Raw genomic sequence first — 57,671 nt, forward strand, 5'->3', positions numbered from 1 at the left:
TGACGGTGGGTTTTGATAGTCTGACGGTGGTTGTTTAATCCCCTTGTCGTCATGCTGAATTCATTTCAGTATCTGGTGTTCGTGGTTCGAAGTACAGATCCTGAAACAAGTTCAGGATGACGGTGGGCTTTGATAGTCTGACGGTGGTTGTTTAATCCCCTTGTCGTCATGCTGAATTCATTTCAGTATCTGGTGTTCGTGGTTCGAAGTACAGATCCTGAAACAAGTTCAGGATGACGGTGGGAATTCAGGATGACGGTGGGGAGTCAGGATGACGGTGGGAATTCAGGATGACGGTGGGGAGTCAGGATGACGGTGGGCTTTGATAGTCTGACGGTGGTTGTTTAATCCCCTTGTCGTCATGCTGAATTTATTTCAGTATCTGGTCTTCGTGGCTCTAAGTACAGATCCTGAAACCTTCATGCTTAACTCGTTTCACTATCAAGGTGACGCTTATTTGTATTATCGTTATAATGATTTCATTATTACTTTGTAAAAACCGCTTGAGGTTGTATGTCATCAATTATTGCTGAAAATGAATTTGGTCAAGTTAAGCAAGTTCCGCTTACTGATCAAATGAATGCACTAGAAATTACCCACCACACTTGTACAGCAAAAATAAGTTTATATGGTGGCCACGTTCTCGCTTGGCAACCCGCTAACCAAAAGCCGGTATTTTGGCTGAGTGATGACGTTATTTTTGAACAGGGAACACCTATTCGAGGGGGCATCCCTTTGTGTTGGCCATGGTTTGGTCCGTATCAAGCGTCTAGTGGTGAAAAAGCGGGTAATCATGGTTTTGCTCGTCAACGAAATTGGCAATTTGATGAAGTGATCATTGCTAAAGATAGTGTTACGGTGACTTTATGCTTGTCTGGAGAAAATGAACACCCATCATGGCCTTATCAATACCAATTGAAGCAGCAGTTAATTTTTTCTGATCAATTTGAACAAAAATTATTTATCAGTAATCTATCATCTCAGGCGTTTGAATATTCAGCGGCATTACACAGTTACTTTGCTGTTAGTGCACCAGAAAATATTACGGTACCACCGTTAGCTGAGTTTCCCTTTGATGATAAAGTTACTGGTAAAGAACAGCAGTTTGCTGCTTTAGAAAATTGTCTGGGTGAAGTCGATCGTATTTATTACACTAACCAACAATGCTTAATCGAAGATAAACAATGGCAAAGAACTCTTAAAGTATCGTCAACAAATTGCCAGCAGTGGGTTTTATGGAATCCAGGTGTTGAGGTTGCTCAGCGAATGAAAGATCTTCATCTTGGCGCTGAAAAAGAATTTGTTTGTTTAGAGGCAGCCAATACTGACAGGCAAGTTGTCCAAGCAAATAAGACCGTGATGATCGGCCAGAAAGTCACGCTAACATAAACACATAAATAACAGCACTCAATATAAGCCACTAGACTTTGTCGCTATTATCCTTTATCTTTTGGTGATTAGTGAACAGGTAATACCAGTTGGTATTACCTTTTATAATTGTGGTGTCTGTGTGAATACAAGTCGTAGAGAATTCTTTAAAGTTAGTTTACTTGGCAGTGCCGTCTTGTTAGTTGGCAGTAGTTTGTCTGCTTTCGCACTGGCAAGCCCAAGTACAATAAAGCTACAAAAATTTGATTTTCTTCAAGCTTCTGATGCTGATTTTTTATTAGCACTCGCTCCTGTTATGTTAAAGAGTAACTATCCTGGTGTCTTAGCCCAAGACGCTGGACCGCGTTTATTAATGGCTGTCGATCAACAAATAAGCACTTTAGGTGAACATTCCCAAAAGCAATTACGGCAACTGTTTGATTTAATGTCATCAACGACATTACGTTATCTTGCTGGCGCACCGACCAGTGATTGGGCGGCAACCTCAACTAAAGAAATTGAAAGCTTTCTACAAGGTTGGAAAAACAGCCTATTTTCATTAAAACGTACCGGTTACGCTTCTTTAGGTAAGCTGATTATTATGAGTTGGTATGCTCAGTCAGAAAATTATTTACAAGCGGGATACCCAGGCCCTCCTAAAATATATCCACCGCAGGAATAAAACGTGAAAATAGTCTCTGAAATTCGTGGTATTAGCGATCCCTACTCAGCCAATAAAGCGATCACTAAGCAAACAGTGAATGCTAATCAGCTAGATACAAATATTATTAGTGCCGATGTCATTATTATTGGCACTGGAGCGGGTGGTGGCACCAGCGCGGAAATACTAGCGCAGGCCGGGCTTAAGGTGTTAATGATAGAAGAAGGGCCATTAAAGTCGACCCGTGATTTTAAAATGGATGAACGAACTGCCTATGCTGACTTGTATCAAGAAAATGCCGGGCGAGCCACAAAAGATGGTGGTATTGGTATCTTGCAAGGGCGCTGTGTTGGCGGAACTACCGTAATCAACTGGACCTCAAGCTTTAGAACGCCGTCACCAACCCTTGATTATTGGCAGAAAACATTTCAGGTAAAGGGCTGCAGCACCAGCGATATGGTCCCTTGGTTTGAAAAAATGGAAAAACGCTTAAATGTCACGCCATGGCAGGGCGGGGCGAATGAAAATAATTCGGTGCTCAAAGAGGGCTGTGAGAAACTCAATATTCCATGGAAAGTTATTCCGCGCAATGTTAGAGGCTGCTGGAACTTGGGTTACTGTGGTATGGGTTGTCCGACCAACGCAAAACAATCGATGCTAGTTACCACTATCCCTGATGCGCTTGAGCATGGTGCCACATTGCTTTATCAAGCTCGTGTCGAACGGTTAATTATTGAGAATAAAAAAATAACAGCGGTAGAATGTTTTGCGCTTGATGAGAATAAGAAAAAAACAGCGAAGAAAATCATCGCCAAAGCACCTTATATTATTTTAGCAGGTGGCGCGATTAACGGCCCTGCACTGATGTTACGCTCTAAAGCGCCAGATCCAAATAATCGTATTGGTAAAAGAACCTTTTTACATCCAACTGTTTTTTCATTCGCTCAATTTGATAAGGAAATATCACCTTTTTATGGTGCGCCACAAACTATTTATAGTGATCATTATCAATGGCAAAATGGTGCTACCGGGCCTTTAAGTTATAAGTTAGAGGTACCGCCATTACATCCGGCTATGTCATCAATTATGTTAATGGGGCACGGCACTAAACATGTTGCCGATATGGCAAAACTTAATAATACCCATGCAATGTTAGCGTTGTTACGCGACGGCTTTGACGCTGATAGTGAAGGTGCCAATATAACGCTTTCTGATGATGGTAGCCCGATTGTTGATTATCCGATGAATGATTATTTATTTGATGGGGTAAAACGCGCTTATTTATCGATGGCTGAAGTGCAATTTGCTGCCGGCGCAAAAAGAGTTCGTCCGGCACATCAACACGGGCAATGGTTTGAAAGCTTTGAGTCTTTTAAGGCTGGTTTTAATCAACTTGAGCATGAAGTTAGTAACAACTTAATTGGTAGCGCTCACGTTATGGGAGGGCTGGCAATGGGCGAAAACAAAGCGTTATGCTTAGTTGATAGCGATTGTAAGTACCATTATTTAGATAATTTATGGGTATTTGACGGCTCTGTTTTTCCTACATCGATTGGCACTAACCCACAACTTTCGATTTATGGCTTAGTTTGTAAACAAGCGACCAAGCTTGCTAAAAAGCTGAGCAAATAATAAAGGTCTTATTTTTGGCGTTGAGCGATTTAACAGCTAAACTTACGCTGAAACATAGCCTTGATTATGATATTTAGCCCTCTTGTCGTCATGCTGAGTTTAATCCAGTATTTGTGTGTTTGTGGTTCGAAGTACAGATCCTGAAACCGTCATGCTGAACTTGTTTCAGTATCAGGATGACGGGGCGCGTTCAGGTTGACAGTGGTCGCTTTATACTCTTGTCGTCATGCTGAATTTATCTCAGTATCTGCTGTTTTTGGTTCGAAGTACAGATCCTGAAACAAGTTCAGGATGACGGGGGCGTGTTCAGGTTGACGGGGGTTGCTTTATACTCTTGTCGTCATGCTGAACTTGTTTCAGTATCAGGATGACGGGGGTTTGTTCAGGATGACGGGGCGCGTTCAGGTTGACGGGGGTTGCTTTATACTCTTGTTGTCATACTGAATTTATTTCAGTATCTGGTGTTTTTGGTTCGAAGTACAGATCCTGAAACAAGTTCAGGATGACGGGGCGCGTTCAGGTTGACGGGGGTTGCTTTATACTCTTGTTGTCATACTGAATTTATTTCAGTATCTGGTGTTTTGGTTCGAAGTACAGGATGACGGGGGTTGCTTTATACTCTTGTCGTCATACTGAATTTATTTCAGTATCTGGTGTTTTTGGTTCGAAGTACAGGATGATGGGGGTTGCTTTATACTCTTGTCGTCATGCTGAATTTATTTCAGTATCAGGTGTTTTTGGTTCGAAGTACAGATCCTGAAACAAGTTCAGGATGACGGGGGTTTGTTCAGGATGACGTGTTTGTATGTTCAGGATGACCGTGGTTTTGTGTTCAGGATGGCGGGTGCTTGTTCATGTTTTTGGCTGGGGTATTTGAGATTTTCTTTGTTCAAAATAGCTCGCCAATATACATGCTAATGCACTTGTTTATTTGTTAATTTAATACCCTTTATATATTTATTCACATATTTAGAATAAACCAAAGCTATATGTATATTGTATATTATAGTGGTTTTTAACTCGCTAGCTCAGCAATATCAGAATACTATATTGTATACAATATGGTAAATATACAGTTTTTAGTTAATAAAGTGCTAAAAAAACTGAATATTTACTCTAATCTATATTGACACAAAATTATTTTTATGAAACTGCAATAATTAGTTTGCTTTTTAGGCATTGGAGTGATTATTCTACTAAAACTTTTTGTTTGAATGAGACTTTTCATGGAACACCTAAACCAATTATTTGTAGAAGCGGGCACGTTAATGTTTGCTGGCATGGTCTTCGTTTTTACCTTTTTGGGATTAATGATTGTTTTTATTAATGTGGTTTTAAAACGCCTCGCCATCAAATTTCCAGATGCGGTTATCCAAACAAGATCGGCCCGTACAAATCAAAAAACAAAACAAAATGTTGATGGTGTTTCACCTAACGTGGTGGCGGCAATTACTTCTGCTGTAACGCAATACCGTAAACAACATAATCAACCCTCAAGCACCCATAAAACTAAATAGGAATAAACTCATGACAAAGCCATTAGGTATCACTGAAGTTGTTTTAAGAGATGGTCATCAATCATTGCTCGCCACTCGTTTACGTCTTGAGGACATGTTACCCATTGCGCCAAAACTTGATGAAATTGGTTTTTGGTCAATTGAGTCTTGGGGTGGTGCTACTTTTGATTCTTGTATTCGTTATTTAGGTGAAGATCCTTGGGAACGTTTGCGCGCATTAAAAAAAGCGATGCCAAAAACTAAACAGCAAATGTTATTTCGCGGTCAGAATATTTTAGGTTACCGTCATTATGCTGATGATGTGGTCGAAAAGTTTGTTGAACGTGCTCATGTTAATGGTATTGACGTGTTCCGTATTTTCGATGCAATGAACGATGTACGTAATTTACAAACCGCAATTAAATCAGCCGTTAAAGTAGGCGCTCATGCGCAAGGCACATTAAGTTATACCGAAAGCCCAGTGCATACCCTTGAAGGCTGGCTAACGATGGCTAAGCAAATTGAAGATATGGGCGCGCATTCTTTGTGTATTAAAGATATGTCTGGTTTATTAAAACCTTACGATGCTGAAGAATTGATTGGTCGCTTAAAAGAAACGGTTTCTCTTCCTATCGCTTTACATTGTCATGCGACCACAGGTTTAAGTATCGCTACTCACATGAAGGCGATTGATGCGGATGTAGATGTTATTGATACGTCTATTTCGTCAATGAGTATGACTTACGGCCATTCACCAACAGAAACGATTGTTTCGATTGTTGAAGGTACCAAACGAGATACTGGTTTAGACATGGTTAAGCTTGCTGAAGTTGCGGCTTACTTTCGTGAAGTCCGTAAAAAATATGCCAAATTTGAAGGCAGCTTAAAAGGTATCGATGCGCGTATTTTACTTGCACAAGTTCCTGGTGGCATGTTAACAAATATGGAAATGCAGTTAAGAGAACAAGGCGCTGCAGACAAGCTTGATGAAGTATTAATTGAAATTCCAAAAGTCAGAAAAGACTTAGGTTATATCCCCTTAGTGACACCAACCTCACAAATTGTTGGTACGCAAGCGGTATTAAATGTATTGACCGGTGAACGTTATAAGACAATTACCAAAGAAACCGCCGGTGTCTTAAAAGGTGAATATGGCGCAACTGCCGATAAAGTTAATGCCGAATTGCAAGCGCGTGTTTTAGATGGCGCAGAAGCGATAACTTGTCGTCCTGCTGATTTAATTAAACCTGAGCTTGATAACCTTACTGCAGAATTAGAAACGCTTGCTAAAGAGAAGCAGATTGAATTAGCAGATGAAGTGATTGATGACGTTTTAACCTATGCATTGTTCCCGCAAATAGGACTGAAATTTCTAGAAAATAGAAATAACCCTGATGCGTTTGAACCTGTGCCTACGATTGAAGACGCGGTAGCAGCCTCTGCACCCGCTAAAAGTTCAACCGCGCCAGAAAGTTATGCGGTCAGTGTTGATGGTCAGGTATTTGACGTTGTTGTCGCACAAGGTGGCGATATTAGTCAAATAACTCAGTCTAGCAGTAGCGAAGTAACTAAACAGCCGTCATCAACGGCTGAAGCTTTAAATGCACCACTTGCGGGCAATATATTTAAAGTGTTGGTTCATGAAGGTGATGAAGTTGAAGCCGGTGAAGTTGTCATCATCATGGAAGCAATGAAAATGGAAACTGAAATTCGTGCAGTTAACTCAGGTACTATCACTTCATTGCATATTAAAGAAGGCGATTCTGTGACTGTTGGTCAAGCTTTATTGGGTTTAGGATAGATAATAATGGATTCATTAAATAAACTTTGGTTGTCTACCGGCTTAGCTAACTTTGAGTCGGGTCAGGTGATCATGATGATTGTTGGCTGTTTACTACTTTATCTTGCGATAGCGCGTAACTTTGAACCGTTATTGTTATTGCCGATGGGCTTTGGTGCGATATTAACCAATATTCCATTAGCAGGGTTTTCAGAAGTTGGTGGTTTATTACACTTCATTTACTATGCGGGTATAGATACGGGGATATTTCCGTTGATTATCTTTATGGGGGTGGGTGCAATGACCGACTTTGGCGCGTTAATCGCCAACCCTAAAACCTTATTACTTGGCGCTGCTGCTCAGTTTGGTATTTTTGCCACTTTATTTGGTGCGATTGCTTTAAACGCAATACCCGGTATTGAATTTACCCTTAAAGATGCATCAGCTATTGCTATTATTGGTGGCGCTGATGGTCCTACCGCGATATTTTTAGCCTCGAAATTAGCCCCAGAATTATTAGGTGCTATTGCCGTTGCTGCTTATTCGTATATGGCCTTAGTGCCAATTATTCAGCCACCTATTATGCGTGCATTAACCACTGAAGATGAACGTAAAATTGAAATGGCGCAGTTGCGCCCAGTCACTAAAATTGAAAAAATAGTATTCCCGCTAGGCGTTCTCATGATGACTATTTTCTTTTTACCATCAGCAACACCTTTAGTAGGCATGTTCTGTTTGGGTAATTTGATGCGAGAATGTGGCGTGGTTGACCGATTAAGCTCAACAGCGCAGAACGAGTTAATTAATATTACCACTATATTCTTAGGTTTAGGAGTGGGCTCTAAATTAAGTGCCGAAGCTTTTTTGAATATTGAAACCTTAGGTATTTTAGGTTTAGGCGCCGTGGCATTCTCAATTGGTACCGCTTCTGGGGTATTAATGGCTAAGTTAATGAATAAACTTTCATCAACACCTATTAATCCTCTTATTGGTGCTGCCGGTGTTTCAGCTGTACCTATGGCGGCACGTGTTGCTAATAAAGTCGGCTTAGAAGCTAATCCACATAACTTCTTATTAATGCATGCGATGGGACCTAATGTTGCCGGTGTACTTGGTTCTGCGGTTGCAGCAGGTATATTACTCGCTTTAGTGGGATAGACACTGCGGTAGGCTTAACGCGTTAAATAATAAAAAATGGGAAGCTTAGCTTCCCATTTTTGTTTGCGCTTTATCGAAATAACTAACGCCATTGCTCGACACTAAGTGACATCTTCGCTAACTGCTCTACTTTTCTATTCAATCACACCATTATCAGGCAATTGGGCGTATGGGGTTATTTTTTTAAAGTAGCGGCTAGTGTTTTCATATAGCAGCTCATCTAATTGTTTTTTCAGCCTTGCTCCTGCTTCATCGTTTGCAACAGCAAGACTCGCCGCAATAATTTTAAACTTTTGATAATAAATTTTTTGTGGGCTTTCGGGGGAATTGAATTCAATAGGAATTTTAGTGTTTAGATCATTTTGTAATTGTTTAATCGTCGACATCATAGCGACCCGTTCGAAAAGTATGACTTTGAGTCTCCCGCGTGCCATCATCATAATTAATTGCGCTAAACTACTGACCTCGACAAATTTCTCTCTGGGTACTTGCGCTAATTCAGCAAAAAAATCAGCATTGCCAATTAGCGTACCAATACTCCCTTCGGGTAAATTTTTGATGTCAAAGTGAGTGGGGGACGTTGAGTAAAGATCGACAGTAGTGTCAAAGTGCCAAGCTAACTCCTGTGCGTATTGGTAAAAGCTTTCTGTTTCATTATCTTTAGGTGTTAAGCCGACCATATCGATACGGTGACTTTTTAATTCTCGTTTTGCTCGAGCATAAGTCATTATTTGATAGTTAAAACGTAGTGTTGAATTTTCTTGTAGGCTATTAAGCATATCAATGACAAAACCACTGCCGTCTTCGTTTACTAACGGCGGAAAGGGCTCTAAACCTACTAAGGTTTCGCTATGGCTGGCTAATGGTTTAACGCTAAATAAAGCGGATAAAACAACAACGCCGATAACTTTATATAACACTGATATGTTATTCAAATAGACATCCTACCAATTTAAGGGTTAACGATTAACGATATGGGGAAATTATTATCGATAAAATGTTCACATAAACACCTTTAAAATATCATTCATTAAGGGTTTAATTTAAATTGACGCCATAGCACCTTTTTATCATTTTCATTTTCATTTTCATTTTGCTCTAGTTCAAAGCAAATTCGGTCATGCAAGCGATTAGCTCGACCTTGCCAAAACTCAAGGTAATGAGGTTTTATTCGCCAGCCACCCCAAAATTCAGGTAATGGGACTTCTTGGCCTGCAAATTTTTCAGTGTAATAAGCTTCGCTCTGCTTTAATGCTTCTTTACTGGCAAGTGGTGAACTTTGCTTTGACGCCCAGGCACCAATTTGGCTACCACGGTCTCTGCTATGAAAATATTGCTCTGACTGTTGATGGGTCACTTTTTCTACAACACCTTCTATTCTGACTTGGCGTTGCAGTACATTCCAATGAAATAATAAGGCGATTTTACTATTCTCGTTTAAATCTTGGCTTTTACGACTGGCGTAATTGGTATAAAAAACAAAACCATCGTCATTAAACTCTTTTAACAACACCATGCGAGAGCTAGGCTGCCCCTGTTTATCACAACTACTGACCGACATAGCTTCGGGTAATAAAATGCCTGACTTTTTCGCGTCATCAAACCATTGACCGAATAATTCAATGGGCTTTGTTTGGTCAGAAAAATCGGGTAGTGGCAAGGCAACACCTTGACCAAAGGTTAATAAGCAGCGTAATTTTTCAAATAATGTCATAGCGGTAAATTAAAATGATGTTAAGGAGAATGAATTCATTAGATAGTAGCATGAATGTTTTATCCGACAATAAGAGATTATCGGCTTAATGTAATCGAATGTTAGAACAGTGATGATTAAATATCCCAATCATCACTGAAGTCTAATGCTTCACGAAGGCGTTTTTTTTCTAGCAAATCATCGATACGCTTGCGTACCTTACTATTCTTATCTGCTTTTTTACCGGTGGCGAGATCTTTATCGTAGTTTTCAGACTCGTCATTTGCTATATATTCATCTGCCATTATCGTGTTTTTCTCACGGTTAAGTATTTTTATTAAAAGGGATTAATTTCAAGATAGGCAACAACTGAGGAAATTTCAATAAAATTGCTCAATCGGCTACTTTTGGTACTATTAATTTTCAGTAAAATAACCGCTGATAACAAATAAAACTATTTGAATTGTGCTAGCAGATTGATAAACTGATTTATCTTTAGCTCTACAGAATTTAGCGCCTGCTTATGTCTAACCCTAATTTCGTCGAATGGCTTGAACAATTGCAATGCCAGGCGTTGAGCAAATTTCAGCGACAATTGGTGTTACTTGTCGGTGATGCTTGTTGGGTAAAACAGTTACTGCAACTCAATGAAAAAACTCAAAGTAAAAACGCTTGGCTGGTCTTTAGCCATCACCAAGAAATACCTGCCACGATAAACAACAAACATTTTGCTCAACAATTGGGTAGCGAGCATAGAAAAATCCTATTTTCAGGTGTTGAAAATACCGACTGTGCAGCGCTTAATAGCATTAATTTAGATGCCTTTGCGGCACTCTCTGGCACGTTAGTCGCTGGTGGTGTTATGTTTTTATGGCTTAAAAAACCGTTAATACAAGCGATTGAGCAAACAAAGTTAGCTTCACTTAAGTATTTTTATCAACAATTACTCGACAATAAAACCCTGATAACGATTACACAAAATGACAAGCAAACTTTTCCGTTGTTAGATAATATAACGCCAGCAATCCCTGCTACGGCAGGTGATTTTTTATACCACTGTAAAACCAAAGAACAACAAATAGCCGTAGAGCACATAATTAAAGTTAGCCAAGGTCATCGAAATCGGCCCTTAGTGTTAACCGCTGATCGTGGACGAGGTAAATCATCGGCGCTTGCTATCGCCTGCGTTGAGCTCATCACAAACAATACGGCTATCGGCAATGAGAAAATTGATATTGTTATTACCGCGCCTCACGTTCGTTCGCTATCGGTTTTTTATCGTCAACTTGCTTGTTCATTAGCGACGCTTGACGAAAAATTCGACTATGTTAATGCCAGTAAAACCGCTTTGGTTCATCGATTGGGTTCGATAACCTTTGTTGCGGTTGATCAACTCCTTCGCCGCGATGATGCATTGAATGTTTCGCTCTTGCTGGTTGACGAGGCCGCAGCCATTCCGGTGCATTTATTAACAAGCTTAACCACTCGTTTTTCTCGTGTTGTTTTTTCGAGTACAGTACATGGTTATGAAGGAGCAGGGCGCGGCTTTACGGTAAAGTTTCAACAAGAGTTAACAAAGCAAGTACCGCAATGGCGAAGCTTTCATATGCATCAGCCTATTCGCTGGCGTCAAGAAGACCCATTAGAAGTCTTTGTTTTTGAAAGTTGTTTACTCAACGCCAAGTTAGCAGAGCTACCGGCAATAACTCAGCCTGTATTAGCTAAGCTTGCTTTGAGTAAGCCGGCCCTGAGTGAATCCTCAGCAAAGCAGCTAACTAAAGCGTCTTTGTCTTTTAGCCAAGTGTCATCGACGTCGCTGATTGAAAATACGGCGTTATTAAAGCAAGTTTTTGCTGTGCTGGTAACCGCTCATTATCAAACGTCACCGAACGATATTACGCTATTACTTGATAATAAAGCGCTGCAATTATTTATCGCTAAATTAGGTGACGATATTGTTGGTGTTGCCTTACTACTTGAAGAAGGCTGTAATAAAGCCGCCGATATTAAAGCGATAGCGACCAATCAACGTCGACTAAAAAATCAGTTTATTCCTCAGTCTTTACTGACTCACTGTGGTTTTAGTGAAAGTTTTAATTATCAATATCTTCGGGTTTTACGTATTGCTATTCATCCGCAATATCATCGTTATGGTTTTGGTAGCTGTTTTATTAAGGCGCTAGAAACCTTTGCTAAAAAGCAACAAGTTGATTTTATTGGTGCAAGTTTTGGTGCAAATGCGCAGTTACTTAAGTTTTGGCAAGATGCCGATTATCAAATTGCTCGAATAGGTTTTACTAAAGACCAAGCCAGTGGTGAACACTCTGCGTTAGTGGTTTCTGCGATGAGTGACCGAGGACAATTTTTTGAACGAAAAATTGCCAGTGAATTTTATAGTTCATTTGATTATTTACTCACCGATGAATATCAAGGCTTGTCGGCTAAATTAGTTTGGCAAATATTACATCATTATCCTGATAAAAGTTTACCCCAGCTAAGTGCCCATCAATTGAGCAGCATTAACGATTTTATTCTGCAAAAACGGCAGTTTAGTCACTGCGTAAAAGCGTTACATTATTGGTGTCTTTTACACTGTAAAGAAAATTATCAAGCAAAGGTCTTGTTGTTAATCGAGCGTATTTTACAGAAAAAGCCAGTTGATGAAGTGTGTAAAAATCATCAACTAACCGGTAAAAAAATGCTAAATAAGGCATTAATTGATTATATTGCACAGGTTCAGGCGTACTAGCTAGTTAATTGCTTAGGCAATCTGCTGCTGCCAAAATTTGAGCATAGTAAAATAATGACAAGGCTGGCTGGCGAAAGCGGTGAAGTCGTCATGTTTGATAAGGCGAGTTAAATAATAGCTAATCACCTTGGCTAAACCATTACTGGGATGCTGCGCATAAGTCTTGGTTAATACGCTTAACCAATCCTCTATTTGACAAAGCTCGCTTGAATAAGCAATCGCGCAATGAATACTGTCTTTATGAGAGTACGCTGAATAAGTTAACGACATAGCGGTTGCTCTCCTTGCAAACTGCTTTGTAAAAGTGACTGCCATAATGTTTTACGTGCAGCATCATCTAGGCATCTACACTCATTACCGGGTAAAGCGCCAGACAAAATTAACTTCTCCAATAAAATTATTGGTAATTCAACTTGTGCTTTCTCAGTATGTATCTGGTGATAACTTTCTTGGATATTTTTCCTATTGATAGAATATTGCTGTGTACCCATGATAAAACTCCTTTGCTTTGCCGATGACGTTATATTTAATTTAATATAACAACCACCTTAATGCAAATGATAATTGTTATCATTTGCATTATTTGGTGTTTTATTATTTTTAGTGATGTGATTTTTACAAATATCGCATTACAATAACGCGCAAGCATTCGGTATTATTAGGAAAGTTATGACGCAGGGTCAAGAACGGGTAGGTCAAACAAAAAACGATGTTATTGAAGTTAATAATTTAGTGAAAAGTTATAAAGGCGTACAAGCGGTTGATGATATTAGTTTTACCATTACTAAAGGTCATTGTTTTGGTTTGTTAGGCCCTAATGGTGCAGGAAAAACAACCACCATTGAAATAATGGAAGGGATAATTCCAGCGACCAGTGGTGAAGTGCTTTACTCAGGAAAAAGCATAGGTAAGGATATAAGTCAGCAAATAGGCATTCAATTTCAAAGTACTGCTTTACAAGATTTTTTAACGGTACAAGAAACCTTAAATTTATTCACCGCGTTTTATGACAATACTTTGCCTCATGCGCAATTGATTGAACTGTGTGGCTTAAAGGACTTTTTAGATAGGGATAACCGTTTGTTGTCGGGTGGACAGCGGCAACGATTATTATTAGCACTGGCATTAATTAACGATCCTGACATTATTTTTCTCGATGAACCAACCACGGGGCTTGATCCACAAGCGCGCCGTAATTTTTGGCAGTTAATAAAAAATATTAAAGCCCAAAATAAAACGGTTATTTTAACAACTCATTACATGGACGAAGCGGAACAACTTTGTGATGAAGTGGTTATTATGGACAATGGTAAAATTATTGAAAGTGGCACACCCAATCGATTACTCGCTAAGCATTTTCAGGAGGTCTTTATTTACCTGCCTAAAGAACAAGTACCACAGGAGCTCATTGAAAAACATCAGTGGACTATAGAACACGAGCGCGTTGAAATAACTACGCAACATGTGGAAGAAACGATTAGCTTGTTAATTGCTGAGCAAATTCCGTTAGAAGGTTTACAAGTAAAGTCTCCAAATCTTGATGATCTTTTTCTAAAACTAACTGGCCATTCGTTAAGAGAGTAATACTAATGAATTTCAAACGTTTTTTTGCGGTAGTAAAAGCCCGTAATATTGAGTTTTTTCGCGATCGTTCATCGTTAGGATGGAATTTATTTTTCCCTATTCTAATGTTAGCAGGTTTATCTTTTGTTTTTTCGGGTGATGGAAAAGCCGTTTATAAAGTGGGGGTTATAGACAGTAAGACTGTTCAATCAAGCTTTATGGACACACGTTACGTTGACTTTATCGACTATCAAGATAAAGCCTTAGCAACCGTAAAGTTAGAACAACATGCTATTGATTTTTTAGTCGACTTTAGCCAAAAAAGTTATTGGGTTAATCAAGGTTCACCCAACAGTTACCTGGTTGAAAAAATCTTTTTAGGACAGCACAATAACTTTCAACGCTTAGAAACCTATGGTAAGAAAATTCGTTATGTCGATTGGGTGTTGCCTGGTATTTTAGGCATGAACATGATGTTCAGTTGTCTATTTGGTGTTGGCTACGTGATAGTACGTTATCGTAAAAATGCGGTATTAAAACGTTTAAAAGCGACACCGCTTTCAGCGTTTGAATTTGTATCAGCACAATTGGTGTCACGTATTTTTATTGTGATGTTTATGTCGAGCGTTGTTTATATTGGCTGTAATTTCTTTTTTGATTTTTATATGTTGGGCAGCTACTTGGATCTATTTATTATCGCGGTTTTAGGCGCTATTAGCTTAATATCTTTGGGTTTACTGGTCGCGAGTAGAAGTAAGAGTGAAGAGCTTATTGGCGGCTTACTTAATTTGACCTCATGGCCAATGATGTTGCTGTCTGGTGTTTGGTTCAGCCTAGAAGGTGCACCGAATGCGGTAAAAGTTTTTGCTGACTTTCTACCGTTAACCCATTTAGTGGCTGGCGCGAGAAAAGTGATCACTGAAGGTGCAACGCTTGCGGATATCAGTTATCACCTGACCGCGCTGTTGATTATGAGTTCTATTTTCTTAGCGTTAGGTTCATATTTATTTAGTTGGAATACCGAGCGCTAATAACAGCTTCTGTTTTATAGCGAGACCTATTAATAATCATACTAGGTCTCGTTGCACGCCAAAAACCGTCTTTAACACGCCTCTCATAGCAGAGGTGGTCATCGATAAAGTCTCGTTGTTGAGCAAAGATAAGTTTGTGGTAAATCAATTAAATTTAAAGTGTTTAAAAAAAATAATTTTTTTATTTTATAAAATATATTATGCTTAATTGGTAGCAGTTAAGGATAGTTATTAGTGATTACCAATCGTGTGTTTATTAAGTTTATTTGCCTTTTAAGTGTGTTTTTTTACTGTAATAGCAGTATTGCGACAGATATATTGCGTGTTAGTATTCCTCAAATGCCGGTTCATGCGGTTAGTCAAAATGAAGGAGTATTGGTCGATTTTGTTAAAGTACTTGCCAAAAAACTAGACCAAAATATAGAAATACAGATAGTGCCTTTTTCGCGCTCAATCTATTATGTGGTTACCAATAAAGTTGATTTTCACCTACCCTTTATTAAGCCTAATGATGATAGTCTGCCCAAAGATAACTTTATTTACTCAGACGAAACTATTTTTCATGTCAATTTTGTGCTTTACACCCACAAAGATAGGCTTGTTGATATAAGTAAGCTAGCAAATTACCATATTGAAACTGACAGTGCCCATCTGCCTTTTTTTGGCGAATTAAAGATGGGATCTAGTTGTATTCTTTGTAGTTTAAAAAAAGTGCAACATAAAATGACCGACGGTTATATTTTTGCTGACTCTTCCACCGATCCTTTATTACGTGAAAACTTAGCGTTGTTAGCTGGGGTTAAACGTCAACTTTACAAAAAATTTGCAGTTAAAATGGTCTTCCCCAATACGAAAAAAGGGCAAGAGCTCAATAAAACACTCAGTGCAATTATTAATGAAATGCGCTTGTCAGGGGAGCTAGAGCAGTTATTATTCTCGGTTGACTTTGTGTATAATGATTGGCAAATATAATGAATGAACTGTTAGCACAGAGACTCTTGAAACTTACTGGTATGTTATTTGTAGGTCTTGCGCTACTCGGTGTAGTGTTGCCGATTCTTCCCACCACACCTTTTCTATTAGTTGCCGCGAGTTGTTTTGCTAAGTCTTCGCCACGTCTATATAAAATATTACTTAGTCATAAAGTTTTCGGGCCATTAATTCACCATTGGCAAACATCAGGCAGTATTCCTAAAAAGGCTAAAACAATCGCTTTAACTACTATTATCTTAGCCGCCATTGGTTCTTGTTATCAATTAGACGATAACTTACTGCGCGTGTTAGTTATCGTTTTAGTTGCAGGGCCCTTTATTTTTCTATGGCGTTTGCCTCTTTCAGCGGAAGATCAACAAACTTAACCATTAACTGTTAGTCAGCGAGTGCCTTACCCACTAAGGTCGCTAAGTGACTAGGTAGTGTTAACGAAAGCGCTATTTCGTGGCCACGTGCTGACATTTTTCCCCAAGTCTTTTTTACTATCCTAATGATTTTAGCTTCGTTGTCTACTTCGGTGTATTTAGCGGCAAAAGCGTCAAAGTAATATTGTAAAAATACTAAGCAAGCGACATCTTCTAACGTTTGTGTGTCAGTATTTGTTTTGAGCTGTTCTTTTCTTAAAATACAAGCGGTCAATTCAGCCTCATGCTCAGGGTAATCATTCTCTAACATTAATGACTTCGTGAGCTGAGCATGGAACTTTCCTTGGGCAATACGCCATTGATAATAGCCCGCTTTACCTTCATCAAATTCGGTACGCTTTAAGTCCCAGCGTTTAATATGCTGTGCCCGCACTGCTATTTGTAATAATTCATTTGATTGAGGAAAGTATTGCTCAAGGCAAGAAGTCATGTATTGACCATACAGTAATTCATTGGCTTGAGGATGCCCATTAACAAGTGTTTGATTGGGATCTTCACTATTTATTTTATCGATAGCACAAAGTACGGCGGTTAAACGAGATGAAGTCATAGAAGGTATCCAATGCCTAGGGTTAATTAAAACAATATGTTAGCTTTTTATCGATAAAATAAACACAAGCATTAAATATTTTTGTCAAAATAACAGAAATTGATCTGTTGATCATATTGTCGTGGTAGCTAGTTTTAAGTATAATGTTTTCCCGTCCTGCTAGGTTGGTGCGTTTTTCAAAATCATGACTAAACTTACCTCATTATTCGCTAATTAATTCGTATAATAAGCCAGCAAAACAACTTAAGTAAAACACACAAAATTCCTGCTCACTCTGACTTTTGGTATCACATGACAACTAGATATATTTTTGTAACCGGCGGCGTTGTATCGTCTCTTGGTAAAGGTATTGCCGCGGCTTCTCTTGCTGCAATTCTTGAAGCGCGCGGCTTAAAAGTCACAATGTTAAAACTTGACCCTTATATTAATGTTGACCCAGGTACGATGAGTCCTATTCAACATGGTGAAGTGTTTGTTACTGAAGACGGCGCGGAAACTGATTTGGATTTAGGGCATTATGAACGATTTATTCGTACCAAAATGACCAAGCTTAATAACTTCACCACCGGCAGAATATATCAAGATATTCTTGCACGTGAGCGCAAAGGTGAGTTCTTAGGTGCCACTATTCAAGTTATTCCTCATATTACTAACGACATTAAACGTCGAGTTATCGAAGGCGCTGAAGGTTATGACGTTGCTATGGTTGAAATTGGCGGCACGGTCGGCGATATTGAATCACAACCCTTCTTAGAAGCTATTCGTCAGTTAGGTACCGAATTAGGCCGTGAACGTGCGATGTATATGCACCTAACCTTAGTACCTTATATTAAAACAGCCGGTGAAATTAAAACAAAACCAACTCAACATTCAGTGAAAGAGCTACGTTCAATCGGTATTGTTCCTGATATTTTAGTGTGTCGAAGTGAACGCACTGTGCCCGCTAATGAGCGAGCAAAAATATCTTTGTTCACCAATGTTGCTGAAAAAGCAGTTTTATCAATGCGTGACGTTGATAGTATTTATAAAATTCCAGCGCTACTTAAAGCACAAGGTATTGATGAACTAGTCGTTAAGCGTTTTGGTCTTGATGTGCCGCCAGCAGATTTAAGTGAATGGGAAAAAGTACTTTATCAAGAAGCTAACCCGTTTGGCGAAGTCACCATAGGTATGGTCGGTAAGTACATCGAATTACCAGATGCTTATAAGTCTGTTAACGAAGCATTAAAGCATGCCGGCTTGAAAAACCAAGTAACGGTAAACATTAAATATATTGACTCACAAGATCTTGAGAGCAAAGGAACCGATATTCTAGGAACCGTTGACGCGATATTAGTGCCAGGCGGTTTTGGTATTCGTGGCGTTGAAGGTAAAATTTTAGCGGCAAAATATGCCCGTGAAAACAAAGTGCCTTACTTAGGTATCTGTTTAGGTATGCAAGTGGCGCTCATTGATTATGCCCGCAATGTTGCTGGTCTTACTGACGCTCATAGCACTGAATTTAACTCTGAAACCCCACATCCAGTGGTTGGTTTAATTAATGAATGGTTAGATGAAGAAGGCCAAGTTGAATACCGTCATGAAAATTCAGACTTAGGCGGCACTATGCGTTTAGGCTCACAATTGTGCCACCTTGTGAAAGGTACCAAGGCATATGACGTATATGGCAGTGAAACAATTTATGAGAGACACCGTCATCGTTATGAGGTAAATAATAACTACCGTGACCAAATCAGCAAAGCTGGTTTGGTGTTCTCGGGGTTATCTACGGATAAAACATTAGTTGAGATGATTGAAATACCAGATCATCCTTGGTTTATTGCTGGGCAGTTCCATCCTGAGTTTAATTCAACTCCACGTGATGGACACCCATTATTTGAAAGCTTTATTGCTGCTTCATTTGAGCATCAAAAACAGCAATCAAGTTAAACCTGAAAATTAATAAAACCGTAGCATAGTGCTGCGGTTTTGCTTTCTGGCATAATTATTTATGGCAAAATGTTTTATCAGTAAAATGTAAATTAAAAATTATTAGCAACTTAATAGCGGTTCATTCGCTGTAGTGCACTCAATTTAAAGGAATTATAATGTCGAATATCAGTAAAATTATCGCCCGTGAAATTATGGACTCTCGTGGTAACCCAACCGTTGAAGCTGACGTGTTTTTAGCATCGGGTGCTTGGGGCCGTGCTGCTGCACCCTCTGGCGCATCAACCGGTTCACGTGAAGCGTTAGAGTTACGTGATGGTGATAAGTCTCGCTATTTAGGTAAAGGCGTATTAAAAGCGGTTGCGGCGATAAACAATGACATTCAAGCGGCGTTGATTGGCCAAAGTGCTTTAGAGCAAGCAACTATTGATCAAATCATGATCGACTTAGATGGCACTGAGAATAAAGAAAAATTCGGTGCTAACGCGATTCTTGCGGTTTCATTAGCAAATGCAAAAGCAGCGGCAATGGAAAAGAAAGTACAATTGTTTGAACATATCGCTGACTTAAACGGTACACCGGGTCAATACTCATTACCTTTACCTATGATGAATATCATCAATGGCGGTGAGCATGCAGATAACAACGTTGATATTCAAGAATTTATGATCCAACCGGTAAGCGCTAAAAACTTTAGTGAAGCATTACGTATGGGCGCTGAAATCTTCCATGCCTTGAAAAAAGTATTATCGGCGAAAGGCTTAAATACTGCAGTAGGTGATGAAGGTGGTTTTGCACCAGATTTAGCCTCAAATGCTGATGCTTTAGCTGTTATTAAAGAAGCGGTTTCTGCTGCCGGTTATGAATTAGGTAAAGACATTACGTTAGCGATGGATTGTGCTGCTTCAGAATTTTACGATAGTGAGAAAGGCATTTACGACCTTAAAGGCGAAGGCAAGCAGTTTACGGCTAACGAATTCTCTGATTTTTTAGCAACACTATGTGAAGAATATCCTATTGTTTCTATTGAAGACGGTTTGGATGAGTCTGATTGGGATGGCTTTGCTTACCAAACAAAATTATTGGGCGATAAAATACAAATTGTTGGTGATGACTTATTCGTCACGAATACTAAAATATTAGCACGTGGTATTGAGCAAGGTATTGGTAACTCAATTTTAATTAAGTTTAACCAAATCGGTACCTTAACCGAAACCTTAGCGGCGATTAAAATGGCGAAAGATGCCGGTTTTACTGCTGTTATCTCTCATCGTTCAGGCGAAACTGAAGATGCAACGATTGCTGATTTAGCGGTAGGTACAGCGGCAGGCCAAATTAAAACCGGTTCACTTTGTCGTTCAGACCGTGTTTCTAAGTATAACCAATTACTACGTATTGAAGAGTACCTTGGTGATAAGGCTATATTTAACGGCCTGTCAGAAGTTAAAGGACAATAATTTTAATTTTTTTGCTAATTATCTTTAATAGCTGCATCGCTCGTACTCATTGACTATCGTCAACTCCGTGCGACCGCTTTGCTCTAAAAGCAATTAGCGGCTAAATTAATAATTATTCGTTATTTTAATTCTTTATTTTAGTTATAAAGATAGTGATAAAAAACCACTCATTTGAGTGGTTTTTTTATGCGTTTAATTTATGGTTGAATGCAGACTTATCTAACCATGGTACTAAGTTTGTGAAATCAAATGAACATCGCGTTGTGGGAACGGGATCTCGATATTGTTTTCTTTTAGGGCTAAGTATATTGCTTTGTAGGCTTTGAATTTAGCATCATAATAATTAGCGGTAGGTGTCCATAAACGTATCGAAATATTGATCGAGCTGTCAGCAAATTCGTTGATCCCAATTTGTGGCTCGCGCGATTCGCCAACGATATTGAGTTCATCTATAATTTTTTCTAAAATAGTGATCACTTGTAATGGATCTTCTTTATAGGCGATACCCACCGTTAACTCTAATAAGGAGTCATGTTTGGAGTTGTGTAATATCTCGCCAACAATATGTTTGTTCGGTATGGTAATCGCAACACCGTCTTGGTCATGAATTATGGTATAAGCGAGCAAAACTTCTTTTACTATACCAGTAACACCGCGTACCGTTATGGTATCACCCACCACGAACGGGCGAATAATAATGATATTAAAACCAGCGGCATAGTTGGCTAATAAACCTTGTAAGGCTAAACCCGCGCCAAGAGAAATCGCACCAATGGCGGCTATAAATGGTGTAACACTAATACCTAACTTACTTAGCGAGATAACGGTTATCATAATGACAATAAGCATTCTGGTGGTGCTGGCCAAGAACTGACTTAAGGTGACATCAAGTTTATGTTTTGTACATAGTTTCAATACCACGTTTGATATTTTTCCGGCGACGATATAGCCAAGCGCAAAAATAATGAAGGCGCCAATTAATTGGAAAGTATAATTAGCAAAAAAATCAACGATAATATTATAAACATAACTGACCTGATCTAGTTCTTGTCGTAATAAATCTGCTGGCGCTAAAGAGAGTGTTTTTTCTACTGCTGGGGTTTCACTTGCTACTTTTTCAAACATATATTTCTCATGAATTTTCAGTGTTAGGGGATGTGAGTTCAATTAACAGCACAGCACTATTGGTTAATGTTAAGGGCGATAAAGCCGACAACGTGCATGGTAATGGGCGTAAATAAAGAATATAGCTTTATTTTATCTTTTTCACACAATAGGTTATGCTTAAACTACCGGTTGAATTCTACCCAGTAACGTATTAAAAAGCACTCAATTATTCATGAATGAACAAACCTCGATATGGCAAAGGGATTATCAATCAGCTGATTTTGCTGAGCTTTGTAATGCGCTATACGAAAGAGAGTTAGCGCAATTGAGTGTCTATTCTCTTTCATCAGCTGCGTCGATTCAGGGGCGACTAAAAAGTTTACCTCATTATATTAAGCGTACGGCAAATTCAATGCTACAAGTACAAACACCCCTAAAGCTTGATGTGCAAAATGCCACTTGGTCAGCTAAACAAAGCCTACACATGCCTCTAAACGGTCAAGATAGCGAGTCAGTGAATCAGTGGTATTTGTCGACGCCATTACACTATGGTCTAGTGGTGCCTATTGCCAAAGATTCCACTATATTATTAGACTCTATTGACAGAATTGATCTTGAGCAACAGCGTTTTAGAACCAATCTTCATGGTTGGTTCTATTTAACCACCCTTGAACAAAACCAAGCTACAGGGCAATTACTCAAACCGAATAAGAAAGTGATGACGGCAGCTTGTAGTGGCCACTGTTGGTTAAATGCTCATCGAGCAAACCCTTTGACGCCGAGTTTGCGTGAGTTGTTATTATCGTGTGCGATTAACTGGCGGAACTTTAAGCAATCGTTAGCAATTTAATTTTTAAAAACTATAAATACGTTAATAATGTTTACACCAGCAAACACCTATTTATAATGGCAGTCGCACTGGTACTTCTCTCACTAAATTTTAGGCTTTACATTAGGTTTTTATGCGCGCTATAACCGTACTTTTACTGGTTTTTCTGATGTTATTACAATACCGACTCTGGTTCGGGAAAAATAGTGTGCCTGACTATCTTGCTTTAGAACAAGAAGTACAACGTCAAATAGCAGACAACGACAAGCTCAAGCAACGTAATAAATTATTATATGCCGATACCGATGATTTAAAGTCAGGCGTTGAAGCTATTGAAGAGCGTGCTCGAAATGAGTTGGGGATGATAAAAGAAAACGAAACATTTTTTCGTTTAATACCCTCTGAAAAAAATACCATGCAAATAGACCCGGAATAATAATGTTATGCTAATTAAGCCAATAGAGCTTACTCAACAATTTATTGCTGTTGTCCCTGCCGCAGGCGCAGGTAAACGTATGCTGGCCAACTGCCCTAAGCAATATTTAACCATTGATAATAAAACCATTTTAGAACACACCGTTGAACGCTTGTTAAGTCATCCGTCGATAAATAAAGTGATTATTGCGCTCAGTGCTAATGATGAGTACTTCCCACAAACATCATTAATCAATAATGTTCAGGTTGAAACCGTTATCGGTGGCAAAGAGCGAGTTGACTCGGTACTTGCCGGATTAACCGCGATTGATCCTGAAGACTATTCTTGGGTATTGGTGCATGATGCTGCCAGACCTTGTGTCACTCATGATGATATTTCAAGCTTAATTACTCATTGCCTAGCAAAAGAAGTGGGTGGATTATTAGCAGCGCCGGTGCGAGACACCATGAAACGATCAGTTTTGAGTACGTTAAATGGTCAGCAAGTTTTATCAACGGTAGCGCGAGAAAATTTATGGCATGCGCTAACCCCACAAATGTTTCCAGTGAGGGAATTAAAAGCGGCAATTATTAATGGCCTTAAGCAAGGTGCTGAACTTACCGATGAATCATCAGCGATTGAACGGGCTAATTTACCTAGTTTGTTAATTTCGGCAAGCAGTGAGAATATAAAAATTACCCACCCTGACGATCTCGCCTTAGCCACTTTTTTCTTAGCTAAGCAAAAACAACAGCAACACAAACCAACACAACAGGAAACACCATGAGAATAGGCCACGGCTTTGATGTCCATAAATTTGGCGGTAAGGGTCCTATTGTTTTAGCCGGCGTAGCAATAGATTACCCGCAAGGTTTTATTGCTCACTCTGATGGCGATGTGGCTATTCACGCGTTATGTGACGCAATATTGGGCGCGCTTTGTTTAGCCGATATTGGTAATCACTTTCCCGATACAGATGGCCAGTATGAAAATATCGATAGTCGAATTTTATTAAGACACGTGGTTGGTTTGATGATTGAAAAGGGCTATCAGCTCGGTAATGCCGATATTACTATTGTTGCACAAGCCCCTAAAATAGCGCCGCATTTATTAGCGATGCGCACTTGCTTAAGTAAAGACTTACAGGCAGAGCTAGATCAAGTTAATGTTAAAGCTACCACCACTGAAAAGTTAGGTTACGCAGGTCGTAAAGAAGGCATCGCTGTTCACGCTGTGGTCTTACTAACAAAATCTTCTGCTGCCGTTAAAGAGAATAATCAATAAAATGAGCAAGCCATTACAATATTTATATACCCAGCCTAATGCAACGGGCCAACTTCGTAGTGAAATGTCTGACTTTAAGGTCTTTGAAAAATTACCTTTTGCACCTTGCGGCGAAGGTGAGCATTTATTTATTCATCTGAGAAAAACTGGCGCCAATACGCTGGTTGTTGCCCGTGAGTTGGCTAAATACTTTAAGGTAAAAGAAGGTTTAGTATCTTATGCCGGCTTAAAAGACAGATTTGCTGTTACCGAGCAGTGGTTTGGTATTCACCTACCAGGCAAAGCGATTTATGATTTAAGTAACTTAGCCATCGAAGGTGTCGAAGTTCTTTCCCAACAACGTCATAACAAAAAATTACGCATCGGTGCCTTGTCAGGTAATCACTTCGAATTAGTGTTACGTAACGTCAGTAATCCCGATGATGTCTTACGCCGCTGGGCTGCGGTTAGCCAATTTGGTGTGCCTAATTACTTTGGCGAACAACGCTTTGGTATTAATGGCGGCAACCTTGAAAGAGCATTGGAGTTATTTCAGGGTAAAAAAGTAAAAGACAAAAAGAAACGCGGCCTGTACTTATCGGCGGCTCGCTCAGAAATCTTTAACCAAATAATCAGCACACGTATTGAAAATAATCAGTTTGAAGCTTTACAAACCGGTGATGTTTTTATGTTAAGCGGTACCCAATCGGTATTTTTGGCCGATGAAATTGACGCAACCATTCGTCAACGCTTTCAAGAAAAAGATATCGACTTAACCGCAGCACTGTGGGGCGCTGGTGAATTAATGTCTCAAGGTGAATCACAAAACCTAGAGCAGCAGGTTGCAGAGGGTTACGCTGACTTTTGTCAAGGTTTAGCTAAATTTGGCCTAAAGCAAGAGCGACGTAGAATTAGGTTGTCGTTAACCCAAGGCAGTATAAAAGCGGTTGATGACACTATAACATTGAGCTTCTTTTTACCTTCTGGTTGTTATGCAACCACCATTTTGCGTGAATTAATCAGTTATCAAGATATGACAGAGCGAGCGGTAAACTAATGAAAATATTACTCAGTAACGATGATGGTGTTCATGCTTTAGGCATTAAAGTTTTACACGACGAGTTAGCAAAAATAGCTGAGGTAACGGTAGTCGCGCCCGACAGAAACTGTAGTGGTGCCAGTAACTCTTTAACGTTAATGAACCCGCTACGTATTCAAACGTTAGACAATGGTTTTATCTCGGTAAACGGCACACCAACAGATTCAGTTCATTTGGGTATAAGTCAGTTGGTTACGCCTGATTTAGTCGTTGCCGGTATAAACTGTGGTGCAAACTTAGGCGATGATACTTTATATTCAGGTACGGTAGCGGCGGCAACAGAAGGCCGCCATATGGGCATGCCAGCGATTGCTGTTTCATTGGTAGGTCAAAGTGAACAAAATTACCAAACGGCTGCCGTGGTTACGGCAAAATTTATTCAACGTTTACGGTCTCACCCATTAGCTGTCGATCAAATTATCAATATTAACGTCCCGGATATTCCACTGAGTGAATTAAAAGGTGTCAAGGTGACCCGTCTAGGAAATCGTCATAAAGCAGAGATGATGGAAAAAACGCAAGACCCATGGCAACGTGATATCTATTGGTATGGTCGATTAGGCCAAGAGCAAGACTGTGGCGAAGGTACCGACTTTCATGCTATTGCTAATGGTTATGCATCGATAACTCCGTTAACCGTTGATATGACCGCCCATGATAGTTTGGCCTCGATCACTCGTTGGGTTGGCGATTTAATTATTTAGATATCGTTGAGTTGTCGTTAAATTTTAGGTGAATCGCATTTTAATTTAAGATAAAAAAATAAAAAGAGCAAGTTATGAATGTAAGGGTAGGGAGCAGTGTGAGCGGTAAATCACGTCGTAGCGGTGAGCTATTAGCGCAAAAATTATATGCAGAAGGGATACGTGATCAGCGGGTATTGCAAGCGATTGCTCAATCACCTCGTCATATTTTTGTTCCCGAAATATTAGCGCATAAAGCATACGACAATACGGCTTTGCCTATAGGGCAGGGACAAACTATTTCACAGCCTTATATTGTCGCTAAAATGTCAGAATTATTATTGGCTGATGGTGTGCCAGACAGTATTTTAGAAATAGGGACAGGCTCTGGCTATCAAACCTCGATACTTACACAATTGGTTGCTAAAGTTTTTTCGGTCGAGCGTATTAAAGCATTACAATGGCAGGCGAAACGTCGCTTACAATCAATAGATTTAAATAACGTCTCAATGAAGCACGGTGATGGCTGGCAAGGGTGGAGTAGTAAATCTCCTTTTCAAGCCATTATTGTTACTGCGGCGCCGACCGAAGTACCTAAGGCATTATTGGAGCAGTTAGCTGATGGTGGCCGCTTAGTTATTCCTGTTGGCGTAGACACGCAAATACTGAAAGTGATTACTCGTCATGGCGATGAGTATAAAGAACAACAAGTGGAGATGGTTAAATTTGTACCGCTTGTGCCTGGCGCGTTAATTTAACATATCATCGCTAGATATAATGGTGGTTGTTGTATTTCTCTGGCTTAATGCTGGGCTACCTGCAGAGCATTGCTGTCTTTGCATAAATAAACTAAACAATATTACCAGCTCTTTATTATTGGATAAAAGGTATGATTAATTGAAAATTTTTTCAAAGATGTATGAATGGACACTTCGTTTTGCTGAACATAAATTTGCGCCAAGAATGTTGGCACTCTTAACTTTTGCCGAATCTATATTTTTCCCTATTCCCCCTGATGTGCTTCTAGCACCAATGGTGCTCGCTAAACCACAGAAGGCATGGTCTTACGCAACGTTAACAACGATAGCGTCAATTTTGGGCGGCTCGGTTGGTTATTTGCTCGGTTATTATATGTTTGAACCTTGGATACAACCGGCAATTACTGCTATGGGTAAACAAGAAGCGTTTGATGCCGTTGTGTTGTGGTTTCAGCAGTGGGGTGTTTGGGTGGTCTTTATTGCTGGATTTTCACCGATCCCTTATAAATTATTTACGGTGAGTGCCGGCTTTTTACAGATGGCTTTTTTGCCGTTTTTAATTGCTTCTGCAATTGGTCGTGGCATGCGATTTTTCTTGGTGGCTGGTGTTATTCGCTGGGGTGGCGCAGCCATGGAACAAAAGATAAGACAATGGGTAGATATACTGGGTTGGCTGATTGTTGGGCTTATTATTGTGGCTTATTTTGTTTTACGTTAAATCAACACAGACAATACTAGGATGGTTTTTTGATTTTAAATCGTGAAAATTATGTTCTATTAAGCAGTAAAAAAATCACTTCTGTGGTTTTTTTACTGCTTAGTTTGTCCGTGGTCAGTTGTTCTTCTAACCACAGGCCAGCGCCTGTGGTTGATGTTCAAGGCTCAGTTCCTTTAAGTAAGCGGGTTAAAAACAGCTTAAAGGGCCGTGAATATATCGTTAAGAAAGGTGAAACCTTATATTCTATTGCTTGGCGAGCTAATGTCGACATTAGTAGCTTAGCGACTTTTAATAACCTCGCATCACCCTACAAAATTTTCCCGGGACAAAAATTATTTCTGGTCAAAAATTCGACTCAAGCCAGTAGTAATATAGCGCGCAATGAAAAGCAGAAAAATAACACACCTACTAGGGTAAAAAAACCTGTTGCATCAAATAAAAAGCAGGCGTATGGTAAAAATGCAAGAGGGCAAAAAGTAAACAATAAAACCTCTGCAAATGGCACAAGTTTTTCTCAAAAAATTAGAAATTGGTTGTGGCCAGCTAAAGGAAAAGTTATTGAAGGATTTTCTACAGCAAAACAAGGTAATAAAGGAATAAACATCGCAGGTATACGTGGTGACTCGGTTAAATCGACAGCAGATGGCGTGGTAGTCTATGCCGGAGATGCTTTACGAGGATACGGACAGTTAATTATTGTTAAACATAATGATGATTACCTTAGTGCTTATGCTCATAATGATAGTATCTTAGTGAAAGAACAGCAGTCGGTAAAAGCGGGTCAGATTATTGCGAAAATGGGTGATACAGACGCTGAAAGAGTCATGCTTCATTTTGAAGTTCGCTTTCGTGGTAAATCAGTAAATCCTATGAAGTACCTGGCGAAATAACAACAAATAATAATAATAATAAATTGGAGTTAGTGTGCATATTTAATCATTGATAGTTGGCTTTGCTAAATATTTGGGAGATACAGCATGGGTATAGAAAAAGAATTGGTAAATACTAGTGTAGATAAGAAAGAATCAACTAGCGCATCATCTAAGGACAGAGACGATGTACCCTCGAATTTAGACGCCACTCAATTGTATTTAAGCGAAATCGGATTTTCTCCGTTATTAAGCGCTGAAGAAGAAGTATATTTTTCCCGCCTTGCTCTTAAAGGTGATGAACCCTCAAGAAAACGCATGATCGAAAGTAACCTGCGTTTGGTTGTTAAAATCTCCCGTCGTTATAATAATCGTGGTTTACCCTTACTTGATCTTATTGAAGAAGGTAATTTAGGCTTAATTCGTGCGGTAGAAAAGTTTGATCCCGAACGTGGCTTCCGTTTTTCAACTTATGCAACTTGGTGGATACGTCAAACCATTGAACGTGCCATTATGAATCAAACACGCACTATTCGTCTGCCTATCCATGTTGTTAAAGAACTTAATATTTATTTACGCACCTCGCGTGAATTAGTGCAAAAACTTGATCACGAACCTACCGCCGAAGATATCGCCGAAGCACTTGATGTACCGGTCGCCAATGTTACTAAAATGCTACGCTTAAATGAACGCATGACCTCAGTTGATTCACCTTTTGGCGGTGAAAACGACAAAGTTTTACTTGATGTTATCCCCGATGATAAAAGTGGCGGTCCAGAAGGTAGCTTACAAACCTCTGACATTAAAAATAATATTATTCACTGGTTAAATGAACTTAACTCTAAGCAACGTGAAGTGCTTGCCCGTCGTTTTGGTTTATTGGGCTACGAGGCAGCAACATTAGAAGATGTTGGTGTAGAAATTGGTTTAACACGTGAACGTGTTCGTCAAATTCAAGTTGAGGCGCTTAAGCGTTTACGCGATATTTTAAGTCAACAAGACTTATCTATTGAAGCCTTGTTTCAAGCTTAGTTATTTTCGCTTCGATAAAAAAAACCAGCAATCGCTGGTTTTTTTGATTTATTACTAACAGTTACATTTTACTTTTAAACTCAAATAATAAATCTAATGCTTGTTTGGGGGTTAAATCGTTTACATCAATTGATGACAATGACTCGAGTACGGGGTGAGTATTATCAATAAATGACAGTTGTTCAAAGGGTTGTTGTTCGACATTGATAACAGAAGGTGCTTGTTGTCTTTCCAGTTCAGCCAAGCGTTGTTTAGCGCGTTGAATAACCGTCTTAGGCACACCGGCAAGTTGTGCAACCTGTAAACCAAAGCTCTTACTTGCAGCGCCCTCTTGAACGGTATGCATAAAGACGATGGTATCACCATGCTCAACCGCATCTAAATGCACATTAACCAAACTCGGTATTTGTTCTGCTAACAGCGTTAGTTCAAAATAATGACTGGCGAACAAAGTAAAGGCCTTAGTTTTAATTGCTAGCATTTCAGCGCAAGCCCAAGCAAGAGATAAACCGTCATAAGTACTGGTTCCTCTACCTATTTCATCGAGTAACACTAAGCTTTTTTCTGTCGCATTATGTAGAATGTTTGCGGTTTCTGTCATCTCAACCATAAAGGTTGAACGACCACTGGCTAGATCGTCAGAGGCGCCAATACGGGTAAATATTCGATCAACCATACTAATGCTGGCCTCATCAGCAGGGACATAACAGCCAATATGAGCCAGTAAAACGATCAGCGCTGTTTGGCGCATATACGTAGATTTACCACCCATATTAGGGCCGGTAATAATCAACATCTTACGTTCATTATTCAATGTGACAGGATTGGCAATAAAGGGGTCTTGGGTCATTAATTCAACGACAGGATGGCGACCGGCCTTAATCTCAATACCGTTATCTTGACTTAAACTAGGTTTTACATAATTTAAGCTTTCGGCACGTTCTGCGAAAGTATTTAAGACATCTAACTCTGCAACAGCTTGAGCAAGTAACTGCAGTTTTTCTAACTCAGGTAACACTAAATCGAACAGTTCATCATATAAGCGTTTTTCTAAGGCAAGAAACTTACTTTGTGCACTGAGCACTTTTTCTTCATGTTGCTTTAGTTCATTAGTGATAAAGCGTTCGTTATTTTTTAGGGTTTGACGTCGAATATAATCATCGGGTACATCATTGGCAGCAGTACGACTCATTTCAATAAAGAAACCATGAACCCGGTTATAGCCTACTTTTAATGAACTGATGCCGGTACGTTCTTTTTCACGGGCTTCGAGCTGGGCCAAAAATTCGGTGGCACCATCACTTAAATCACGTAAGACATCTAGTTCCTCGTGATAACCTTTTGCAATAACGCCACCGTCACGAATGAGCACAGGCGGGTTTTCAACTAATGCATGTTGTAATAAGCCGTGTAACGCTGGTATCGGTAGGGTTTGTGCGGCTAATTCTATTATATGGGCCTGCTGGCAAACTTGTAGATGTTGTTGCAACTCAGGTAACTGACCTAACGCATTACGTAAACGAGCAAAATCTCTTGGACGAGCAGAGCGTAAGGCAATACGTGAAACAATACGTTCGATATCACCAAAAGATTTAAGTTGGCTAAATAACGCGCCGGTTAAGTCTTGTGATAATAAATCACTAATCGCATTTTGTCGTGCACTTAAGATAGTTAATTCACGTAATGGGAAATGTAACCAACGCTTCAATAATCGAGAGCCCATCGGTGTTGCTGATTTGTCTAACACCGACGCTAAGGTATTTTCAAAGCCACCTTGTAAGTTTTGGGTCAGTTCTAAATTACGCCGCGTTGCCGCATCTAAAATAACACCAGAGGCAGAAGATTCACAAATAATGGCTCTAATATGAGGAAGAGCACTGCGCTGACATTCTTTTACGTATTGAAATAAGCAACCAGCAGCCATTAATCCTAATGATTTATCACTAACACCAAAGCCGGATAACTCTTTCGTGCCAAATTGGCTATTAAGTAAATTAACGCCAGTATCTAAATCAAACTCCCATTCAGCTCTTCGTCTTAAACCTTGGTAGTTTTTCAGTAATTCTGGCGCAGAGAATGATTCACTGTAAAGTAATTCAGCAGGCGATAGTCGTTGCAACTCAGCTTGTAATTGTTCAATGGTGTTTGGCTCGGTTAATACAAAGCGACCACTGGTCATATCAAGATAAGACAGCCCAAAGCGTTGAGATGACTTATTGTTGCCTTCACTCACCGCAACAATTAGGTTGTCATGCTTATCAAGTAATAGCGCTTCATCACTCACCGTACCTGGGGTAATAACTCTGACAACTTTACGCTCAACCGGGCCTTTACTGGTTGCTGGGTCACCAATTTGTTCACAAATAGCAACAGATTCACCCAGTTGTACTAACTTTGCTAAATAATTTTCCACCGCATGATAGGGGACGCCCGCCATAGGTATCGCATTGCCACCAGTCTTGCCACGAGCCGTTAATGAAATATCGAGTAAATCAGAGGCTTTTTTCGCATCATCAAAAAATAACTCGTAAAAATCACCCATGCGATAAAAAATTAAAATATGAGGGAACTCAGCTTTAATCGTTAAGTACTGGCGCATCATAGGTGTGTGTGAGGAGAGGTCTAAGTTTGCAGTGGTCATTTCTATGCGGTAACTCATAAGTTCAATGAAAGAGTAAGGTCGCAATTATGCCATAACTGGCAAATTTAGACTCTATTTATTTAACGAAACTTTTTACTGATTATTAGAAGATTTATTCAATGGTTTTTCAGTGACAATATAAATAGTAACTTTTTTTCTGGTGATTGTTAAAAGTTATTCGTGGTAATTATTTTGTTATATATCAACGCTTTAAAAGTCACCTCGTTTTGTTTTAAATAATATAATTAAAATAGTTGTAAAAAAGCTTGATACTGTACGGTCATACAGTATACTTGCTTCATCAAAACGAAATCTTAGCAACATCGGCGGAACAAACATGAAAGATGATAAAGAAAAAGCATTAGCAGCAGCATTAAGCCAAATCGAAAGACAGTTTGGTAAAGGCTCAATTATGAAGCTTGGTGATAATAACACCATGGATGTTGAAACAATTTCTACAGGTTCATTGGCGCTTGATGTTGCACTCGGTGCGGGTGGTTTGCCACTTGGGCGTGTTGTTGAAATTTACGGTCCTGAATCAAGCGGTAAAACAACGTTAACCCTTGAAGTTATTGCTGAAGCACAACGTAATGGTAAAGTTTGTGCCTTTGTTGATGCCGAGCATGCACTTGACCCAATTTATGCTGAAAAACTAGGTGTTAACATCAACGAGTTACTTGTTTCTCAGCCTGATACCGGTGAGCAAGCATTAGAAATTTGTGACATGCTAACGCGTTCAGGTGCTATAGATGTGATTGTTGTCGATTCTGTCGCGGCACTGACACCTAAAGCAGAAATTGAAGGTGATATGGGTGACTCTCATATGGGTTTACAAGCTCGTATGCTTTCACAAGCGATGCGTAAGTTAACGGGTAACTTGAAAAAATCAAATACCATGATTATTTTCATTAACCAAATTCGTATGAAAATTGGTGTGATGTTCGGTAGTCCTGAGACCACAACCGGTGGTAATGCACTTAAGTTCTACGCTTCTGTTCGTTTAGATATTCGACGTATCGGTGCTGTTAAAGCCGGTGACGAAATTATTGGTAATGAAACTCGCGTAAAAGTTGTTAAAAACAAAATAGCGCCTCCTTTTAAGCAAGCTGAATTCCAAATATTATATGGCGAAGGGATTAACAGCTTAGGTGAATTAATTGATTTAGGTGTTCTGCATAACATGGTTGAAAAAGCCGGTTCTTGGTACAGTTACAATGGCGATCGTATTGGCCAAGGTAAAGCAAATGCAGCTAAGTCTTTAGCAGAAAAACCAGAGATGGCTAAAGAACTTGATAAGCGTTTACGCGACTTACTGTTAATTAAAAGTGTAAGAGCAAGTGACAAACCAGCTAAAGTAGAAGAAGCAGCAGAATAAGCTTTAAAAGTTAAACAATCAGCAAGCCACTGTATTTACGGTGGCTTTTTTACATTCAATTAATAACTTCTCTGTCATTGTATTGCTGTTTAATAAGCGTGTTTACTAACCTGATAACTCCCCATTTTTGCTCGTTATCATTCTATTAAGCTAGTTACGCCAATATTTGGCTGGTAAAGCTATAGATGACAAATAATATTTAAGTAAAAAACGTTATAGACGTCTATACGTTTAGATGTTGACATAGCTAAAAATCCACGTACCATCAAATGACAATATTTGTATATATCCGCTATCATTCTTCGTGCTAAAGCACGCTGAAACCTGTGTTTTTATTGGTAGCCGCAATATAAGTTAATACGTTAAAGTAGAGAACGAAGTGTTCGTACTTGTTTGACATTATTTGATTAGGTAGAAGCTATGCCCATTAAAATCCCAGATCAATTACCTGCTTTATCTATTTTAGGTGAAGAAAATATTTTTGTAATGTCTGAACGCCGGGCGGCAAGTCAAGAGATCCGGCCAATGAAAGTAGCCATTCTGAATTTAATGCCTAATAAAATTGAAACAGAAGTGCAAATATTACGGGTGTTGTCTAATACACCCTTACAAATAAATGTCGATTTTGTTCGTATTCACGCCAATGAATCCAAGCACACGCCCAAAGAGCATTTAGATAATTTTTATCGTCTGTTTGATGATATTAAAAATACTCAATACGATGGCTTAATTATAACCGGTGCACCACTGGCGTTAATGGAATACGAAAAAGTATCCTTTTGGGATAAAATTTGTGAAATATTTGATTGGGCGGAAGAAAATGTCACCTCAACGATGTTTTCTTGTTGGGCCGCTCATGCCGCACTTTATCATCACTATGGTTTGAGGCGACATCTCAGAAAAGAAAAGTTATCCGGTGTTTTTCAGCACAGCCCCGTTGACCAAAAAGAACAGCTTACCCGCGGTTTTGAAGAATTTTTTAATGTACCGCACTCACGATTCGGCTATATTGATAAGTCTGATTACTTATCAATTCCTGAATTAAAAATTATTGCTGAATCGCCAGAAGCAGGCGTTTATGTGGTTGCGAGTAAAAATAAGCAACAAGTCTATTTAACCGGACATCCAGAATATGACTCAACCACGTTAGATGAAGAGTTTCAACGTGACCTTAAAGCTGATATCAATGCAGTTATGCCCAATAGTTATTATATTGATGATGACATAACAAAAGTGCCACACAGCTCATGGCGTAGTCATGCCAGTTTATTATTTACTAATTGGTTAAACTATTATGTCTATCAGATCACCCCGTATAAGCTAGACGCAACAAATATTAAAGCAATACACCCAGACGCAGAATTATAAACAGTGTCGGATATATGTAGCCATTCAATAAAGTTTGAAAGTAAAAGTAGAGAAATAGCATGAAAAAATCAGCATCATTTAGCCGTCTTGAGCAACAAATACAAAAAAGAATTCTTATTTTAGATGGTGCTATGGGCACGATGATCCAAGCCTATAAATTTGAAGAACAAGATTATCGTGGTGAACAATTTGCTGATTGGCATCTTGATGTCAAAGGTAATAATGATATGTTGGTGCTAACACAACCCGAGGTCATTAAAGCTATTCACCATGAATACCTTGAAGCGGGTGCTGATATTCTCGAAACGAATACTTTTAACGCCACCACGATTGCGATGGCAGATTACGATATGCAGTCGTACAGTGCGGCAATAAATTTTGCAGCGGCTAAAATAGCCCGTACAGCCGCGGATGAATTTACCGCTAAAAACCCTGATAAACCACGTTTTGTTGCCGGTGTTTTAGGGCCAACGAATAGAACCTGCTCTATTTCTCCTGATGTTAACGATCCTGCTTATCGTAATGTAACTTTTGATCAATTAAAAGATGCCTATATAGAATCAACTAAAGCCCTAATTGAAGGTGGCTCAGATATTATTCTTATTGAGACTATCTTTGATACTTTAAATGCTAAAGCGGCTATTTTTGCGGTAGAAACTGTTTTTGATGAATTGCAATTACGCTTACCAGTGATGGTTTCAGGTACCATTACAGATGCATCAGGTCGAACGTTATCTGGGCAAACTACCGAAGCTTTTTATAATTCATTACGCCATGCTAAACCTATTTCATTTGGTTTGAACTGTGCATTAGGCCCAGTTGAGTTAAGACAATATGTTGCAGAGCTAAGTCGTATATCAGACTTTGCTGTTTCAGCTCATCCTAATGCCGGTTTGCCTAATGCCTTTGGCGAATACGACTTTAGCGTTGAAGACATGAATGTTCATGTTAACGAATGGGCTGAGTCGGGATTCCTTAACATTATTGGCGGCTGTTGTGGTACAACGCCGGCGCATATAAAAGGTATGGCCGATGCGGTTGCCAATGTCAAACCAAGAGAGATCACCGCCAGGAAAATTGCTTGTCGTCTTTCTGGACTTGAAGCGTTAACGATAGAGGAAAGTTCATTATTTGTTAACGTTGGTGAACGTACCAATGTTACCGGCTCTGCGGTGTTTAAACGCTTAATTACCGAAGAAAACTACGAACAAGCGGTCGCTGTTGCTTTGCAACAAGTCGCCAATGGCGCGCAAATTATCGATATAAATATGGATGAAGGCATGCTTGATTCAAAAGCGGCAATGATCCGCTATTTGAATTTAATTGCCGGTGAACCGGATATCGCGAAAGTGCCGATTATGCTTGATTCTTCTAAATGGGATATTTTAGAGGAAGGCTTAAAATGTATTCAGGGTAAAGGGGTTGTTAACTCAATTAGTTTGAAAGAGGGCGAAGAAAACTTCCGTAAGCAAGCTGAACTATTACGCCGCTATGGTGCCGCGGTTATTGTTATGGCCTTCGACGAGCAAGGTCAAGCCGATACACGGGTGCGTAAATATGAAATATGTAAACGTGCTTATGAAATTTTAGTCAATGAAATAGGTTTCCCAGCAGAAGATATTATTTTTGATCCTAATATTTTTGCGGTCGCAACGGGTATCGAAGAGCATAATAATTATGCAGTGGATTTTATTGAAGCGGTTGCCGATATCAAAGAAAATCTGCCGCATGCGATGATTTCGGGCGGTGTTTCTAACGTATCATTTTCATTTCGTGGCAATAACCCGGTACGTGAAGCGATTCATGCGGTGTTTTTATACCATGCAATAAAAAATGGTATGGATATGGGCATTGTAAACGCAGGCCAGTTAGCCATTTATTCCGATGTTCCTGACGATCTCCGTCTTGCTGTAGAAGATGTTATCCAAAATAGCGATGACGAAGCTACAGAGCGCTTACTCGATGTGGCCGAGTCTTATCGCGGGCAAGCCGGAAGTAAAAACAATAAGGCTGACTTAACCTGGCGTGAGCTACCGATTAAAGAGCGCTTAGAATACTCTTTGGTTAAAGGCATTAATGAATTTATCGTCGAAGATACTGAAGCAGCAAGGCTTGTTGCTGAACGTCCGCTTGATGTTATTGAAGGACCATTAATGGATGGCATGAATACCGTTGGCGACTTATTTGGTGCTGGCGAAATGTTTCTGCCACAAGTGGTAAAATCAGCCCGAGTGATGAAACAAGCGGTCGCGCATTTAAATCCCTTTATTGAAGCTGAAAAAACTGAAATAAAATCAAACGGTAAGATTTTACTGGCGACGGTGAAAGGTGATGTTCACGATATTGGTAAAAATATAGTTGGCGTAGTTTTACAATGTAACAACTACGAAATTATTGATTTAGGTGTCATGGTTTCTTGTGATGATATCTTACGTGTCGCGAAAGCCGAAAAGGTCGATGTGATAGGGTTATCAGGTTTGATAACACCGTCACTTGATGAAATGGTTCATGTCGCTAAAGAAATGAAACGTCTTAATTTTGACTTACCGTTACTGATTGGCGGCGCGACAACATCAAAAGCTCATACTGCGGTAAAAATAGAACAACAATATCAACATCCAGTGATCTATGTGCCTAACGCGTCGCGTTCAGTGTCAGTAGTTAGTACCTTGCTTTCAGATGATAGTGCGAAACGCGCGGCATTTTTAGCACGTCAAGATGATGAATATGTGCGGGTACGTGAGCGTCATTATAAGAAAGGACCGCGTTCAAGCTTAATATCATTAGAAGATGCCCGTGCCAATGCTGCGCCGATTAGTTTTGAAAACTATATCCCTAAAACACCTAATAAACTCGGTGTTACGGTATTGGATAATCTCGATTTAACGGTCATTCGAAACTACATTGATTGGACGCCATTTTTCATGACTTGGCAGTTATCAGGTAAATATCCGCTTATTTTACGACACGAAGTGGTTGGCGAAGAAGCAACTAATCTATTTAATGACGCTAATGCTTTACTAGACGATATTATCAACAGTAAAAAGTTAACCGCAAAAGCCGTTTTTGGTCTGTTTCCCGCTCATCGTCAACAAGATGATTTAATATTGTTTGCCGATGAAAACCGAGATAAGCAATTGATGAAACTACATCAATTACGTCAACAAAGTAAAAAACCAGCCGGGCAATTTAATCGGTGCTTGGCAGATTATGTCGCAGATAAAACGTCGGGTATTAAAGATTATGTCGGTGCCTTCGCGGTATCTGCAGGTTATGGTTGTGACGACCTAGTGAAGGAGTTTGCCGCTCAACATGATGACTACAATAGTATTTTAGTTAAAGCCGTTGCCGACAGACTCGCAGAAGCGAGTGCCGAATATCTCCATGAAAAAATTCGCAAAGAATATTGGGGATATGCCGCTGAAGAGTCGCTTGCTAATGATGATTTAATTCGTGAAAAGTATCAAGGTATTAGACCTGCGCCGGGTTATCCTGCCTGTCCAGAGCATACTGAAAAAGGTTTGTTGTGGGAGTTACTCAATGTTGAAGAAAACATCGGTATGGAACTCACTTCAAGTTTTGCCATGTGGCCTGGGGCTGCGGTTAGTGGTTGGTACTTTGCTCACCCAGAATCTAAATATTTTGCGGTCGCGAAAGTCGCCAAAGACCAAGTGATTAGTTATGCTACCCGCAAAGGCATGACCTTGCCACAAGCCGAGCGTTGGTTATCAGCTAATTTGGATTATGAACCTGAATAATTCAAGTTAGCCCTTTTAATCGAGTGATAAGATTTCAACGGCCTTAAATTTTTAATTAGTTTTAGGCCGTATTTAATATTATTTATTTTATCGTTGTGGCCTATCGGTCAACATCTCTATTAAAAGGCTCTTTCGACAAACCAATAAATAGCAATAACAGCGATAAGCGCACTTAACGGTATCACCACATATTGTCTATATTGAGGCTTTTTAGCAAACCAGCGCGTCGCTAATAAAGCTAAGGCAATGACCGTTATTTGACCGAACTCAACGCCAATATTAAATGAAATTAAGCTACTGACATATTCACTTTTGGGTAAACCCAGTTCAACGAGTACTGCAGCAAACCCTAAGCCGTGCAGTAAACCAAAAGCAAAGATAATCGGCAAGCGCCACTTTGTTAGTTTGTGATAAAAAATATTCTCGATAGCCACGTAAGCAATTGATAAGGCAATAAGCGGCTCTACAATACTGCTGGGTAGGTTGATAATACCAAATATACCCAAAGCTAGTGTAATGGTATGGGCAAGAGTAAAGGCGCTGACTTGCCAGAGCAGCGTTGATGTCTTAGTGGCTAATAAAAACAGTGCGATTACAAAAAGAATATGATCAAGCCCTTGCGGCAGAATATGTACAAACCCCTGATAGATATACTCAACAATATTAAGTAACTTGATTTCGGCTATTGAAAGTTCACGTATGCCACCATTGATATCGTCAATAGAAAAGTTATGGCTGTTCTGACCAGATAACACCAAAGATTTTTCTGAATGACTGACGGTTAATAAGACATCCCCTAAAATAGGCGAGAATACCAACGCTGCGTTGTTATTTTTTTGTGGCAATTGACCCTGCGAAAATAGCTTAATGGTTTTAGTTGGTGAGTCAGCGGCAAGTATTGCTTTTAATTCAAATACCGTTAGCCCTGAAAAAGGGGCAATAAGCACACTTTTTTCATCAATAATAAAAGTGCTTTGTTGATTTATTATTTGCAATATTTTTGAGAGTAATTGCTTTGTTTCAATTAAAGAGAGGTTTTGCAGATGATTAATTAAATCAGCTTCATCGACTGATGACTTTTGATAATTTTTAATGGCATGCAAAACATCAATATCGATACTAAGTTGGTAGTTATGCTCTACAAGTAATTTTAGCTCTGCTTGGTTAGCTTCATTGGTGTGAGCATTCACTAGTGCAGGTGATAAAAGTAGTAATAGGGCAAAAGTTGTTTGTAAAAGGCGCGTAATCATAAAAGTAATATCGGCTAGTCATTGATAAAAATAAAGCGACAAATTAACGTATTCAGCATGAAATTAACAGTAGTCAAATTATTATTTCAGTATTGAATTATCAACTGAAAAGCTTATACTGTATTTTTATACAGTCTAGGTTAGGTTGCCTATAGCGATAATGTGCTTTTCTTTTTCACAACGAAATAAGAGACTTTTGATAAACATGACTATTATAACTAAGACATGACGCAAAGCCGAAAAATAATACATATAGATATGGACTGTTTCTATGCTGCTGTTGAAATGCGTGACGATGAGTCTTTACGCAATGTGCCACTCGCGGTTGGTGGTACAGGACCAAGAAGTGTCTTGTGTACCTGTAATTACCAAGCAAGAAAGTTTGGTGTTCGCTCGGCAATGCCAGCAATTAAGGCAAGGCAACTTTGCCCTGAGCTAGTTATTGTTTCCGGCAGGATGGCCGTTTACCAAGAAGTGTCTGCACAAATAAGGGCAATATTTCAACGTTACACTCAGCTCATTGAACCATTGTCGCTTGATGAGGCCTTTCTTGATGTTACCCACAATAAAGAATTTAACGGCAGTGCAACGCTTATCGCCGAGCAAATACGAAGTGATATTTTTAATGAGCTAAATCTAACCGCCTCGGCGGGTGTTGCTCCTAATAAGTTTATCGCTAAAATTGCCAGTGATGAAAACAAACCTAACGGTCAATGTGTAGTTACGCCGGCAGACGTTAGTCGTTTTGTTGAAAATTTACCGTTGAAAAAAATTCCGGGTATCGGCCCTAAAACCGCAGAAAAGTTGTTGGGTTACGGTTTCTCGTCATGTGCAGATATACGAGCAAGTTCTGTCGCCGTATTAACACCCATTGTCGGCAAGTTTGCCCCAGCATTGTATCAACGCAGTTTTGGTATTGATCATCGTCAATTAGAAACCGACAGAGTAAGAAAATCACTTGCGATAGAAACCACTTTTTCTCAAGACTTGTCTTGTGAAAAAGAGTGTGAAAGTGCCGTTGAGCTTTTATATGAGAAGCTTTTAGTGAGACTAGAAAAGCATCAACATATGGTCATTAGCAAGCAAGGAGTCAAACTTAAGTTTAATGACTTTACCCAAACAACGGTTGAACAGCAGAGCAGTCATTGTGATGAAGCTACCTTTAAACAATTACTGCTAAAAGCACTGCTGCGCAGCCAATCTAGGGGAATACGTTTGATAGGATTAACCTTAGGTTTTGCTGAGCATAGTAGCAAAGAAATACAGCAACTTTGTTTTATTTTATAAGCAGTGATCACCTAATGTGAAGTATGCTAAGTCAGTACACATCGCTTATCTTTAGTCCTTGTTATAGGGCTTGTTTGGGTTTAATGATTTCTTTAACCGCTAGTTCTAACTGTGGATCGGCAATATTTGAGCTGGTTGATTTGAAAACAACTTGTCCACTTCTATTGATAAAAAATGTCGTAGGTGTACCTTTTACGCCATACAAATTGGCGACTTTATCACCTTCAACACCGGTAATAAATTGGTAACCTCGTTGAGTAATCGAGTCTTGTGGTTTGGCTCCTTCATCTTCACTAAAACTAATTGCGACAATCTCAATGCCGGTATCCTGATACTTTTCTTTTAGCTCGACTAACTTAGGCTGTAATTTTTTACAATAGGGACACCATGTCGCCCAAAAATGTAAGATCACCGGTTTACCTTGATAGTCTGCTAATGAGATTGTTTTTCCTGCTTGGGTTTTTAGTGTCCAATGTGGGGCTTGGTTGGCTTTATTGTTACTTGCGCTCGCGTTGAATGACATTAAGCCAATGAATATTAAAAAAATTGATAAAAATGCTTTCATGAAAGAACCTACTTTTGTCTATTTATTTGGGGATACTAACTACTGTAGCAGACCTTGAATACGGGTAAATTCTTTCGCGCTTTTTATTAACAAAAAAGCCTATCGTATTGATAGGCTTTTATGACATTTCATTTTAATTTCAGCGAGCTATAAACCTAAAACTTGTTTACCTTGCTTAAAAGTAATATCAACAGGAATATTAGCGGCTTCAATAAGGGCTAGGTCTTCTGCTAAATCGGCTTTGATAACACCACTTTTTGCAACAAGCGCAGCAACGCCATCATAATCACCATTACCTTGTAGGGTTAAAATGAGCTCAGACAATGAATCAATGGCGGCAGTCATCTTATCAATGTTAACAGCGTATAACCCTTGTGAGTTACGAGAAAAAGCCCCTTGCTCAGCAAAGTAATTAAACCGTACCATATTGGCTTTACCGTGAGCCGATGTTGCGCCAAAGCGCACTGAACGGAAAATTCCCGCTAAAAAGGTTGTGTAATAATCTTGCAAGGTACCTTCTTCAATGGCGCCTTTAATGAGTAATTGTCGGATCATATAAAGACCGAGAATATCGGCTTTACCTTCTTCTAGTGCTGAAGCATGTTCTTTTAATGATTGGCGTACTGTGCCCTTATCATTAATGGTGTTTTTGATACCTAAACCATGGGCAACCTCATGAAACATTGTATTAGCAAAGAAGGCATTGAATGTGACATTTTTACGTTGCTCAGCAACGATTAAAGTACTAGCAATGGGTAACATAATATTATCGAACTTGGCTTGCATGGCATTTTTAAGTTGTAAGCGGCGCGTGCCTTTCTCAAGCTGTACTTTCTCGTCATTGGGGAGATTAATCGCAATGGTTTTACTACCAGCATTAGAATGCCCGGCATAGTAAATGACATCGTAAGCGTTTAAGTCTGCATCAGAGCCGGGTACTTCTTTTTTATAGGCTTTTTTAACGGGTAAGTCTTTTTGTAATTCGGGTAAATATTCAGCATATTTAGCCAGCTTTTCACTCCAGGCTAAATCTTTTATGAGCACATAAGATTCAAAAGCAGCGCGGTAACCATACAGTTGATCTTCGTAGGTTTCTATCGGGCCAATAACGACATCAATAGGGTTGTTTTTCATATCCATCCAAGCAAAATCAGATGCTTGAAAGTCGTCATGACGGATTGCTGTCGCACGTAAATTTAAGTAATTTGCAAATTCTTTATCATCAGCAAAGCTTGATGCTTTTTCTAATATAGCCGCAATACGATTAATGCTATCGCTATAAAGCTCAGAAAAAGCCACTGACGTTAATCGGCCGTCGCTGTTACGCTTAACGACCGAATACAAGCCATTCTTGTCAGCAAAATCTGCTTGCTCAAACTCAGCTTTGGTTAAGTCATTTGGGTAAAACTCTGCGCCAGCTGCTTTTGCTTGATATCCAGAAAGGAAAGGTTTATCGCCATCTAATCTATCCCACGGACCATAATTGATACGGGCAAATTCACGGACCTTTTCATCTTCAATACTAGCAAGGAAGCTTGCTTTGTCTTCACCAAAAGCCTGTTGCCAGAACAGTTCATCAATAATATCTGAAGCTTCAATAAGCAATACGATCATTTTTTTCTGGTTTTCAGACAAGTGGCTCAAATCAGCACTAAGTGTTACTGGCTTATATATGTCTAAACGACTTTTGGCTTCTGCTAATAAAGTAGGCGCTGAATTTTGTTGTTTATTATTTTCACTACAAGCGCTTAGTAGGCTAGTGGCAAGCAAAAGGCCAGTAGCGAGTTTTGTTAGTTTCATTTTTATTCTCACGTATTTTTTGAATATGTATATATAACGCGAAGAGATTACCAAAAATAGCAGGATGCGCAAGGTCTTAATCTATGGGATATGATTAGGTTTCAGTGAATTTGTTTTATTGGTGGTTGAAACAACATTAAATAATAGGCAAAAAAAAACCAGCATAAGCTGGTTTTTTAATTCAATAACAAAAATTAAAGCGCTTTAATAGCAGCGTTTAAACGACTCTTACTACGAGCAGCTTTATTTTTGTGAATAAGACCTTTGCTTGCAAAACGATCTAAGATCGGTTGTGCAGCAGCAAATTCTTTAGATGCTGTGTCTTTGTCACCAGCTTCAATTGCAGCGAGTACTTTTTTGAATAGAGTGCGCATCATTGAACGACGACTTGCATTATGTTGACGGCGTTTTTCTGATTGAACCGCGCGTTTCTTCGCCTGCTTTGAATTAGCCAAGGTGAACTCCTAAAATATGATTGTATATAGCCTAAATTTAAGGCGAGGAAATATGCCTTTTTTTAGCTCGATTGTCAAACCTTTTACCGGTTTAATTTACTTAATAACGATGAATTTACCATTATATAATAATTATCATTATTGGTTACTAAATAATGGCGCTATTTTACCTGTTATTTACAGGATTTAAAATAGATTAAAAACTTCTTTGCATTTACTTGTTTATCACAGGTAAAAAGCTGCATAATATTAATGAAAAATTACATCGTGGAATATGATGATTTATATCGATTTATTGGAGCTATGCATTGAGTAAAAAGTTAATAAAATCAGGTCTTATAGTGAGTTTTATGACCTTGGTTTCTCGTGTGCTCGGTTTGGTTCGAGATGTTGTTATTGCGAACATTATTGGTGCAGGTTTAGCGTCAGATGTTTTTTTCTTTGCCAATAAAATCCCTAATTTTTTACGCCGATTATTCGCCGAAGGCGCTTTTGCACAAGCTTTTGTCCCCGTGTTGAGTGAATACCATAGCAAAGATGAGGCCGATGGGCTGAGTTTAAAAGAAGGTGAGACACGTAAATTAATCGCTCAAGTTTCCGGCACCTTAGGCGTGATTATTACCATAGTCACGCTTATTGGCATGATAGCCTCACCGCTATTTGTTATTTTATTTGGTTTTGGTTGGTTTGTTGATTGGCTTAACGATGGTCCCAAAGCCCAGCAGTTTGAGTTAGCCGCATCACTACTGAAAATTACCTTCCCCTATTTATGGTTTGTTAGCTTTACCGCACTTGCTGGCGCGATTTTAAATACCTTTGGTCGATTTGCGGTTTCTTCTTTTACACCTGTCCTACTTAACGTCTGTATTATTGGCTGCGCCATCTACTTGTCACCCTTATTCGATAACCCTGCTTTTGCATTAGCTTGGGGAGTATTTTTAGGAGGGTTAGCTCAGTTCTTATTTCAAATACCTTTTTTGATTAAAGCCGGTGTCTTTGTTAAGCCACAATGGGCTTGGCATGCGAAAGGAGTAAAAAAAATCCGCAAACTTATTGTTCCTGCTTTATTTGGCGTTTCCGTTACGCAAATTAATTTACTGCTTGATACTTTGATAGCCAGTATCTTAGTGACCGGCTCGATTAGTTGGCTTTATTACGCCGACCGTTTGTTAGAATTTCCCTTGGGGTTATTTGGTATTGGTATCGCTACCGTTATTCTGCCCAGTTTAGCTAAATTGCATACAAAACAAGATAAAGAAGAGTTTAGTGGGACGATTACCTGGGGCTTAAAAATTGTCTCCTTATTTGGTTGGCCTGCTCTTGCAGGGTTAATGGTATTGGCTCAGCCAATTATTATGATTTTATTTATGCGTGGCGAGTTTTCTCAAGAGACGGTCTTACAAGTCTCTTATGCTTTATTTGCTTACCTCTCGGGTTTAATCAGCTTTATGTTTATTAAAATATTAGCACCGGCTTATTACGCACGCCAAGATACCAAAACCCCAGTAAAAATAGGTATTAAAGCGATGGCGGCTAATATGGTTTTTAATCTAATGTTGGCACCTTTTTTTGGTTATGTAGGCTTAGCTATCGCGACAGCTATGTCGGCAACACTCAATGCGTTAATGCTTTACCACGGTTTAAAAAGCAACAATATCTTTGTATTGTCTAAAGCAACTTGGTGGTTTTTCGCGCGGCTTATCTTTTCCGCAGGGATTATGGCGGTCGTTGTTTTTACGTTATCACCACCGTTTAATGTTTGGTTAGCGATGGGAACCACGTTGCAAATTCAACAGTTATTGATTTGTATTACTTTAGGCATACTCAGTTATTTTATTTCTATTGCTGCGCTGGGAATTCGAGTGAAAGATTTCAAAGTTAAAGTAACTGAAAAATAAATTGATGAAATTAGCTTCAGGTGCTGATTCTTAAGCCTGAGTGATATATAATTTATCGGTTTTTATTCATTAATGGCGACACTTGTACACTAATGTCAGTCAAATTTAGGTTTTTTAATTAAATGCAGTTAATACGCGGTATCCACAATATTCAAGCTGAAGATCATGGCTGTGTGTTAACCATAGGCAATTTTGATGGTGTTCATTTAGGACATGCTCGCGTTATAAAGGCTTTAATTGCAAAAGCTAAAGCATTGAACTGTAAACCAGCAGTGATGATTTTTGAGCCTCAGCCGCAAGAGTTATTTTCTCCTGAGACGGCTCCTGCCAGATTGACACGTTTAAGAGATAAATATTTTCTTTTGAAAAAGTTGGGTGTAGAACGTTTAATTTGTGTTAATTTTCATCGAGAATTTGCCAATAAAAGCGCGTCAGAGTTTATCGAACTGTTATTAGTTAAACAACTAGGTATTAAACATCTCATTATTGGTGACGATTTTCGCTTTGGAAAAAACCGTTTGGGTAACTTTAGTTTACTTAAACAAGCCGGTGAAAAATTTGATTTTGCTGTTTCTGATACCGCAAGTTTCAAACTTGAAAACTGTCGGATCAGTAGTACCCAAATACGTAATGCTTTAGAGCAAAATCAATTAGCTGACGTAGAAAGAATGCTAGGTCGAGCGTATTCTATTATTGGTCGAGTTTTTCATGGCGATAAACGTGGCCGAAAACTAGGGTTTCCTACCGCGAATGTTTTATTAAAAAGACGAGTTTCACCTATATCTGGTGTTTTTGTGGTAAAAGTGAATACGATTAAAGATTGTTTTTATGGTGTGGCTAATATTGGTTCAAGGCCAACAGTGTCTGGTATTAGGCAACAGTTAGAAGTACATATTTTTAACTTCAATGAAGACATTTATGGTCAAACCATTGAAGTGGTTATGCTCAATAAATTAAGAAATGAAATAAAGTTTTCATCACTAGATGAATTAACGAAGCAAATATCACAAGATAGTGAGCAGGCAAAAGCCTTTGTTCAAGATTTATAAATAAACAGATACGTGAGTTAATAGTAAAATTAATATCAAGCCAATGTCGATTTTACTATTAACTTATTAGAGGCTAACCACCAGTTAGCGAATATAACAACGGATAATGATTTAAATGAGTGATTATAAACAAACCCTAAACTTGCCCGCTACTTCTTTCGCGATGAAAGGTAACATGGCAAACCGTGAACCAAACATGCTAAAAGAGTGGGCTGAAAAAGATCTGTATGGCCAAATTCGAGCGGCTAAAAAAGGTAAGAAATCATTTATTTTGCACGACGGTCCTCCGTATGCAAATGGTGATATTCATTTAGGTCACTCTGTTAACAAAATTCTTAAAGATATTATTGTTAAATCAAAAACCTTATCTGACTTTAACGCACCATTTGTGCCTGGTTGGGATTGTCATGGTTTACCGATTGAATTAATGGTTGAGAAAAAAATAGGTAAGCCAGGCCATAAAGTGTCTGCTAGTGTTTTTCGCGAAAAATGTCGTGAATATGCCGCCAAGCAAGTTATTGGTCAACGTGAAGACTTTAAACGCTTAGGTATTTTTGCTGATTGGGAAAAACCTTATCTCACCATGGATTTTGGTACTGAAGCGAATATCATTCGTGCTTTGGGTAAAATAGCTGAAAATGGTCATTTACATCAAGGGTTTAAACCTGTGCATTGGTGTACAGATTGTGGCTCTTCTTTGGCTGAAGCCGAAGTTGAATACAAAGATAAACAATCACCAGCGATTGATGTGAAATTTACTGTTGTTGACCAAAGTGTTGCTGATAAGTTTGATCATCCTGAAAACCACGAAGGTGAAGGTGAAGTTTCCGTGGTTATTTGGACGACTACGCCATGGACATTGCCCGCTAACCGTGCAGTTTCTGTTAATGCCGAGGTTGAATACACTTTAGTACAATGTGAAACCGAGCAGGGCAAAGTACGTTATATTCTAGCGTCTGACTTAGTGACAACGTGTATGGACCGTTTTGGTATTGATAAATACCATGCCTTAGGTTTTTGTAAAGGTAGCGATTTAGATTTAGTGCAACTTAAGCACCCATTTTATGATTTTACCGTGCCAATGATCTTAGGCGAGCATGTAACGACTGACTCTGGTACGGGTTGTGTACATACTGCACCTGGTCATGGTGTTGAAGATTTCGTGGTCGGTAAACTCTATAACCTTGAAGTAGCCAACCCGGTTGGCGCTAATGGTGTTTATTTAGAAGATACGCCATTATTTGCCGGTCAACATGTTTTTAAAGCGAATGCCAATGTTGTTGAAACATTGAAAGAACATGGCACCTTGGTTCACCACCATGCGATAGATCATTCTTACCCTCATTGCTGGCGCCACAAAACACCATTAATTTTCCGTGCTACACCACAGTGGTTTATCAGCATGGATAAAAAAGGTTTACGTCAAGACTCATTAAACGAAATTGAAAAAACTCAATGGATCCCTGATTGGGGTCAACGCCGTATTGAATTGATGGTCGAAGGTCGCCCTGATTGGTGTATTTCACGTCAACGTACGTGGGGCGTGCCAATGGCATTATTTATTCATCAAGACTCGGGTGCTTTACATCCACGTAGCATTGAACTGATTGAAACAGTTGCTAAGCGTGTTGAAGAAAAAGGCATTCAAGCATGGTTTGACCTAGATGCTGCTGAGCTTATTGGTGATGACGCTAAAGAATACATTAAAGTACCAGACACTTTAGATGTATGGTTTGACTCTGGCACGACTCATTACTCGGTGGTTAATGCCCGTGAAGAATTTGATGGCGTTGCAGATTTATACCTTGAAGGTTCAGATCAACATCGTGGTTGGTTTATGTCGTCAATGATTTCATCGGTAGCGATGAATGGTAAAGCGCCTTATAAGCAAGTGCTAACCCATGGTTTTACCGTTGATACTAACGGTCACAAAATGTCTAAGTCATTAGGCAATGTTATTACGCCAAAAGAAATCACCAGTAAGTTAGGCGCAGATATTTTGCGTTTATGGGTAGCTTCGGTTAACTATACCCAAGAAATTACTGTCTCGGATGAAATTTTCAAGCGTCAAGCTGATGCGTACCGTCGTATTCGTAATACCTCGCGCTTTTTATTATCAAACCTTAATGGTTTTGATCCTAAAACTGATTCAGTCGCTTTTGACGATATGGTGGCACTTGACCGTTGGGCTGTTGATAAAGCCGCACAATTGCAAAAAGAAATTGTTAGCGCTTATGATGACTATGAATTTAATGTTGTTGTTCACAAGCTGATGAACTTCTGTACCACAGAATTAGGTGGCTTCTACTTAGATATTATTAAAGACCGTCAATATACCGCGAAAGAAGACAGTACGGCTCGTCGTTCTTGTCAAACCGCTATGTATTTAATTGCTGAAGCGATGACGCGCTGGATGGCTCCTATTTTATCTTTTACTGCACAAGAAATTTGGCAAGCGCTACCAACACCCTCTGGCGAAACGCGTGACGAATTCGTTTTCACTGGTGTTTGGTTTAATGGTTTGCCTAAGGCAGAAACAAGTAATACCTTAAACAATGATTACTGGAATGAAATTTTACTTGTGCGCACCGAAGTAAACAAAGCACTAGAAAATGCCCGTAAAGAAAAGCAAGTCGGTAAAGCACTTGAAGCGGCTGTTATTTTATATACCAATGCTGAGCTTGCCGAAAAATTACAACAACTAGGCGAAGAACTTCGCTTTGTTTTGATCACTTCTAAAGCTACGGTTGAAGTCGTTGACAATGCACCAGCTGGCGCTTTAGCAACTGAAATTGAAGGTTTATGGTTAACGGTTGCACCAGCAACAGGAACCAAATGTGAGCGTTGTTGGCATGTAACTGAAGACATTGGAGAGGATGAAAAACATCCTGAACTTTGTGGACGTTGTATTACTAATGTAGAGGGTGTGGGCGAGACACGCCAATTCGCCTAAATATATAATAATATCATTGCTATTTAACGTTATAAGCGCAACGAAAGTACTTACTTAGTGAACTAGGCTAAGTGCTTACGCTTTGTTATAAAGCTGAATAGCTTCGATATTTTTAGTATGGTAATAAGCTCATTATTATTTAAATAACAACAACTATTAGCACAGTAGAAATATGAAAATGAATAAACTTTTTACAGAAACGGGTTTTAAATGGTTATGGTTAACCGTTTTATTTTTGATTATTGATCAAGTCACCAAGCAACTGGTTGTTAACTCATTTGATTTATATGAATCGATGAATATTTTACCTTTCTTCGATTTGAGATATGTACAAAACCCTGGCGCAGCCTTTAGCTTTCTGGCCGACCAAGATGGTTGGCAGCGCTGGTTTTTTACCATTATTGCCGCTATTGCCAGTGTGGTTTTTTTAGTGTGGTTGGCTAAAACGCCAAAGAATAATGCATTATTAAGTATCGCTTTAGCGTTTATGCTCAGTGGCGCAGTGGGCAACTTAATTGACCGGGCATTATTTGGCTATGTTATCGACTTTTTAGACTTTCATGTTGCGGGTAACCATTGGCCAGCCTTTAATGTTGCAGACTCTGCTATTTTTATTGGCGCGGCATTGATGATTTTTGATTCCTTTAAAAATGGTGATTCAGCCAAGAAAGCTGAAATTAATAAGACAAAAGTAGACGAGAAATAAAATGACAATGTTAATTACTGATAAATCTGAAGTTATCGCTCATATCACTATGAAATTATCTGATGGCTCAGCGGCAGACAGCACCAAAGTAAACAAAAAACCCGCTAAAATAATTATGGGCGATGCCAGTATTTCTCCTGCCTTTGAAGCGCAATTGTTAGGCCTTGCCGCCGGAGATTCTAAAGAATTTACCCTCGAAGCAAAAGATGCTTTTGGTGAGCCGAACCCAGATAATTTCCATTACGTTGATGCCGATAAATTTGGTAGTGACGTGCCAGCAGAAGTGGGCAGTATCATTACTTTCACACAACCTGGCAATATAGAGTTACCCGGTATGGTCAAAGAAGTGATCGGTACATCGGTCACTATTGACTTTAATCATCCGCTAGCGGGACAAGCAGTAACATTTGTTATTGATGTTGTTGAAGTTTTATAATCGTTAACTCTTAGGACTTTTAAAGTCTTTCAGGAACAAATTATGGAAATTATTTTAGCTAACCCGCGTGGTTTTTGTGCTGGCGTAGACCGAGCTATTAGTATCGTAGACCGAGCGTTAGACTTATTTGGTGCGCCTATTTATGTACGCCACGAAGTAGTACATAACAAATTTGTTGTTGATGGCTTAAAAGACCGCGGCGCAATATTTGTTGATGAACTTTTTGAAGTTCCTGACGATAATACTGTTATTTTTAGTGCTCATGGCGTATCGAAAGCAGTACGTAAACAAGCTAAAGATCGTGGCCTAAAAGTATTTGACGCTACTTGTCCGTTAGTGACCAAAGTACATATGGAAGTGTCACGTACCAGTCGCAAAAATATTGAATGCATTCTTATTGGTCACGCTGGACACCCTGAAGTTGAGGGTACTATGGGACAATATGAGAGTGAGCAAGGGGGGATTTATTTAGTTGAGTCGGTTGCTGATGTAGCAACACTTGAAGTAAAAGACCCTACTCAATTGTATTATTGTAGCCAAACGACTTTATCCATTGATGATACCTCAGAAGTTATCGACGCGTTGAGAAATAAGTTTGCCTTAATTAAAGGCCCCCGCAAGGACGATATTTGTTATGCAACACAAAATCGTCAAGATGCGGTACGTACCATCTCTGCACAAGTTGATTTACTGTTAGTTGTTGGCGCCAAAAATAGCTCCAATTCCAATCGCTTACGTGAGCTCTCTGAAAAGTTAGGCACACCTTCCTATTTGATTGATACTTTTGCCGATATTCAACCGCAATGGCTTGAAAATGTTAATAAAATTGGTGTTACTGCTGGGGCTTCAGCACCGGCAATACTTATCCAACAAGTTATTGATGCGTTAAAAGACTTTGGTGGTCAAGAGGTTATCGAATATCCTGGCCGTGAAGAGAATACAGTATTTGCGGTACCTATAGAATTGCGCTAATCTTAAAATATCAGGTTAAGTGATTGAATATAATTTTATCCTTTATATAAGCGGTAAATTCAAAGCATTTTAATGACAATATTCATTACTTAACCTTATTACCTGAATAGTAGCTGTGTGAATTGGCTATTCAATAATAGATTTTTAAGGTATGGGTTAATGCGGTTCACGTTAGTGATTTTTAACACATATAAGTTCCCCATAGAATTCTTAGCGCTGCGCTTAGTTTCGTTTTTGCTTGCCTTTAAAATTTTATTTTTATTTGTCTCTACTTTTCTTTTATCACTTAAAAGTATACTCATCGGTGCTGTTTCTTTTATTTATCTTTCTTTGACTTTATATTTTAAAGTATTATTTTTCTGGATAGTCAGCAATTGTTGTCAGTGTATTAAGGAATCCCATGGGTAATAACGCACTTAGGACGAGTCACCCTAAAAGAAAAAAATCCCAACTACAAAAGGGCATGACACTAATAGAAGTTTTGGTTGCTTTGGTTATTTTAGTGACGGGAATTTTTGGTGCTGTTGCCATGCAGGCCTCAGCTAAGAAAGGCAGCTTTGACGCTATGCAACGCTCTGTCGCCTCTGCGCTAGCACAAGATATTATTGAACGAATGCGCAGTAATGACTCAGATATTCTTATATTAGAAAGTTATCAAGGTGTTTATGGCGCAGCGTTAAATACACCACCTACCGTTAGATGTAATTCAGTGGATTCTTTATGTACCAGTGCACAAATGACCGCCAATGACTTATATGAATGGGAAGTCAAACTCATGGGAGCTGATGTAACTGCCGGAGGCAAAAACGCTGGTGGCTTAGTTGGCGCTGTGGGTTGTATTGATCATAATAAAAATGCAGTCACTGTGGTGATCAGCTGGCAGGGCAGGGTAGCAACGGCTGATGGCTATGATGCCGATAACAATAGTTCAACAGCAGCAACACTGGCTAACGCTTGTGGTACGAGTACCAGTAAACGTCGACAAGTTAGCGTAGAAGCTTTTGTGTATTAAGGGAACCATCGAAGTGTTTGTCAACGTTTACTGTGGCGGCTATGCTTGGATTTACAGATAATATCGATTTTGTTCAGTAAGAGATTATAATGGTTAATGCTCAACGAGGTTTTAGTTTAATAGAAATATTTATATCGCTTGCGGTAGGCTTAATGTTGTTACTTGGTGTCCTTAGTGTTTTTGTGGGGATGAAAACAACAACGGTTGAGACAACCAGTTATGGTGAGTTACAAGAAAATGGCAGGTATGCGATTAGCTTGCTTAGCGATGATTTATTACGACAAGGTTTTTGGGGCGATTTGTCAGGAAATCTCGATGTAAGTGGCTTGATAAGTTCTCCAGTACCGACAACGGTTGCCGGTGATTGTATTGGCGAAGGCGTTAATAATGCGAGTTTTCCTGCCGCCATTGGTCATTTTAGAACGTTGTGGGGCAAAACAGTCAACAATGCCAGCTTGATGGGCTGTATTACTAATGCAAAGCTTGGCTCCGATGTAATACAACTTAAACGAGCTGTGTCAGCAACGACAGCGCTAGGTGATATTTCTAGTGATAAATACTACATTATTTCAAATCCTAATACGGCGGGGATATTTGCGGGCGGTGCTGCGGTACCTACTTTAAATTTTGGTCAGGTTTGGGAATATCAACAGCACATTTACTATGTACGCGAAGATAATCAAGGCACCAACAAAGTACCGGTATTAGTGCAAGGGCGTCTGCAAAATAAAGCTTCGGTGATGAACCTTGATATGGTTGTTGAAGGCATTGAATACATCCGTTTTATGTATGGCGTTGATACGACTAACAACGGTGTTGTTAATGCTTTTATTGCTGCTGATGAAATGACAACGGCTTACTGGGATAATGAAAGTAATGTAAGGATACTTGCCGTTAAAATTTTCGTTTTAGCGCGAAATATCTTACCTGACCGCAATTACGAAAATTTGAATAGTTATCAGCTTGGTGATATAGCCCTCGATTTTATTGATGGTGACGGTAAAGGTGATAATTATCGACGTTTATTATTTAGCTCTACCATCACACTTTATAACGCGAGGGTCGACTCATGGCCATAATATTGATGAAAAATAGGCAGTTAATTTATCCTAGCCACTCAACACTGCGTGATAAACAAAGTGGTGTTGTTCTGATCGTTTCGCTGGTTTTTTTAATTGCTTTGACTGCGGTTGCTGCTGCATTGATGCAAAATACCACCATAGATATGAAAATGTCTGGAGCAAGTGAAGAAAAGGTAGTCGCTACCCAAGAGGCGGTCAGTGCTATTGATGAAGTTATTTATAAAGAAGTGACACAAATAAGTGGCACCAATGCTTTTACTTCTGAAATCGCCAAATTTCCACTCTCACCCGCAGTGAGCAGTGCAAGTAATACCAGTGCAACAATTACGCTGGCTAACCCGTATAATATTCAAGCCGATTGCCCCCACTCTCGAGCTGCTTCTTCTGTACAGGTATTCAAGTGCAATGTACTTAAAGTACGGGTCACTCGACTGTATGGTCGCACTAACAAAAGCACCATTGAAGTTAATTCTGGTGTATCGCAACAATTACTTAATGTGGGGAACTGATCATGAAAAAGTTATTATTATTTGGCGCATTGATATTTACATCGCTTACTTCTTATAGTGAAGATATTGAACTTTATATTGGTGATGCAGCGCAGCGTAGTGGTAATAAACCACAAGTACTGATTATTTTTGATAACTCGGGCAGTATGAATAGCTTAGAGTCAGTTGATGAACCTTATAACCCTGCTACTGTTTATCCCGCAGTTGGCAGTGATAACTCCCTATCAGATAAATTTATTTATTTTACTAGAGGCGGCATTGACGGCGCCGCTTCTCTGGTCCCTGATAGTCCGAGTGAAAGGCGCCGCTTTCTTGATGATATTAATAGCTGTGCAACCGCACGCGAACGACTAGCGTCGGTTGGCTTTTATACCGGACACATTCGTGAATATGCTTTTCAAGGAAATTCAGGTAGCTGGCAAGAAATCCCCGATAATAATGGCGCCAATATTGAAATAATCGACTGTGAGGATGACGTTAACCTGATACCGGCAAACCCTGAAGTGAATGCGGGTATCAAAAAAAATGGCGGAACCATTGAAAGTTTACCCGATGGTTTTCCCATCGATGGTGAAGGCTCTAAACAAAGTCCGGTTTATTATACAGCAAATGCTGCTAACTCAAATGTGATTTGGTCGGGCGAAGTTGTTACCCTTTATACCGATAACTATTTACGTTGGGCGAATAGTGATTCGCTTGAACAAGTTAACCGTACCCGCTTAGAAATAGCGCAAGATACCGTTACTGACTTAATAGAATCGGCACCTTCTGTTGATTTTGGCTTACAAGTTTTTAATTATAATCACTCAGGTGAATTTGTTCGTGATGGTGGCCGAATCGTTTTTGGTATTCAAGAAATGACTGCTGCGGCGCGCGCTGATTTAGTTAATATTATTGATTTAGAAATTGATGGCGAAACAAATACCCCGTTGTGTGAATCTCTTTATGAAGCGTCACGGTATTTTAGTGGTCAGTCGGTAGATTTTGGTGATAATGATTCAAATTCTGGCAGTAGATATCGAGGTAATACACCACCAAGAGACACTTCAATTGAAGATAGCGGTGTTTATAAATCACCGTTTAGCTCATGTACCAATGAAGTTTATGTGATTATGATTACCGATGGCGAACCGACTCGCGACCTTGCCGCTAATACTTATATTCAAAGCTTACCTGATATCGGTTTACCGTTTGACGTTAATGGCACTAATAATTATTTAGCGGCACTGGCGGGTTGGATGCACACCCATGATTTACATAGCACTTTACCCGATGTGCAATCAGCAACATTGTTTACTATAGGTTTTGGTCAAGACGCTATTGACGATGCTGGCGCGTTATTACGCGAAGCCGCAAACTTGGGGGGGGGGCAATATTACCCGGCTAAAGATCCCAGTGCTTTACTTTCTTCATTGCAATCGGCGCTAACCAATATTTTAGAAGTGAATACTAGTTTCACAGCACCCTCGGTTGCCTCAAATAATTTTGATAGAACTGAAACCTTAGATTCGGTTTATTACGCGATGTTTGTGCCAGACCATGGCGCAAGATGGCAAGGAAATTTAAAAAAGCTTAAAGTGACCGATGGCCAGCAAGTTGATCGAACCGGCGCTGCCGCTATTGATAACAACGGTAATATTTCAAAAGATGCCAAAACTTTTTGGAGTACAGATACCAATCCTGACGGTAATGATGTTAAAAAAGGTGGCGTAGCTGAAATGCTTCGCACTAAATCAACACGGGTTATCATTAGCGATCTCGGTTTAAATAATGCTTTAGCGCCGCTGAACAGAACGAATGCTGAAACATCCTACGGTGATGCTGCAACCCTAGCGCTCGAATTAGATGTCACTGTTGATGAAATTGACAATATGCTTAATTGGGCCAAGGGTATTGATGTTGATGATGCCGATAACGACGGTTCAACTACTGATATTCGTCGCGATGTTTTTGGCGATCCATTACACTCTAAACCTTTGGTGGTCAATTATGGTGGCTCAAGCAACAATCAAGATATTCGTATTATTGTCGGCACTAATGCCGGTGTTTTACATATGTTTGACGATAACGGTGCAACAGTTGATGAAAACTGGGCTTTTTTACCAAAAGAATTTTTCTCTAAAATTAAAGTTTTACGTGAAAACTTCACTTCATCAGGAAAATCATACGGCATAGACAGCCCAGCGGTTTCATATTTATTAGATGTCAACGGCGATGGTTCAATTGATAGTGCCAGTGGCGATAAAGCTTGGATCTTTTTTGGTCTACGTCGCGGAGGCTCTTCATATTACGCGATGGATATTAGTGACCCTGATTTACCTAAATTATTGTGGCATATAGATGCAGACTCTCCAGGGTTTAGCCATTTAGGACAATCCTGGTCTCAGCCAAAAATCGGTTTCTCTGCACTTAATCTTGATGCAAATGGGGCACTCAAACCGGTATTGTTCTTTGCTGGCGGTTATGATACTACCAAAGATAATTTATCTGTCGGCGCAGATGATGAGTTAGGTCGTGCCGTTTATATGGTTGATGCGGCAACAGGAACACTTAAGTGGAGTTTAAGCCCAGAAGTAACCACTGAGATTAATACCCAATTTACTGACTTCACAGATAGTATACCTTCTAGTCTTGCTACCTTAGACAGTGACTCAGATGGTTTAACAGATCGTCTTTATTTTGGCGATACTGGAGGTAATGTTTGGCGAATCGATATGCCTGGTAATAACCCCTTTAGTGGTATTACACCATGGACTGCTTTTAAATTAGGGGAGTTTGGCGGTACGACTCATGCCACAGATCGTCGTTTTTTTAGTGAACCATCAATTGCTCGGACCTTTATCTCAGACACTATCGAAACCACATCTACTGATGTTAATGGCGTTAGCACAACAGTGATCACTAAGCAGGAAAGGCCTTATGAAGCGGTACTTATCGGTAGTGGTGATCGCTCAACCCCTGCCGCTAGTGATACTGACGATAAATTTTTTATGATTAAAGACGCAAATATTATCACTACGTCATTTGTGGCTTCAGCTACGCACCCACAACGTTTGATACCTGCAGCTATTTTAGCAACAGATCTTTATGATTATACGAATAATCCTTTTGGGCAGACTTTGACTGTGGCCAATCGTCAGACACTCGAAATAAACGTCGGTAATAAAAAAGGTTGGTTTATAGATTTCCTTGGCGATGGTGAGAAAAATACCGCCTCAGCCATTGTCATTAATGGCGTTGCTTATTTTACCTCGTTTACGCCTGCAGCGGTATCTGCTGATGCTAACAGCTGTGAAT

49 protein-coding genes (1 of these 49 running past the window's edge) are annotated in these 57,671 nt (G+C 39.4%); 37 read left to right on the forward strand and 12 right to left on the reverse strand.

From position 1 onward, the window contains the following. The first annotated feature begins 513 nt into the window (after window positions 1–513). The 6 genes from ESZ26_RS14920 to ESZ26_RS14945 all read left to right on the forward strand — a co-directional run bounded on the left by ESZ26_RS14920 (window position 514) and on the right by ESZ26_RS14945 (window position 8,095). The gene (locus ESZ26_RS14920) at window positions 514–1,389 is read left to right on the forward strand and encodes a D-hexose-6-phosphate mutarotase (protein ID WP_146800262.1); all 876 of its coding nucleotides are present in this window, start codon (window positions 514–516) and stop codon (window positions 1,387–1,389) included. A gap of 121 nt (window positions 1,390–1,510) precedes the next feature. Next, entirely contained in the window at window positions 1,511–2,050 is a 540-nt protein-coding gene (locus ESZ26_RS14925) for a hypothetical protein (protein WP_146800263.1), read from the forward strand. 3 nt (window positions 2,051–2,053) lie between these two features. After that, complete coding sequence (locus ESZ26_RS14930) at window positions 2,054–3,661, forward strand: GMC family oxidoreductase (protein ID WP_223271664.1); 1,608 nt, start codon at window positions 2,054–2,056, stop codon at window positions 3,659–3,661. A 1,226-nt stretch (window positions 3,662–4,887) separates the two neighbouring features. Beyond that, window positions 4,888–5,178: an OadG family protein gene (locus ESZ26_RS14935; protein ID WP_146800264.1), complete on the forward strand. Its 291-nt coding sequence runs from the start codon at window positions 4,888–4,890 to the stop codon at window positions 5,176–5,178. A 10-nt stretch (window positions 5,179–5,188) separates the two neighbouring features. Next, window positions 5,189–6,958 (forward strand): sodium-extruding oxaloacetate decarboxylase subunit alpha, encoded by a 1,770-nt coding sequence (oadA, locus tag ESZ26_RS14940; protein WP_146800265.1) that lies wholly within the window; start codon window positions 5,189–5,191, stop codon window positions 6,956–6,958. 6 nt (window positions 6,959–6,964) lie between these two features. Further along, the gene (locus ESZ26_RS14945) at window positions 6,965–8,095 is read left to right on the forward strand and encodes a sodium ion-translocating decarboxylase subunit beta (protein ID WP_146800266.1); all 1,131 of its coding nucleotides are present in this window, start codon (window positions 6,965–6,967) and stop codon (window positions 8,093–8,095) included. A 134-nt stretch (window positions 8,096–8,229) separates the two neighbouring features. Here the strand turns inward: ESZ26_RS14945 and ESZ26_RS14950 are convergent, their stop codons facing one another. The 3 genes from ESZ26_RS14950 to ESZ26_RS19280 form a co-directional block, all read right to left on the reverse strand. Further along, on the reverse strand, window positions 8,230–9,030 hold the full coding sequence (locus tag ESZ26_RS14950; RefSeq protein WP_146800267.1) for a type 2 periplasmic-binding domain-containing protein: 801 nt from the start codon (window positions 9,028–9,030) through the stop codon (window positions 8,230–8,232). Window positions 9,031–9,125: 95 nt separating this feature from the next. Then, on the reverse strand, window positions 9,126–9,809 hold the full coding sequence (gene pdxH, locus ESZ26_RS14955; protein ID WP_146800268.1) for a pyridoxamine 5'-phosphate oxidase: 684 nt from the start codon (window positions 9,807–9,809) through the stop codon (window positions 9,126–9,128). A 116-nt stretch (window positions 9,810–9,925) separates the two neighbouring features. Further along, window positions 9,926–10,093, reverse strand: coding sequence for a PA3496 family putative envelope integrity protein (locus ESZ26_RS19280; protein WP_170246393.1), 168 nt, complete (start codon window positions 10,091–10,093; stop codon window positions 9,926–9,928). A 218-nt stretch (window positions 10,094–10,311) separates the two neighbouring features. Here ESZ26_RS19280 and ESZ26_RS14960 point away from each other — a divergent pair, with 218 nt between their 5' ends. Then, the gene (locus ESZ26_RS14960) at window positions 10,312–12,537 is read left to right on the forward strand and encodes a tRNA(Met) cytidine acetyltransferase TmcA domain-containing protein (RefSeq protein WP_146800269.1); all 2,226 of its coding nucleotides are present in this window, start codon (window positions 10,312–10,314) and stop codon (window positions 12,535–12,537) included. Window positions 12,538–12,549: 12 nt separating this feature from the next. Here ESZ26_RS14960 and ESZ26_RS14965 read toward each other — a convergent pair whose 3' ends face one another. Next, complete coding sequence (locus ESZ26_RS14965; protein ID WP_146800270.1) at window positions 12,550–12,807, reverse strand: hypothetical protein; 258 nt, start codon at window positions 12,805–12,807, stop codon at window positions 12,550–12,552. Beyond that, the gene (locus ESZ26_RS14970; protein WP_146800271.1) at window positions 12,798–13,028 is read right to left on the reverse strand and encodes a hypothetical protein; all 231 of its coding nucleotides are present in this window, start codon (window positions 13,026–13,028) and stop codon (window positions 12,798–12,800) included. Before ESZ26_RS14970 ends, ESZ26_RS14965 begins: the two co-directional genes overlap by 10 nt. A 178-nt stretch (window positions 13,029–13,206) precedes the next feature. Between ESZ26_RS14970 and ESZ26_RS14975 the strand changes: the two genes are divergently transcribed. The 4 genes from ESZ26_RS14975 to ESZ26_RS14990 all read left to right on the forward strand — a co-directional run bounded on the left by ESZ26_RS14975 (window position 13,207) and on the right by ESZ26_RS14990 (window position 16,489). Next, window positions 13,207–14,121: an ABC transporter ATP-binding protein gene (locus ESZ26_RS14975; protein WP_146800272.1), complete on the forward strand. Its 915-nt coding sequence runs from the start codon at window positions 13,207–13,209 to the stop codon at window positions 14,119–14,121. 5 nt (window positions 14,122–14,126) lie between these two features. Then, complete coding sequence (locus tag ESZ26_RS14980) at window positions 14,127–15,131, forward strand: ABC transporter permease (RefSeq protein WP_146800273.1); 1,005 nt, start codon at window positions 14,127–14,129, stop codon at window positions 15,129–15,131. A 234-nt stretch (window positions 15,132–15,365) separates the two neighbouring features. After that, complete coding sequence (locus ESZ26_RS14985) at window positions 15,366–16,103, forward strand: transporter substrate-binding domain-containing protein (RefSeq protein WP_146800274.1); 738 nt, start codon at window positions 15,366–15,368, stop codon at window positions 16,101–16,103. Next, complete coding sequence (locus ESZ26_RS14990) at window positions 16,103–16,489, forward strand: YbaN family protein (protein WP_146800275.1); 387 nt, start codon at window positions 16,103–16,105, stop codon at window positions 16,487–16,489. Before ESZ26_RS14985 ends, ESZ26_RS14990 begins: the two co-directional genes overlap by 1 nt. 10 nt (window positions 16,490–16,499) lie before the next feature. Here the strand turns inward: ESZ26_RS14990 and ESZ26_RS14995 are convergent, their stop codons facing one another. Next, entirely contained in the window at window positions 16,500–17,099 is a 600-nt protein-coding gene (locus tag ESZ26_RS14995; RefSeq protein WP_146800276.1) for a DUF4202 domain-containing protein, read from the reverse strand. Window positions 17,100–17,390: 291 nt separating this feature from the next. On the opposite strand from ESZ26_RS14995, the gene ESZ26_RS15000 reads away from it, so the two are divergent. Continuing rightward, the gene (locus ESZ26_RS15000; protein WP_146800277.1) at window positions 17,391–19,028 is read left to right on the forward strand and encodes a CTP synthase; all 1,638 of its coding nucleotides are present in this window, start codon (window positions 17,391–17,393) and stop codon (window positions 19,026–19,028) included. Between the two features lie 158 nt (window positions 19,029–19,186). Further along, entirely contained in the window at window positions 19,187–20,485 is a 1,299-nt protein-coding gene (gene eno, locus ESZ26_RS15005; protein ID WP_146800278.1) for a phosphopyruvate hydratase, read from the forward strand. 231 nt (window positions 20,486–20,716) lie between these two features. Here the strand turns inward: eno and ESZ26_RS15010 are convergent, their stop codons facing one another. Further along, the gene (locus ESZ26_RS15010; RefSeq protein WP_146800279.1) at window positions 20,717–21,610 is read right to left on the reverse strand and encodes a mechanosensitive ion channel family protein; all 894 of its coding nucleotides are present in this window, start codon (window positions 21,608–21,610) and stop codon (window positions 20,717–20,719) included. A 214-nt stretch (window positions 21,611–21,824) separates the two neighbouring features. Between ESZ26_RS15010 and ESZ26_RS15015 the strand changes: the two genes are divergently transcribed. The 10 genes from ESZ26_RS15015 to rpoS all read left to right on the forward strand — a co-directional run bounded on the left by ESZ26_RS15015 (window position 21,825) and on the right by rpoS (window position 29,258). Then, the gene (locus ESZ26_RS15015) at window positions 21,825–22,442 is read left to right on the forward strand and encodes a hypothetical protein (protein WP_146800280.1); all 618 of its coding nucleotides are present in this window, start codon (window positions 21,825–21,827) and stop codon (window positions 22,440–22,442) included. A 112-nt stretch (window positions 22,443–22,554) separates the two neighbouring features. Next, entirely contained in the window at window positions 22,555–22,857 is a 303-nt protein-coding gene (gene ftsB, locus ESZ26_RS15020) for a cell division protein FtsB (RefSeq protein WP_146800281.1), read from the forward strand. Window positions 22,858–22,864: 7 nt separating this feature from the next. Next, a complete protein-coding gene (gene ispD, locus ESZ26_RS15025) occupies window positions 22,865–23,623 on the forward strand; it encodes a 2-C-methyl-D-erythritol 4-phosphate cytidylyltransferase (RefSeq protein WP_146800282.1) in 759 nt (252 codons plus the stop codon). Next, window positions 23,620–24,120 carry a 2-C-methyl-D-erythritol 2,4-cyclodiphosphate synthase gene (gene ispF / locus ESZ26_RS15030; protein WP_146800283.1) on the forward strand — a complete coding sequence of 167 codons (501 nt, stop codon included), beginning with the start codon at window positions 23,620–23,622 and terminating at the stop codon, window positions 24,118–24,120. The genes ispD and ispF overlap by 4 nt, the downstream gene beginning before the upstream one ends. Window position 24,121: 1 nt before the next feature. Continuing rightward, on the forward strand, window positions 24,122–25,156 hold the full coding sequence (gene truD, locus ESZ26_RS15035; RefSeq protein ID WP_146800284.1) for a tRNA pseudouridine(13) synthase TruD: 1,035 nt from the start codon (window positions 24,122–24,124) through the stop codon (window positions 25,154–25,156). After that, window positions 25,156–25,902: a 5'/3'-nucleotidase SurE gene (gene surE / locus ESZ26_RS15040; protein ID WP_146800285.1), complete on the forward strand. Its 747-nt coding sequence runs from the start codon at window positions 25,156–25,158 to the stop codon at window positions 25,900–25,902. The genes truD and surE overlap by 1 nt, the downstream gene beginning before the upstream one ends. A gap of 74 nt (window positions 25,903–25,976) precedes the next feature. Then, window positions 25,977–26,639 (forward strand): protein-L-isoaspartate(D-aspartate) O-methyltransferase, encoded by a 663-nt coding sequence (locus ESZ26_RS15045; protein ID WP_146800286.1) that lies wholly within the window; start codon window positions 25,977–25,979, stop codon window positions 26,637–26,639. Window positions 26,640–26,778: 139 nt separating this feature from the next. Continuing rightward, a complete protein-coding gene (locus ESZ26_RS15050) occupies window positions 26,779–27,357 on the forward strand; it encodes a YqaA family protein (RefSeq protein ID WP_146800287.1) in 579 nt (192 codons plus the stop codon). A gap of 29 nt (window positions 27,358–27,386) precedes the next feature. Then, a complete protein-coding gene (locus tag ESZ26_RS15055) occupies window positions 27,387–28,247 on the forward strand; it encodes a peptidoglycan DD-metalloendopeptidase family protein (RefSeq protein ID WP_223271665.1) in 861 nt (286 codons plus the stop codon). Window positions 28,248–28,334: 87 nt separating this feature from the next. Continuing rightward, on the forward strand, window positions 28,335–29,258 hold the full coding sequence (gene rpoS, locus ESZ26_RS15060; RefSeq protein ID WP_146800288.1) for an RNA polymerase sigma factor RpoS: 924 nt from the start codon (window positions 28,335–28,337) through the stop codon (window positions 29,256–29,258). 61 nt (window positions 29,259–29,319) lie between these two features. On the opposite strand, the gene mutS is transcribed toward rpoS, so the two are convergent. Next, a complete protein-coding gene (mutS, locus tag ESZ26_RS15065; protein WP_146800289.1) occupies window positions 29,320–31,899 on the reverse strand; it encodes a DNA mismatch repair protein MutS in 2,580 nt (859 codons plus the stop codon). Window positions 31,900–32,236: 337 nt separating this feature from the next. On the opposite strand from mutS, the gene recA reads away from it, so the two are divergent. From recA to metH, 3 genes are all read left to right on the forward strand, one after another. After that, entirely contained in the window at window positions 32,237–33,274 is a 1,038-nt protein-coding gene (gene recA / locus ESZ26_RS15070; RefSeq protein WP_146800290.1) for a recombinase RecA, read from the forward strand. 420 nt (window positions 33,275–33,694) lie between these two features. Then, a complete protein-coding gene (locus ESZ26_RS15075; protein WP_146800291.1) occupies window positions 33,695–34,642 on the forward strand; it encodes a homoserine O-succinyltransferase in 948 nt (315 codons plus the stop codon). A gap of 59 nt (window positions 34,643–34,701) precedes the next feature. After that, a complete protein-coding gene (gene metH, locus ESZ26_RS15080) occupies window positions 34,702–38,400 on the forward strand; it encodes a methionine synthase (protein ID WP_146800292.1) in 3,699 nt (1,232 codons plus the stop codon). A gap of 119 nt (window positions 38,401–38,519) precedes the next feature. Here metH and ESZ26_RS15085 read toward each other — a convergent pair whose 3' ends face one another. Then, complete coding sequence (locus tag ESZ26_RS15085; RefSeq protein WP_146800293.1) at window positions 38,520–39,650, reverse strand: HupE/UreJ family protein; 1,131 nt, start codon at window positions 39,648–39,650, stop codon at window positions 38,520–38,522. Window positions 39,651–39,875: 225 nt separating this feature from the next. On the opposite strand from ESZ26_RS15085, the gene dinB reads away from it, so the two are divergent. After that, a complete protein-coding gene (gene dinB, locus ESZ26_RS15090; protein WP_146800294.1) occupies window positions 39,876–40,937 on the forward strand; it encodes a DNA polymerase IV in 1,062 nt (353 codons plus the stop codon). Between the two features lie 61 nt (window positions 40,938–40,998). On the opposite strand, the gene ESZ26_RS15095 is transcribed toward dinB, so the two are convergent. From ESZ26_RS15095 to rpsT, 3 genes are all read right to left on the reverse strand, one after another. After that, the gene (locus ESZ26_RS15095; RefSeq protein WP_146800295.1) at window positions 40,999–41,502 is read right to left on the reverse strand and encodes a peroxiredoxin family protein; all 504 of its coding nucleotides are present in this window, start codon (window positions 41,500–41,502) and stop codon (window positions 40,999–41,001) included. Window positions 41,503–41,649: 147 nt separating this feature from the next. After that, window positions 41,650–43,302 (reverse strand): dipeptidyl-peptidase 3 family protein, encoded by a 1,653-nt coding sequence (locus ESZ26_RS15100; protein WP_146800296.1) that lies wholly within the window; start codon window positions 43,300–43,302, stop codon window positions 41,650–41,652. 194 nt (window positions 43,303–43,496) lie between these two features. Beyond that, entirely contained in the window at window positions 43,497–43,757 is a 261-nt protein-coding gene (rpsT, locus tag ESZ26_RS15105; protein WP_070374488.1) for a 30S ribosomal protein S20, read from the reverse strand. A 308-nt stretch (window positions 43,758–44,065) separates the two neighbouring features. Here rpsT and murJ point away from each other — a divergent pair, with 308 nt between their 5' ends. The 10 genes from murJ to ESZ26_RS15155 all read left to right on the forward strand — a co-directional run. Next, window positions 44,066–45,655, forward strand: coding sequence for a murein biosynthesis integral membrane protein MurJ (gene murJ / locus ESZ26_RS15110; protein WP_146800297.1), 1,590 nt, complete (start codon window positions 44,066–44,068; stop codon window positions 45,653–45,655). Window positions 45,656–45,777: 122 nt separating this feature from the next. Beyond that, window positions 45,778–46,704, forward strand: a complete 927-nt coding sequence (ribF, locus tag ESZ26_RS15115; protein ID WP_146800298.1) for a bifunctional riboflavin kinase/FAD synthetase — start codon at window positions 45,778–45,780, stop codon at window positions 46,702–46,704. A 115-nt stretch (window positions 46,705–46,819) separates the two neighbouring features. Continuing rightward, entirely contained in the window at window positions 46,820–49,657 is a 2,838-nt protein-coding gene (gene ileS, locus ESZ26_RS15120; protein WP_146800299.1) for an isoleucine--tRNA ligase, read from the forward strand. A gap of 178 nt (window positions 49,658–49,835) precedes the next feature. Continuing rightward, window positions 49,836–50,363: a signal peptidase II gene (gene lspA / locus ESZ26_RS15125; RefSeq protein ID WP_146800300.1), complete on the forward strand. Its 528-nt coding sequence runs from the start codon at window positions 49,836–49,838 to the stop codon at window positions 50,361–50,363. Window position 50,364: 1 nt separating this feature from the next. Next, a complete protein-coding gene (gene fkpB, locus ESZ26_RS15130) occupies window positions 50,365–50,799 on the forward strand; it encodes an FKBP-type peptidyl-prolyl cis-trans isomerase (protein ID WP_070374483.1) in 435 nt (144 codons plus the stop codon). A gap of 42 nt (window positions 50,800–50,841) precedes the next feature. Then, entirely contained in the window at window positions 50,842–51,771 is a 930-nt protein-coding gene (gene ispH / locus ESZ26_RS15135) for a 4-hydroxy-3-methylbut-2-enyl diphosphate reductase (protein WP_070374482.1), read from the forward strand. 400 nt (window positions 51,772–52,171) lie between these two features. Then, on the forward strand, window positions 52,172–52,783 hold the full coding sequence (gene pilV, locus ESZ26_RS15140; RefSeq protein ID WP_146800301.1) for a type IV pilus modification protein PilV: 612 nt from the start codon (window positions 52,172–52,174) through the stop codon (window positions 52,781–52,783). Window positions 52,784–52,872: 89 nt separating this feature from the next. Next, window positions 52,873–53,862, forward strand: coding sequence for a PilW family protein (locus ESZ26_RS15145; protein ID WP_146800302.1), 990 nt, complete (start codon window positions 52,873–52,875; stop codon window positions 53,860–53,862). Further along, on the forward strand, window positions 53,853–54,374 hold the full coding sequence (locus ESZ26_RS15150) for a pilus assembly PilX family protein (protein WP_170246394.1): 522 nt from the start codon (window positions 53,853–53,855) through the stop codon (window positions 54,372–54,374). Before ESZ26_RS15145 ends, ESZ26_RS15150 begins: the two co-directional genes overlap by 10 nt. Window positions 54,375–54,376: 2 nt before the next feature. Next, window positions 54,377–57,671, forward strand: partial view of a pilus assembly protein gene (locus tag ESZ26_RS15155; protein ID WP_146800303.1) — the 5' portion only. Its footprint extends 284 nt past the window's final position; the window shows 3,295 of its 3,579 coding nt (coding positions 1–3,295); its start codon is at window positions 54,377–54,379; the stop codon falls past the right edge of the window.

The organism is Colwellia hornerae, from assembly GCF_007954355.1.
In the GTDB taxonomy this organism is placed as follows: domain Bacteria; phylum Pseudomonadota; class Gammaproteobacteria; order Enterobacterales; family Alteromonadaceae; genus Colwellia_A; species Colwellia_A hornerae.

Coding starts and splice junctions, on each gene's coding strand:
- dinB (WP_146800294.1), top strand. CDS start 39,876: ATGACGCAAAGCCGAAAAATAATACATATAGATATGGACTGTTTCTAT.
- recA (WP_146800290.1), top strand. CDS start 32,237: ATGAAAGATGATAAAGAAAAAGCATTAGCAGCAGCATTAAGCCAAATC.
- surE (WP_146800285.1), top strand. CDS start 25,156: ATGAAAATATTACTCAGTAACGATGATGGTGTTCATGCTTTAGGCATT.
- lspA (WP_146800300.1), top strand. CDS start 49,836: ATGAATAAACTTTTTACAGAAACGGGTTTTAAATGGTTATGGTTAACC.
- metH (WP_146800292.1), top strand. CDS start 34,702: ATGAAAAAATCAGCATCATTTAGCCGTCTTGAGCAACAAATACAAAAA.
- ESZ26_RS14990 (WP_146800275.1), top strand. CDS start 16,103: ATGAATGAACTGTTAGCACAGAGACTCTTGAAACTTACTGGTATGTTA.
- ESZ26_RS15085 (WP_146800293.1), bottom strand. CDS start 39,650: ATGATTACGCGCCTTTTACAAACAACTTTTGCCCTATTACTACTTTTA.
- ispH (WP_070374482.1), top strand. CDS start 50,842: ATGGAAATTATTTTAGCTAACCCGCGTGGTTTTTGTGCTGGCGTAGAC.
- ESZ26_RS14920 (WP_146800262.1), top strand. CDS start 514: ATGTCATCAATTATTGCTGAAAATGAATTTGGTCAAGTTAAGCAAGTT.
- truD (WP_146800284.1), top strand. CDS start 24,122: ATGAGCAAGCCATTACAATATTTATATACCCAGCCTAATGCAACGGGC.
- pdxH (WP_146800268.1), bottom strand. CDS start 9,809: ATGACATTATTTGAAAAATTACGCTGCTTATTAACCTTTGGTCAAGGT.
- ESZ26_RS14975 (WP_146800272.1), top strand. CDS start 13,207: ATGACGCAGGGTCAAGAACGGGTAGGTCAAACAAAAAACGATGTTATT.
- ESZ26_RS15075 (WP_146800291.1), top strand. CDS start 33,695: ATGCCCATTAAAATCCCAGATCAATTACCTGCTTTATCTATTTTAGGT.
- ESZ26_RS15095 (WP_146800295.1), bottom strand. CDS start 41,502: ATGAAAGCATTTTTATCAATTTTTTTAATATTCATTGGCTTAATGTCA.
- ispD (WP_146800282.1), top strand. CDS start 22,865: ATGCTAATTAAGCCAATAGAGCTTACTCAACAATTTATTGCTGTTGTC.
- ESZ26_RS14970 (WP_146800271.1), bottom strand. CDS start 13,028: ATGGGTACACAGCAATATTCTATCAATAGGAAAAATATCCAAGAAAGT.
- ESZ26_RS15045 (WP_146800286.1), top strand. CDS start 25,977: ATGAATGTAAGGGTAGGGAGCAGTGTGAGCGGTAAATCACGTCGTAGC.
- ESZ26_RS19280 (WP_170246393.1), bottom strand. CDS start 10,093: ATGGCAGATGAATATATAGCAAATGACGAGTCTGAAAACTACGATAAA.
- ESZ26_RS14995 (WP_146800276.1), bottom strand. CDS start 17,099: ATGACTTCATCTCGTTTAACCGCCGTACTTTGTGCTATCGATAAAATA.
- ileS (WP_146800299.1), top strand. CDS start 46,820: ATGAGTGATTATAAACAAACCCTAAACTTGCCCGCTACTTCTTTCGCG.
- ESZ26_RS14935 (WP_146800264.1), top strand. CDS start 4,888: ATGGAACACCTAAACCAATTATTTGTAGAAGCGGGCACGTTAATGTTT.
- ESZ26_RS14960 (WP_146800269.1), top strand. CDS start 10,312: ATGTCTAACCCTAATTTCGTCGAATGGCTTGAACAATTGCAATGCCAG.
- ESZ26_RS15000 (WP_146800277.1), top strand. CDS start 17,391: ATGACAACTAGATATATTTTTGTAACCGGCGGCGTTGTATCGTCTCTT.
- pilV (WP_146800301.1), top strand. CDS start 52,172: ATGGGTAATAACGCACTTAGGACGAGTCACCCTAAAAGAAAAAAATCC.
- ESZ26_RS14945 (WP_146800266.1), top strand. CDS start 6,965: ATGGATTCATTAAATAAACTTTGGTTGTCTACCGGCTTAGCTAACTTT.
- rpoS (WP_146800288.1), top strand. CDS start 28,335: ATGGGTATAGAAAAAGAATTGGTAAATACTAGTGTAGATAAGAAAGAA.
- ESZ26_RS14980 (WP_146800273.1), top strand. CDS start 14,127: ATGAATTTCAAACGTTTTTTTGCGGTAGTAAAAGCCCGTAATATTGAG.
- ftsB (WP_146800281.1), top strand. CDS start 22,555: ATGCGCGCTATAACCGTACTTTTACTGGTTTTTCTGATGTTATTACAA.
- oadA (WP_146800265.1), top strand. CDS start 5,189: ATGACAAAGCCATTAGGTATCACTGAAGTTGTTTTAAGAGATGGTCAT.
- ESZ26_RS15150 (WP_170246394.1), top strand. CDS start 53,853: ATGGCCATAATATTGATGAAAAATAGGCAGTTAATTTATCCTAGCCAC.
- ESZ26_RS14965 (WP_146800270.1), bottom strand. CDS start 12,807: ATGTCGTTAACTTATTCAGCGTACTCTCATAAAGACAGTATTCATTGC.
- eno (WP_146800278.1), top strand. CDS start 19,187: ATGTCGAATATCAGTAAAATTATCGCCCGTGAAATTATGGACTCTCGT.
- ribF (WP_146800298.1), top strand. CDS start 45,778: ATGCAGTTAATACGCGGTATCCACAATATTCAAGCTGAAGATCATGGC.
- ESZ26_RS15015 (WP_146800280.1), top strand. CDS start 21,825: ATGAATGAACAAACCTCGATATGGCAAAGGGATTATCAATCAGCTGAT.
- fkpB (WP_070374483.1), top strand. CDS start 50,365: ATGACAATGTTAATTACTGATAAATCTGAAGTTATCGCTCATATCACT.
- ispF (WP_146800283.1), top strand. CDS start 23,620: ATGAGAATAGGCCACGGCTTTGATGTCCATAAATTTGGCGGTAAGGGT.
- ESZ26_RS15010 (WP_146800279.1), bottom strand. CDS start 21,610: ATGTTTGAAAAAGTAGCAAGTGAAACCCCAGCAGTAGAAAAAACACTC.
- ESZ26_RS15100 (WP_146800296.1), bottom strand. CDS start 43,302: ATGAAACTAACAAAACTCGCTACTGGCCTTTTGCTTGCCACTAGCCTA.
- mutS (WP_146800289.1), bottom strand. CDS start 31,899: ATGACCACTGCAAACTTAGACCTCTCCTCACACACACCTATGATGCGC.
- ESZ26_RS15145 (WP_146800302.1), top strand. CDS start 52,873: ATGGTTAATGCTCAACGAGGTTTTAGTTTAATAGAAATATTTATATCG.